Origin of the sequence: uncultured Flavonifractor sp., assembly GCF_944385615.1 — a bacterium.
Classification (GTDB): domain Bacteria; phylum Bacillota; class Clostridia; order Oscillospirales; family Oscillospiraceae; genus Flavonifractor.
Map to the genome: position 1 here is coordinate 1 of NZ_CALWXV010000020.1, position 40,845 is coordinate 40,845.

General features: G+C 60.0%; 45 protein-coding genes. All 45 read left to right on the plus strand.

What is annotated here, in order from left to right; translation table 11 throughout:
* Positions 1-801, plus strand: an 801-nt coding sequence (clpX, locus tag Q0J75_RS06820) for an ATP-dependent Clp protease ATP-binding subunit ClpX (protein WP_297198622.1), incomplete at its 5' end; no start/stop codon positions are given.
* Positions 802-913: 112 nt separating this feature from the next.
* Positions 914-3,313 (plus strand): endopeptidase La, encoded by a 2,400-nt coding sequence (gene lon / locus Q0J75_RS06825; RefSeq protein WP_297198625.1) that lies wholly within the window; start codon positions 914-916, stop codon positions 3,311-3,313.
* Positions 3,314-3,362: 49 nt separating this feature from the next.
* Positions 3,363-3,962, plus strand: coding sequence for a ribosome biogenesis GTP-binding protein YihA/YsxC (gene yihA / locus Q0J75_RS06830; RefSeq protein WP_297198629.1), 600 nt, complete (start codon positions 3,363-3,365; stop codon positions 3,960-3,962).
* The gene (locus Q0J75_RS06835; protein ID WP_297198632.1) at positions 3,959-4,711 is read left to right on the plus strand and encodes a fumarylacetoacetate hydrolase family protein; all 753 of its coding nucleotides are present in this window, start codon (positions 3,959-3,961) and stop codon (positions 4,709-4,711) included. Before yihA ends, Q0J75_RS06835 begins: the two co-directional genes overlap by 4 nt.
* Positions 4,712-4,849: 138 nt before the next feature.
* Positions 4,850-5,560, plus strand: coding sequence for a site-2 protease family protein (locus Q0J75_RS06840; RefSeq protein ID WP_297198635.1), 711 nt, complete (start codon positions 4,850-4,852; stop codon positions 5,558-5,560).
* A gap of 1 nt (position 5,561) precedes the next feature.
* Entirely contained in the window at positions 5,562-6,365 is an 804-nt protein-coding gene (locus Q0J75_RS06845; RefSeq protein ID WP_363315715.1) for a segregation and condensation protein A, read from the plus strand.
* Between the two features lie 23 nt (positions 6,366-6,388).
* Positions 6,389-7,057 carry an SMC-Scp complex subunit ScpB gene (gene scpB, locus Q0J75_RS06850; RefSeq protein ID WP_297198639.1) on the plus strand — a complete coding sequence of 223 codons (669 nt, stop codon included), beginning with the start codon at positions 6,389-6,391 and terminating at the stop codon, positions 7,055-7,057.
* A complete protein-coding gene (locus Q0J75_RS06855) occupies positions 7,054-7,683 on the plus strand; it encodes a DUF2953 domain-containing protein (RefSeq protein ID WP_297198642.1) in 630 nt (209 codons plus the stop codon). Before scpB ends, Q0J75_RS06855 begins: the two co-directional genes overlap by 4 nt.
* A gap of 3 nt (positions 7,684-7,686) precedes the next feature.
* Entirely contained in the window at positions 7,687-8,151 is a 465-nt protein-coding gene (gene ytfJ, locus Q0J75_RS06860; protein WP_297198645.1) for a GerW family sporulation protein, read from the plus strand.
* A 25-nt stretch (positions 8,152-8,176) separates the two neighbouring features.
* Positions 8,177-9,253: a D-alanyl-D-alanine carboxypeptidase family protein gene (locus tag Q0J75_RS06865; RefSeq protein WP_297198649.1), complete on the plus strand. Its 1,077-nt coding sequence runs from the start codon at positions 8,177-8,179 to the stop codon at positions 9,251-9,253.
* A gap of 68 nt (positions 9,254-9,321) precedes the next feature.
* Entirely contained in the window at positions 9,322-10,029 is a 708-nt protein-coding gene (locus Q0J75_RS06870; RefSeq protein ID WP_297198652.1) for a pseudouridine synthase, read from the plus strand.
* Positions 10,030-10,257: 228 nt separating this feature from the next.
* The gene (locus tag Q0J75_RS06875; protein ID WP_297198656.1) at positions 10,258-11,127 is read left to right on the plus strand and encodes a MurR/RpiR family transcriptional regulator; all 870 of its coding nucleotides are present in this window, start codon (positions 10,258-10,260) and stop codon (positions 11,125-11,127) included.
* Complete coding sequence (locus Q0J75_RS06880) at positions 11,124-12,380, plus strand: NAD(P)/FAD-dependent oxidoreductase (RefSeq protein ID WP_297198658.1); 1,257 nt, start codon at positions 11,124-11,126, stop codon at positions 12,378-12,380. The genes Q0J75_RS06875 and Q0J75_RS06880 overlap by 4 nt, the downstream gene beginning before the upstream one ends.
* A gap of 1 nt (position 12,381) precedes the next feature.
* A complete protein-coding gene (gene cmk / locus Q0J75_RS06885; RefSeq protein ID WP_297198660.1) occupies positions 12,382-13,062 on the plus strand; it encodes a (d)CMP kinase in 681 nt (226 codons plus the stop codon).
* A complete protein-coding gene (locus Q0J75_RS06890) occupies positions 13,059-13,655 on the plus strand; it encodes a lysophospholipid acyltransferase family protein (protein ID WP_297198663.1) in 597 nt (198 codons plus the stop codon). The genes cmk and Q0J75_RS06890 overlap by 4 nt, the downstream gene beginning before the upstream one ends.
* Positions 13,652-15,595, plus strand: a complete 1,944-nt coding sequence (locus tag Q0J75_RS06895; protein WP_297198666.1) for a bifunctional 4-hydroxy-3-methylbut-2-enyl diphosphate reductase/30S ribosomal protein S1 — start codon at positions 13,652-13,654, stop codon at positions 15,593-15,595. The genes Q0J75_RS06890 and Q0J75_RS06895 overlap by 4 nt, the downstream gene beginning before the upstream one ends.
* 250 nt (positions 15,596-15,845) lie before the next feature.
* Positions 15,846-16,322: a CarD family transcriptional regulator gene (locus Q0J75_RS06900; RefSeq protein WP_297198669.1), complete on the plus strand. Its 477-nt coding sequence runs from the start codon at positions 15,846-15,848 to the stop codon at positions 16,320-16,322.
* Between the two features lie 107 nt (positions 16,323-16,429).
* On the plus strand, positions 16,430-17,161 hold the full coding sequence (ispD, locus tag Q0J75_RS06905) for a 2-C-methyl-D-erythritol 4-phosphate cytidylyltransferase (RefSeq protein ID WP_297198672.1): 732 nt from the start codon (positions 16,430-16,432) through the stop codon (positions 17,159-17,161).
* Complete coding sequence (gene ispF, locus Q0J75_RS06910; protein WP_297198675.1) at positions 17,158-17,631, plus strand: 2-C-methyl-D-erythritol 2,4-cyclodiphosphate synthase; 474 nt, start codon at positions 17,158-17,160, stop codon at positions 17,629-17,631. The genes ispD and ispF overlap by 4 nt, the downstream gene beginning before the upstream one ends.
* A 97-nt stretch (positions 17,632-17,728) precedes the next feature.
* Complete coding sequence (locus Q0J75_RS06915; protein ID WP_297198678.1) at positions 17,729-17,983, plus strand: DUF3343 domain-containing protein; 255 nt, start codon at positions 17,729-17,731, stop codon at positions 17,981-17,983.
* Positions 17,980-19,140, plus strand: a complete 1,161-nt coding sequence (locus tag Q0J75_RS06920; protein ID WP_297198682.1) for an aminotransferase class V-fold PLP-dependent enzyme — start codon at positions 17,980-17,982, stop codon at positions 19,138-19,140. Before Q0J75_RS06915 ends, Q0J75_RS06920 begins: the two co-directional genes overlap by 4 nt.
* A gap of 229 nt (positions 19,141-19,369) precedes the next feature.
* Positions 19,370-20,254: a diadenylate cyclase CdaA gene (gene cdaA, locus Q0J75_RS06925; RefSeq protein ID WP_297198685.1), complete on the plus strand. Its 885-nt coding sequence runs from the start codon at positions 19,370-19,372 to the stop codon at positions 20,252-20,254.
* On the plus strand, positions 20,235-21,479 hold the full coding sequence (locus Q0J75_RS06930) for a CdaR family protein (protein ID WP_297198687.1): 1,245 nt from the start codon (positions 20,235-20,237) through the stop codon (positions 21,477-21,479). Before cdaA ends, Q0J75_RS06930 begins: the two co-directional genes overlap by 20 nt.
* Positions 21,480-21,512: 33 nt before the next feature.
* Positions 21,513-21,941 (plus strand): SoxR reducing system RseC family protein, encoded by a 429-nt coding sequence (locus Q0J75_RS06935; protein ID WP_297198690.1) that lies wholly within the window; start codon positions 21,513-21,515, stop codon positions 21,939-21,941.
* Positions 21,942-21,952: 11 nt separating this feature from the next.
* On the plus strand, positions 21,953-22,810 hold the full coding sequence (locus tag Q0J75_RS06940) for a DUF5685 family protein (protein WP_297198693.1): 858 nt from the start codon (positions 21,953-21,955) through the stop codon (positions 22,808-22,810).
* A complete protein-coding gene (locus Q0J75_RS06945) occupies positions 22,807-23,412 on the plus strand; it encodes a J domain-containing protein (protein WP_297198696.1) in 606 nt (201 codons plus the stop codon). The genes Q0J75_RS06940 and Q0J75_RS06945 overlap by 4 nt, the downstream gene beginning before the upstream one ends.
* A gap of 1 nt (position 23,413) precedes the next feature.
* On the plus strand, positions 23,414-23,953 hold the full coding sequence (locus Q0J75_RS06950; RefSeq protein WP_297198700.1) for a hypothetical protein: 540 nt from the start codon (positions 23,414-23,416) through the stop codon (positions 23,951-23,953).
* Between the two features lie 87 nt (positions 23,954-24,040).
* Positions 24,041-24,919: a YicC/YloC family endoribonuclease gene (locus tag Q0J75_RS06955; RefSeq protein ID WP_297198703.1), complete on the plus strand. Its 879-nt coding sequence runs from the start codon at positions 24,041-24,043 to the stop codon at positions 24,917-24,919.
* An 11-nt stretch (positions 24,920-24,930) separates the two neighbouring features.
* Complete coding sequence (remA, locus tag Q0J75_RS06960; RefSeq protein ID WP_297198706.1) at positions 24,931-25,203, plus strand: extracellular matrix/biofilm regulator RemA; 273 nt, start codon at positions 24,931-24,933, stop codon at positions 25,201-25,203.
* A complete protein-coding gene (gmk, locus tag Q0J75_RS06965) occupies positions 25,200-25,811 on the plus strand; it encodes a guanylate kinase (protein WP_297198708.1) in 612 nt (203 codons plus the stop codon). The genes remA and gmk overlap by 4 nt, the downstream gene beginning before the upstream one ends.
* A 6-nt stretch (positions 25,812-25,817) precedes the next feature.
* A complete protein-coding gene (rpoZ, locus tag Q0J75_RS06970; RefSeq protein ID WP_297198711.1) occupies positions 25,818-26,021 on the plus strand; it encodes a DNA-directed RNA polymerase subunit omega in 204 nt (67 codons plus the stop codon).
* 84 nt (positions 26,022-26,105) lie between these two features.
* Positions 26,106-28,571, plus strand: coding sequence for a replication restart helicase PriA (gene priA, locus Q0J75_RS06975; protein WP_297198714.1), 2,466 nt, complete (start codon positions 26,106-26,108; stop codon positions 28,569-28,571).
* A gap of 13 nt (positions 28,572-28,584) precedes the next feature.
* Complete coding sequence (gene def, locus Q0J75_RS06980; RefSeq protein ID WP_297198717.1) at positions 28,585-29,085, plus strand: peptide deformylase; 501 nt, start codon at positions 28,585-28,587, stop codon at positions 29,083-29,085.
* The gene (gene fmt, locus Q0J75_RS06985) at positions 29,082-30,032 is read left to right on the plus strand and encodes a methionyl-tRNA formyltransferase (protein WP_297198720.1); all 951 of its coding nucleotides are present in this window, start codon (positions 29,082-29,084) and stop codon (positions 30,030-30,032) included. The genes def and fmt overlap by 4 nt, the downstream gene beginning before the upstream one ends.
* The gene (locus Q0J75_RS06990; RefSeq protein ID WP_297198723.1) at positions 30,029-31,276 is read left to right on the plus strand and encodes a glycosyltransferase family 39 protein; all 1,248 of its coding nucleotides are present in this window, start codon (positions 30,029-30,031) and stop codon (positions 31,274-31,276) included. Before fmt ends, Q0J75_RS06990 begins: the two co-directional genes overlap by 4 nt.
* Positions 31,277-31,295: 19 nt before the next feature.
* Positions 31,296-31,994, plus strand: coding sequence for a zinc metallopeptidase (locus Q0J75_RS06995; protein WP_297198726.1), 699 nt, complete (start codon positions 31,296-31,298; stop codon positions 31,992-31,994).
* A 1-nt stretch (position 31,995) separates the two neighbouring features.
* The gene (rsmB, locus tag Q0J75_RS07000) at positions 31,996-33,309 is read left to right on the plus strand and encodes a 16S rRNA (cytosine(967)-C(5))-methyltransferase RsmB (protein WP_297198729.1); all 1,314 of its coding nucleotides are present in this window, start codon (positions 31,996-31,998) and stop codon (positions 33,307-33,309) included.
* Positions 33,306-34,331, plus strand: a complete 1,026-nt coding sequence (gene rlmN / locus Q0J75_RS07005) for a 23S rRNA (adenine(2503)-C(2))-methyltransferase RlmN (RefSeq protein ID WP_297198732.1) — start codon at positions 33,306-33,308, stop codon at positions 34,329-34,331. Before rsmB ends, rlmN begins: the two co-directional genes overlap by 4 nt.
* A 92-nt stretch (positions 34,332-34,423) precedes the next feature.
* The gene (locus tag Q0J75_RS07010; RefSeq protein ID WP_297198735.1) at positions 34,424-35,155 is read left to right on the plus strand and encodes a Stp1/IreP family PP2C-type Ser/Thr phosphatase; all 732 of its coding nucleotides are present in this window, start codon (positions 34,424-34,426) and stop codon (positions 35,153-35,155) included.
* A 17-nt stretch (positions 35,156-35,172) separates the two neighbouring features.
* Positions 35,173-37,290, plus strand: a complete 2,118-nt coding sequence (gene pknB, locus Q0J75_RS07015) for a Stk1 family PASTA domain-containing Ser/Thr kinase (protein WP_297198737.1) — start codon at positions 35,173-35,175, stop codon at positions 37,288-37,290.
* A 1-nt stretch (position 37,291) separates the two neighbouring features.
* The gene (rsgA, locus tag Q0J75_RS07020) at positions 37,292-38,173 is read left to right on the plus strand and encodes a ribosome small subunit-dependent GTPase A (RefSeq protein ID WP_297198739.1); all 882 of its coding nucleotides are present in this window, start codon (positions 37,292-37,294) and stop codon (positions 38,171-38,173) included.
* A complete protein-coding gene (locus tag Q0J75_RS07025; RefSeq protein WP_297198741.1) occupies positions 38,158-38,808 on the plus strand; it encodes a thiamine diphosphokinase in 651 nt (216 codons plus the stop codon). The genes rsgA and Q0J75_RS07025 overlap by 16 nt, the downstream gene beginning before the upstream one ends.
* Positions 38,809-38,885: 77 nt before the next feature.
* Positions 38,886-39,050, plus strand: coding sequence for a hypothetical protein (locus tag Q0J75_RS07030; protein ID WP_297198743.1), 165 nt, complete (start codon positions 38,886-38,888; stop codon positions 39,048-39,050).
* A 3-nt stretch (positions 39,051-39,053) separates the two neighbouring features.
* Positions 39,054-39,155 carry a stage V sporulation protein SpoVM gene (spoVM, locus tag Q0J75_RS07035; RefSeq protein WP_297198745.1) on the plus strand — a complete coding sequence of 34 codons (102 nt, stop codon included), beginning with the start codon at positions 39,054-39,056 and terminating at the stop codon, positions 39,153-39,155.
* Between the two features lie 74 nt (positions 39,156-39,229).
* Positions 39,230-40,756, plus strand: a complete 1,527-nt coding sequence (locus Q0J75_RS07040; protein ID WP_297198747.1) for a DUF3794 and LysM peptidoglycan-binding domain-containing protein — start codon at positions 39,230-39,232, stop codon at positions 40,754-40,756.
* The last annotated feature ends 89 nt before the right edge of the window (positions 40,757-40,845 follow it).

The window sequence follows — 40,845 nt, forward strand, 5'->3', positions numbered from 1 at the left end:
GAGCTGGCCGAGCGGGGCATCATCTATGTGGACGAGATCGACAAGATCGCCCGGAAGAGCGAGAACACCTCCATCACCCGGGATGTGTCCGGTGAAGGTGTGCAGCAGGCCCTGCTGAAGATTCTGGAGGGTACGGTTGCCAACGTGCCCCCCCAGGGCGGCCGTAAGCACCCCCACCAGGAGTTCATTCAGATCAACACCAAGAACATCCTCTTCATCTGCGGCGGCGCCTTTGACGGGATGGATAAGATCATTGAGCAGCGCCTGGACAAAAAGACCATCGGCTTTGGGGCCGATATCCAGACCAAGAAGGAGAAGGATACCGCCATCTTCAAGGAGGTCCAGCCCCATGACCTGCTGAAGTTCGGTATCATTCCCGAGCTGGTGGGCCGTCTGCCGGTAATCACCACCCTGAACGCCCTGGATAAGGACCAGCTGGTGCGTATTCTCACCGAGCCCAAAAACGCTTTGGTGAAACAGTACCAGAAGCTGCTGGAGTATGATATGGTGGACCTGAGCTTTGACACCGCCGCTTTGGAGGCTGCCGCCGACAAGGCCATTGAACGGGGCATCGGCGCCCGCGGCCTGCGGGCGGTGCTGGAAGAGGTCATGACCCAGACCATGTATGACGTGCCCTCTGATCCCACCATCACCAAGGTGACCATCACCGCCGACAGCGTGAAGAACCATGCGGCTCCCAAGGTGGAGCATGATCCCGAGCGTACCCACCGGCCCCGGCTGGGAGGCGCCTCCCTCCGGGCCGAGCACGGAGGAAAAGCGCCCAAGGGAAATGTGTCCTAAGAGGACCATCTGAACCAAAGCAATCGCAGGAGACAGGAACCGGGAGACTGGGCAACACCGGCCGCCCTCGGTCCTGTCTCCTGTTTCACATCCCGGAGAGGAGGGAAAACCCATGCGAACCAATCTGCCTGCCGTCATGCCTGCTCTGGCGCTGCGGGGGCTGACCATTTTTCCCAATATGCTGCTCCATTTTGACGTGGCCCGGGAGGCCTCCATCAAGGCGCTGGACGAGTCCATGACCACCGGCCAGCCCATCTTCCTGGTGGCCCAGCGGGACCTGTCGGTGGAGGACCCCACAGAAGAGGACCTTTATCGCATTGGTACCATCAGCACCGTGCGCCAGATCCTGCGCCTGCCCGGCAGCAGCGTGCGGGTCATGGTGGAGGGCGTCAGCCGGGGCCGGCTTCAGAGCCTGACCCAAACCACGCCCCACTTTATTGCTCAGGTGGAGGAGATCCCGGAGGAGGTACCGGCACGCCGCTCCGCCCGGACCGAGGCGCTGATGCGCCAGACCTATGAGCTGTTTGAAACCTACATCGACCTGGCCCCCAAAATGACCCCTGATATTCTGCTGTCAGTGCTGTCCAGTGAGGAACCGGGGTATATCGCCGACTACATCGCCCAGAATTTGCCCATGCGTACCGGGGACAAGCAGGCCATTCTGGAGGAGCTGCGCCCCATCCGCCGTCTGGAAAAGCTGTGTCACAACCTCCGCCGGGAGGTAGAGATCCTAGAGCTGGAGCACGAGATGCAGAACAAGGTGCGGGACCATCTCACTCGCAGTCAGCGGGACTATGTGCTGCGGGAGCAGCTGAAGGTCCTCCAGCAGGAGCTGGGGGAGGACAGCCAGGGAGACAGCGAGATCACCGAATACCGCCAGCGCATCGCTCAGGCCAAGCTGCCCCAGGAGGTGGCGGACAAGCTGAACAAGGAGCTGGGCCGTCTGGAAAAGCAGCCCTACGGTTCCGCCGAGGCCACCGTGCTGCGCAATTATCTGGACAATGTGCTGGAACTGCCCTGGGGCAAACGCACCAAGGAGCGCGTCAATGTGGAGGCTGCCCGCAAGGTGCTGGATGGGGATCACTACGGTCTGAACAAGGTAAAGGAGCGTATTTTAGAGTTCCTGGCGGTCAAGCAGCTGGCCCCCCAGCTGAAGGGACAGATTCTCTGTCTGGTGGGTCCTCCCGGCGTGGGTAAGACCTCCATTGCCGCCAGTATGGCCAGGGCCATCCACCGGAATATGGCCCGCATTTCCCTGGGCGGCGTCCATGATGAGGCCGAGATTCGGGGCCACCGCAAGACCTATGTGGGGGCTATGCCCGGCCGTATCATCGCCGCCATCAAGCAGGCGGACAGCTGTAACCCATTGCTGCTGCTGGATGAGATCGACAAGCTGGGCAACGATCAGCGGGGAGACCCGGCCTCCGCTCTGCTGGAGGTGCTGGACGCCGAGCAGAATGCCACCTTCCGGGACCACTTCCTGGAGGTACCCTTCGACCTGTCCGACGTGCTCTTTATCACCACCGCCAACACCCTGGACACCATCCCCCGGCCTTTGCTGGACCGGATGGAGGTCATTGAGCTGACCAGCTACACCGACGAGGAAAAGGTGGAGATCGCCAAGCGCCACCTGATTCCCAAGCAGATCAAGCGCCACGGCCTGACCAAGGCAAAATGCAAGCTGTCAGACGGCGCCATCCGGGCCCTCATCCGGGGCTATACCCGGGAGTCCGGCGTCCGGGTTCTGGAGCGGCAGATCGGCGCTCTGTGCCGCAAGGTTGCCATGCGCATCGTGGAACAAGGTGTAAAGTCTATCAGCATTACAGAAAATAACCTGGAAGAGTTGCTGGGCATCCCCCGGTACCATCCCGACCACATCCCACAGACCGAGCAGGTGGGGGTGGTCAACGGACTGGCCTGGACCAGCGTGGGGGGCGAGATCCTGGAGGTGGAGGTGGGCGTCGTCCCCGGTACCGGCAAGGTGGAGCTCACCGGCAACCTGGGAGATGTGATGAAGGAATCCGCCCACGCCGCCCTGACGTACATCCGCAGCCGAGCCGCCCAGTTGGGCATTGAGGCCGACTTCTATAAGACAAAAGATGTCCATATCCACTTCCCGGAGGGAGCGGTGCCCAAGGACGGCCCCTCCGCCGGTATTGCCATCACTACCGCCATGGTGTCCGCCCTCACCGGCGCACCGGTCAAGCGGGAGCTGGCAATGACAGGGGAAGTTACGTTACGGGGCAGGGTCCTTCCGATCGGCGGCCTGAAGGAAAAAACCATGGCCGCCTACCGCAACGGTATCCGCACCGTTATCGTGCCGGCAAATAACCAGAAGGACCTGGAGGAGATCGACCCCACCGTCAAAGCAGGGCTGCGGTTTGTCACGGTGGAGCAGGTGGACCAGGTACTGGCGGAGGCTCTGGATTTGATTGTCAGCGACCCTGGCCCGGACCTGTCCCAGCCTCACGCCCCGGCCCAGACTGCCGAGCTGCCCGCCATGCGCCAGTAGGGCAGGGGCTTGTCCCCGGCTGTCGGAAACATCTATTTGGGAGGTAATTATGCCCATCAATCTGCAAAAGGCGGAATTTGTCCGCTCCGCCGCCAAGGCGGCCGATTTTCCCCGGGACCGGCTGGCTCAGGTGGCCTTTGCCGGCCGCTCCAATGTGGGCAAGTCGTCGGTCATCAACCGGCTGCTTAACCGGAAAAATTTTGCCCGGGTGGGCGCCGCCCCTGGTAAGACCACCCACATCAACTACTTTCTCATTGACGGGGCCTTCTATCTGGTGGACCTGCCGGGCTATGGCTACGCCAAAGTATCCATGGCGGAAAAGCAACGGTGGGGACGGCTGATGGAGGCGTGGTTTGCCGATAACTCCCTTATGACACTGGGGCTGCTGATCGTGGATGCCCGCCATAAGCCCACCGCCGACGATTGCACCATGGCAGACTTTTTCAAACACAGCGACAGGCCCTTTGCTGTGGTAGCCAACAAGCTGGACAAGCTGCGTAAAAGCGACATCGAGCCCAATCTGGCCCGCATCCGTGAGACACTTGAGCTGGACGAATCTGTAAAGGTAATTCCCTTTTCTGCTGAGAAAGGGGATGGAAAGCAGGAGCTGCTCAATCTGATTATGGACCACGCGGAGGGATTGGCATGAAATATGTAAAGCTGCTGCGGGACGGCAAGGGCGTGTGGGGCGTGCTCCAGGGTGACCTGGTGCGCACCCTGACCAAGCCACCCTTTGAGGAGCTGTGCTATGATGGGGAAACCCTGCCCCTGGAGGCCTGCCGCCTGCTGGCCCCCTGTGAAGCCACCAAGATCGTATGTGTGGGCAAGAACTACTACGACCACGCGGTGGAGATGGGGGAGGGCGTGCCCGACAAGCCCGTCCTCTTTCTGAAGGCCCCCAATACCCTCAACTATCCGGAGGGTACAATCCACGCCCCCGCTTTTGTGGAGCGGCTGGACTACGAGGGGGAGCTGGCTTTTGTGATCCGCCGCCGGGCAAAAGATGTAAAGGAAGAAAGCTTTGCAGATTATATCTTAGGCTACACCTGCCTCAACGACGTGACGGCCCGGGACGTACAGAAGGGAGACGGCCAGTGGACCCGGGGCAAGAGTATGGACGGCTTTGCCCCCATCGGCCCGGTGGTCACCGACGAGGTGGACCCGTCAAATCTTTCTATCGAGACCCGCCTCAACGGGGAGGTGGTTCAGCAGGGGAATACCAATCAGTTCATGACGGCGGTACCCCAGCTGCTGGCTTTTATCACCACCTCCATGACTCTGGAGCCTGGCGATGTGGTGACCACAGGTACCCCGGCAGGTATCGGGCCTATGGTCCCAGGCGACACCGTGGAGGTCACAATCCAAGGGATTGGTACTCTGCGGAATCATATCGTGTAAGCAAATCGGACCGGCGCGGGCTCTGTGCCGGTCCGGCTTGTGTTTTTCGGGGAAATTTGTTATAATCAGAATCAAAATATGGAAGTGGCTGTCGGACTGACCCATCCACTGAAACGTAAGCTGTTGGAGGAATAACCATTGGGTTCTATCAGTGAATTTGCCCGGCACATGGACTGGTGGGGTCTTATCACCCTGCTCATCAGTGCCGTTGCCGCCCTATTGTGTATCACGCTCCATGAGCTGTCCCACGGTCTGATGGCCTACCGGCTGGGGGACCCCACCGCAAAACAGGCGGGGCGGCTTACCCTCAACCCCATCAAACACCTGGACATCATCGGCCTTTTGATGATGGTGGTGGTCAAAGTGGGCTGGGCCAAGCCGGTACCGGTGGATATGCGCTATTTTAAAAACCCCAAGGGGGGTATGGCCCTTACCGCTCTGGCAGGTCCGGCAGCCAACTTTCTCACCGCCTTGGCGGCGGTGGGGCTGTCCTCCGCGCTGTGGCATTTTTCCCCAGTGGGCAAAGTGACGCTGCTCCTGCTGTGCTTCCTGGCCAATATGGCTCTGCTGGGAGTGGGCATGGGGCTGTTCAACCTGATCCCCATCTCGCCCCTGGACGGGTCCAAAATTCTCTTTGCGATCCTGCCTGACCGGGCTTATTACACCATTCTCCGCTATGAGAAATACGTTATGGGGCTGCTGGTGGTCCTGGTGCTGCTGGGAGCCTTTGATAAGCCCCTGTCTTTTCTGATGGTCCAGTGCCTGCGTGGGCTGTGCGCCATCACCGGGATGCCGCTGGAATGGCTGCTTTACCTCCAGGACGTATCCGCTATTCTGAACCTTCTTTGAGGTGAGTGCCATCGAAACGCCCATTTACCACCTGGAAAAAGTGGTCAAGAACCGGGAGGACCTGGAGGATTTCAACGGCCCTCTGGATCTGATCCTCCACCTGCTGAGCAAAAATAAGATGGAAATTCAGGACATCCAGATCTCTCTGATCTTGGAACAGTATCTGGCGTGGATGGACCGGCGCCGGAAGCTGGACCTGGAAGTAGCCAGCGAGTTTGTGACCATGGCGGCCCAGCTGATGTACATCAAAACCCGGATGCTCCTGTCTATTCACGACGAGGAGGCCCTGTCCGAGCTGGAACAGCTGATGGCCTCTTTGGAGGAGCACCAGCGGCAGGAGGACTATTTGCGCATCAAAGCGGTTGTGCCCGCCCTGTCCGCCCGGTTTGCCGTTGGCATGGATTATCTGACCAAGCCGCCGGAGGCCTTTCAAAAGGATAAGACCTATCGCTATGTCCACAAGCCGGAGGACCTGCTGCGGGCCATGAAATCTGTGCTGGCCCGGGCCGACCACCGGCTGCCGCCTCCAATCTCCGCCTTTGATGGGATTGTGGGCCGGGAGCCCTACCCGGTGGCCGACAAAGCCGACGAAATTCTGGAGCGGTTGGCCCGCTTTGGCGTCACCCGGTTCAGCGCCCTGTTTAAGGGCAACCGGAGCCGTTCGGAAATCGTGGCCACCTTTATTGCGGTGCTGGAGTTGTGTAAGGCACGGCGGGTCCATCTGGCGGGGACGGAGCAGGACTGTACCATTACCAGCACGGGGGAGAGCGGGGAAGAAGAGACCGACTTTACCACCGGTGTTTAGTTGCCGTCAGACGGGGGATAATTATGGAAGTCAAGGAAATTGAATCGGCCATCGAGGGCATCCTCTTTGCCGCCGGAGAGCCGGTGGGGGTGGAGCGGCTGTGCCTGGCCCTGGATCTGGACCGGGCCACCGTGGACGCGGTGTGCAAGCGTCTGGCCGACTACTACAGCTATGAGCGCCGGGGTATCCGCCTGGTGCGGATGGACGCCAGCTATCAGCTGTGTTCTGCTCCCCAGTTCGCGCCCTATATCCGCAAGGCCTTTGAGAGCCGCCGCCCCGCCAAGCTGAGCCAGCCGGCTCTGGAGGTACTGGCCATCATCGCCTATCACCAGACTGCTACTCGGGCCTATGTGGACCAGGTGCGGGGGGTGGACAGCGCCTATACCATCAGCCTGCTGCTGGAGCGGGACCTGATTGAGGAGTGCGGCCGTTTGGCAGTGCCCGGCCGGCCCATCCAGTACCGCACCACCCAGACCTTCCTGCGGTCCTTTGGCCTGTCCAGCCTGGACGAACTGCCGGAGCTGCCCAATATGCCACCGGAGGATGGGCAGCAGACCATTCGTCAGATGCAGACGGCTATGGAGCAGCTCCAGGCAGCGGAAGCAGGGGAGGGCCTGGCGCAGATCACCGAAGAAGAAATCGAGGCGGCGGCCCGGGAGCTGGCCCGGTCTGAGGAGGAGTCTGGGGCATGATGGTGCTGCTGGTTGTGGGAATCGTGATCTTGGCCCTGGTTCTGGTGGGCCTGATCCGGGTGGGCGTACAGGTGGAGTACGCCCAAAACTGCCTGGAGGTCAGGCTGCTGGCTGGACCGGCAAAGATCACGCTCTTTCCCCGAAAAGCCAGAAAGCCTAAGCCCCGCAAAAAGCCCAAGCGGACCAAGGCCAAGCAAGCGAAGCCCAAGAAAGCACCGCCTACGGCGGAGGAGATTTTTGCTCTGGTAAAGCAACTGCTTCCGGTGGCCATCGAGGCCGCCGGACAGCTGCGTAGAAAGATCCGCATAGACGCCTTTTATTTGGATATTACTGTGGCATCCACCGATCCGGCCAAGGCGGCGGTGAACTATGGACGGCTCAACGGGGCCATTGGTATGCTTTGGCCTCTGGTGGAGCAAAATTTTAAGGTGAAGGAGTGGCGCATCCGCACATGGGTGGATTTTACCACCGAGCATCCCACCCTGTCTCTGCGGGCAGCGGCCACTTTGACCATTGGGCAGATTCTTTCTCTGGGCATCCGGGTGGCGTCCAGGGTGCTGCCCATTCTGCTCAAACAAAAGGACGGGAGCAAATCCCGGCAGGAAACACAGAAAGAGGCGGTTTAAACCATGGAAAAGCAGCATCCCATTGGCGATCTGATGAGCAACATCGTGGAAAAAGTCCGGGAGATCGCAGACGTGAATACCATTGTGGGCCAGCCCATTGCGGCGGGAGAGGTGAGCATCATTCCCATTTCCCGGCTGAGCGTGGGTGTGGGCTCGGGGGGCACCGAGTTCGGCAGCAAGCATCAGAAGCCGGACGGCGACAACTGCTTCGGCGGCGGTGCCGGGGCAGGGGTCAACCTGATCCCCGTGGGCTTTCTGGTGGTCAAAGGGGATTCGGTGAAGCTGCTCCCCGTGGCCCCGCCTGCCGGGACTACCGTAGACCGGGTGGTGGAGATGGTGCCCGAGGTGGTAGACAAAATCACCGACTTTATCGAAAAACAACAGGATAAGAAGGCTGCGGAAAAAGCCGCCTCGGAAAAGAACGATCAGCAGACGGGGGATAAATCGGGCTTTAAAGGCGTATACTAACCGCATCAACGTGAGGTGATGCGGTTTGAAACGCTGGTGCGCCCTTTTGCTGGTCTTGTCTTTGCTGGTCCTGCCGGTATATGGAGCGGAGCCAACCCTCTCCGCCCACTCTGCCATTCTGATGGACCTGGAAAGCGGACGGGTCCTCTATGAGAAAAACGCTCGGGAGCGCCGGTCCATCGCCAGCATTACCAAGCTTATGACCGCTCTGGTGGCGGTGGAGCTCCATCCTGATCTCTCATCGGTGGTAACGGTCAAGCGGGAGTGGACGGGGGCGGAGGGCTCCTCCATGTACCTGAAGCCGGAGGAGGAGTTAACTCTGGAGGCCCTGTTATATGGGCTGCTCCTGTCCTCAGGCAACGACGCTGCTCTGGCTATCGCCGGGTACTGTGCCGGGGATATAGGGACCTTTGTGGAGGAGATGAACAAAAAGGCGGCCCAGCTGGGGATGAACGACACCCATTTCGCAAACCCCAACGGCCTGGACGATCCCCAGCATTACTCCACCGCCGCCGACATGGCCATTCTGGCCCGGGCGGTTCTGGAACGAGAGGAGCTGCGGGTCATCGCATCCACCCGCAGCGTGTCAATCGCCGGGCGCACCCTGGTCAACCATAACAAACTGCTGTGGCGGTACGAGGGATGTACCGGCCTGAAAACCGGCTACACCGACGAGGCGGGGCGCACTCTGGTATCCAGCGCCCTGCGGGACGGACAGGAGCTGATCGCTGTCACCCTCAACGCCCCCAATGACTGGGCGGACCACGCCGCTCTCTTTGACTATGGCTTTGCTACCTATCCCCGCACGCTGGTAAAAGCGGCGGGGGCGTGGGTGGACATTCCGGTAGCCAATAGCCTGTGCCGGTTCGTGCGAGCGGGTACGGCGGCGGAGTTTTACTATCCCCTGGCCCAAGGGGAGGAACCAGAGCAAACCATACAGACGCCTCAGCAGGTGACCGCTCCGGTGCTGGCCGGATTCCCGGCGGGACGGGTGGTTATTACCCTGAATGGGGATGAGATCGCCCAGCTGCCCCTGCTCTATGAGACCGGAGCGGCCAACAATCTGGCTCCCAAGGGCTGGCTGGCCCGACTGTTCGGATAAAACCAAGGATAAAAAAGAAGGGGTCTGCCGTTCTACGGCAGGCCTCTCCTGCGGAAAGGAGACTGCCGGTGGAGGAACGACTGCAAAAAATTTTGTCCGCCCACGGAATATGCTCCCGCCGGGGGGCGGAGGCCCTGCTGGCGGCGGGCCGGATTACGGTAAACGGCCGCCCCGCCGCTGTGGGAGACAAGGCCGACCCGGAGCGAGACGACATCCGGGTGGACGGCAAACCGCTGCGCTCCCCTCAGCGGCGTACTTATCTGCTTCTCAACAAGCCCAGAGGCTATGTGACCACCCTGTCCGACGAAAAAGGCCGGAAGACGGTGGCCGATCTGGTGAAGGACTGCGGGGCCCGGGTGTGGCCGGTGGGCCGTCTGGACCTGGACTCGGAGGGCCTGTTGGTGCTCACCGATGACGGAGCGCTGACCCAGCGGCTGCTCCACCCCAGCCATGAGGTGGAAAAGGAGTATCTGGTATGGGTGCGGGGGGATATCGCTGCGGCCCTGCCGGTACTCCGGGGACCCATGGAGCTGGATGGAGTCCCCCTCAGCCCCGCTCGGGTGGAGCCTGCGGGGGAGGGAAAGCTTTCCGTCACCATCCACGAGGGGCGCAACCGTCAGGTGCGGCGGATGTGCGCCCAGGCCGGCCTGCAGGTCACCCGTCTGCGCCGGGTACGGGAGGGAGCCCTCACTCTGGGCGGGCTGAAGCCGGGCTGCTGGCGGCCCCTCACTATGGAGGAGTTGGCCCTTCTGGAACAGGCTCCCGGCAAGATGTAACAGGACTTTTTGCAGGAATTGATAGAATTCTTGCAAAAAGGGGATTGCTTTTCTCCCGGAAAACCGCTATGATATTGATTGCTGAATCTGCGGATGTGCCGCGGCTGCGCGGTATTCCACCCATATCCGGTCTGTCCGCCGGAATACCGGGGGATGGGCCGGGATTCTTTGCGATCAAGGTTAACGGCGTTATGTCTATCAGAAACGAAACGCCGGGAGGTACAGATCATGCCGAAAGATATTCTCTCTACCATTCAATCTGAAATGAATACCTTCTCCAAGGGGCAGAAGCTGATTGCCAACTTTATCCTGGAGTCCTACGATAAGGCCGCCTTTATGACGGCCAGCAAGCTGGGCAAGACGGTAAAGGTGAGCGAATCCACCGTAGTGCGTTTTGCTGCCGAGCTTGGCTACGACGGCTATCCTGCCATGCAAAAGGCATTACAGGAGATGATCCGCAACAAGCTCACCTCCATCCAGCGTATCGAAGTGACCAATGACCGCATCGGGGACCACGATATCCTGTCCATGGTGATGCAGTCGGACATTGAGAAGATCCGCCTGACCATGGAGGAGACCGATCAGGCCCAGTTCCAGCGGGCGGTGGATGCCATTGTAGGCGCCCGTCACATCTATATCCTGGGGGTGCGCTCCGCCGCTGCCATTGCCAGCTTTTTAGGCTTTTATTTTACCCTGATCTTTCAGAATGTGACCATCATCCACACCACCTCGGCCAGTGAAGTCTTTGAGCAGCTGCTCCACATCGGACCGGAGGATGTGATCATCGGCATCAGCTTCCCCCGTTACTCCCGCCGGACGGTAAAGGCCATGCAGTTTGCCCACGACCGGGGAGCGGAGGCCATCGCCATCACCGACAGCGGAGCGTCGCCCCTGACCCCCTATTCCTCTATCACCCTGCTGGCCAAGAGCGATATGGCTTCCTTTGTGGACTCTTTGGTGGCCCCCCTCAGCCTGGTCAACGCCCTCATTGTGGCCATCGGCCGGAAGAAGAACGACGACCTCTCCCACACCTTTGAGAGCCTGGAGCGGATTTGGGACGAGTATGAGGTCTACGAGAAGGTGGACGAGAACAGTTGAGTGAGATCATCGTCATCGGCGGCGGCGCCGCCGGATGTATGGCGGCCCTGGCCGCCGCGGAGCAGGGGGCGTCTGTCACCCTGCTGGAGCGCAATCCCAAGCTGGGCCGCAAGCTGTACATCACCGGCAAGGGCCGGTGCAATGTGACCAACCACTGTACGGTGCAGGAACTGCTGCAAAACATCCCTGGCAACAGCAAATTCCTCACCAGCGCCGCCACCCGTTTTCCCCCGGAGGAGGCGGAGGCTTTTTTTGAAGGGTTGGGGGTCCCGCTGAAGATCGAGCGGGGCAACCGGGTCTTCCCCCAGTCCGACAAAGCTGCCGATATCATCGACGCCCTGCTGCGGGCCTTGCGGAAGGCAAAGGTGGCTATTGTTCAGGACCGGGCGGTCAGCCTGACGGTAGAAGAAGAGGACCGGCTTACCGGCGTAACAGGGGAGCAGGGGGAGTACCCCTGCAAGGCGGTGGTCATTGCCACCGGCGGGGTGAGCTACCCCCTCACCGGGTCCACCGGCGACGGGTACGAATTTGCCCGGGCTCTGGGCCACACCATTGTAGAGCCCCGGCCTTCTCTGGTGCCCTTGGTGGCAGAGCAGCCCTTCTGCGCCCAGATGCAGGGGCTCAGCCTGCGCAATGTGGCCATCCAGGTAAAGAACAGTAAGAAGAAAACGGTGTACGCCGAACAGGGGGAGCTGCTTTTCACCCACTTCGGCCTGTCCGGACCGCTGATTCTCAGCGCTTCGGCCCATATGCGCAGCATGGACAAAGAGCACTATTTTATTCTGCTGGATCTGAAGCCCGCCCTGGACCAAGAAAAGCTGGACAATCGCCTGCTGCGGGACCTGGGCGAGCAGGCCAACAAGGATTTCCGCCATGTGCTGGAGGGATTGGTACCCCGGCTGATGGTGCCGGTACTGTTGGAGCTCACCGGTATCCCGGGAGACTTGAAGGCCAATTCCATTACCAAAGTCCAGCGGCGGAAGCTGCTGGAGACCCTGAAGGGGCTGCGTATCGATATATCCGGTCCCCGGCCTATTGGGGAGGCCATCGTCACCGCCGGCGGGGTCAAAACGTCGGAGGTGGACCCCCACACCATGGCTTCTAAAAAGGTCCAGGGGGTCTTTTTTGCCGGTGAGGTGCTGGATGCGGACGCCTATACCGGAGGCTTTAATTTGCAGATCGCCTGGTCCACCGGCCGGGCGGCGGGACGCGGTGCGGCAGAGGCCGTCCGTCTCACCAAGGAGGCAGAGTGATATGACCAAGCACAGGAGTATTGCCATTGATGGGCCCTCAGGGGCGGGCAAATCCACCTTGGCCCGGGCCCTGGCCAAAGGGCTGGGCTATTTATATGTAGATACAGGGGCAATCTACCGCACAGTGGGCCTACAGGCCTGCCGGGCGGGGGTGGACCCGGAGAACAGTGAAGCAGTGACCGCCTTGTTGCCCAACCTGGAGATCGGCATGGGCTATGGAGAGGACGGTGTGCAACGGATGTACCTTAACGGAGAGGATGTGTCTCAGGCCATCCGGCAGCATGAGATCTCCCGGTACGCCTCCTGCGTGTCCGCCCTGCCAGCGGTGCGGGCCTTCCTGTTGGACCGGCAGCGAAAGCTGGCGGAGGAACACGATGTGGTGATGGATGGCCGGGATATCGGTACTGTGGTGCTGCCCCAGGCCGATGTGAAGATCTTCCTCACCGCCGCCCCTGAGGCCCGGGCCCGCCGGCGCTGGCTGGAATTGCGGGAGCGGGGAGAAGAGGCCGATTACGACACCATACTTCAGGATGTAAAGGACCGGGATGAGAAAGACACCCACCGAGCCACCGCGCCCCTCCGACAGGCGGAGGACGCAGTACTGGCCGACACCACCGAGCTGGACCTGGACCAGAGCCTTGCGCTGCTGATGAACATCGTAAAGGAGCGGCTGCAGGCATGAACATCATCTACTTTCTGTCCTATCTGGTGCTCTGGCCGGCCTTCCGCATCTTCAAACCAACCAAGTGTATCAACAAGAGCAACTTTCCCACCGGCGGGGCCCTGCTGTGTGCCAACCATACCCGAATGAGCGACCCCCTCTTCATTGCCTACGCCCTGGGACTGAAGCATCCCATTCATGTTATGGCCAAGGAAGAGGTCATGCACTGGCCCATCATCGGCTGGATCTTGAAAAAGGGCGGCATTTTCGGCGTCAAGCGGGGCCAGGCCGACATCGGGGCCATCAAGACCGCTATGAAATACCTGAAGGGCGGGGAGCTGCTGCTCATGTTCCCTGAGGGGACCCGCCACCAGGACGGCGACTTCGGCGACGCCAAGACGGGGGCCGCCATGCTGGCCACCCGTACCGGCGTGCCCATCGTGCCCATCTACGTCCCGGCGGAGAAACGTTGGTTCCGTTGGAATCCCGTGGTTATTGGGGAGCCCTACTACCCCCAGACCTCCGGAAAGCGTGCCACTCCGGAGGAGTACCACGCCATTTCTGAGAACCTGATGGTCCGTATCGAGGCGCTCCAGCCTCAGGCCGGCCGATGAGGGTGGAGCTGGCCCGGTCCGCCGGATTCTGCTACGGTGTGCGCCGGGCGGTGGAGTTGGCCGAGCAGGCCGCCCGCAGCGGCCAGCCCTGCGCCATGCTGGGGCCCATCATTCATAACAGCAGTGTGATTGACTATTTGAAGGAGCAGGGGGTGGCTCTGGTCCAGACTCCCGAGGAGGTGCCTGCCGGTACTGCGGTTATCATCCGCTCCCACGGAGAGGGAAGGGCGGTCCATCAGGCCCTGGCAGAACGGGGATGCCCCGTCATTGACGCCACCTGCCCCAATGTCTCCCGCATCCACCGGATTGTGGAAGAGGCAGAAGGGGAGGGGCGGCAGGTGCTCATCATCGGGATGCCCGACCACCCGGAGGTGGAGGCCATCGCCGGATGGTGTGCCCATCCCGTTGTGCTGGAAGGGAAAGCGGCTCTGACACAGTGGCTGGAAGAGGACCCGAAGCGGCAGGAGATGCCCATTACCATGGTGTCCCAAACCACCTCCACCCACTTTATCTGGACAGAGTGCGTAAAAAAAGCAAAAAAAGAGTGTACAAATTTAAAAATTTTTGATACAATATGTAATGCTACGTATAAACGACAGTCTGAGGCCCAGGCGCTGGCCGCCCGAAGCGATGCTATGGTCGTCATCGGCGGGCGGGAAAGCTCCAATACCAGACGGCTGTCCGAGTTATGCAAGGCGCTCTGCCCCATGGTGGTTTGGATCGAACGGGCGGCGGAGCTGGAACCTTCCACCCTGTTTCGGAAGGCTTCTATTGGAATCACTGCGGGCGCGTCCACGCCTGAGTGGATTATAAAGGAGGTCTATGACAAAATGAGCGACGAAAACATTGAGATCGAGGAATCCTTTGCTGAAATGCTGGAGAAATCGATCAAGACTTTAAATACAGGGGAGAAGGTCACGGGCGTTGTCACTGGCATTACGCCTACTGAGATCTATGTGGATCTTGGCACCAAGCACGCCGGTTACATACCGGTGTCCGAGCTGACCGACGACCCCACGGTCAAGGTCGAGGATCTGGTAAAAGTCGGCGATGAGATCGAGACTTATGTCATGCGCGTGAACGACCAGGAGGGTGTTGTCACCCTCTCCAAGAAGCGCCTTGACACCGTGAAGAGCTGGGAAGACGTGGAGCAGGCCAAGGAGGATCACACCGTTATGGAGGGTGTGGTCACCGAGGAGAACAAGGGCGGCGTGGTCGTGTCCATCAAGGGCGTGCGCGTCTTTGTACCCGCTTCCCAGACCGGCCTGCCCCGGGATACTCCCATGAGCCAGCTGGTCAAGCAGAGAGTGCGCCTGCGCATCACCGAGGTTAACCGCGCCCGTAAGCGCGTGGTGGGTTCCATCCGCGCCGTTGAGGCGGAGGAGCGGGCTGCCAAGGCCGCCGAGGTGTGGGCCAACATCGAGGAGGGCAAGCGCTACACTGGTACCGTGAAGAGCCTGACCTCTTACGGCGCCTTTGTGGACATCGGCGGCGTGGACGGCATGGTCCACATCTCCGAGCTGTCCTGGTCCCGCATCAAGCACCCCTCCGAGGTCGTCTCCGTGGGCGACACCGTGGAGGTGTATGTCATCTCCTTCGACCCCGAGAAGAAGAAGATCTCTCTGGGCATGAAGGACCGTACCCAGAACCCCTGGGAGATCTTCACCGGCAAGTATCAGGTGGGCGACGTGGCCAATGTCCGCGTGGTCAAGCTGATGACCTTCGGCGCCTTCGCTGAGATCGTGCCCGGTGTGGATGGTCTGATCCACATCTCCCAGATCGCCGACCACCGCATCGACAAGCCCGGCGACGTACTGAGCGAGGGCCAGATGGTGGACGTGAAGATCATCGACATCGACTACGACCACAAGAAGGTCTCCCTGTCCATCCGCGCTCTGCTGGAGGGCGGTCAGGAGGAGTCCGCTCCTGTGGAGGAGTAATTCCGCATCCCAACCGGGGACGCTCTGTGGAGCGTCCCCGGTTTTTCGTTGCTCTATGACCGAGCATAGACAGACAATGGGGCCTGGAGGCAGAAAAAACGGTTTTTTCGCCCTGTGTCCCGCTATTTTTACAAGGATGCAAGTAATTTTACTTGCAAAGTATTCCAATCAAGTCTATAATAGATTTGTATTGGATAAAACAAGGTAAGGAGTGTAGGAAAACCGGACGGATCTACTGGGAGGTGGGATCGTGTTTCAGGTAGGGGACAAAATCGTTCACCCGATGCATGGTGCCGGCATTGTGGACAGCATTGTGCAGAAGAAAATCAACGGTGTCGTGCGGGAGTATTATATGCTTAAGCTGCCTGTGGGCGGAATGCTGGTGATGATCCCCACAGAAAACAGCGATGAGATCGGTGTGCGCCCGGTCATCAACGGGGAGGAGGCGGACCGCGTCATTGCCGCCATTCCCGACATTGAGGTGGACATGACCCCCAACTGGAACCGCCGTTATCGGGAAAATATGCTCCGGCTGAAAAGCGGGGATCTGTTGGAGGTGGCCCGTGTGGTGAAAGGGCTGACTCACCGGGATGAGGAGCGGGGACTGTCCACCGGGGAGCGCAAGATGCTCCACTCCGCCAAACAGATTCTGATCTCAGAGATCGTACTGTCTCAAAACGCCAGCTATGAGGATGTGGAAGCCCGCATCAACACCGCCATGGCGTAATAGGTATATTAGGTATATAGATATCATGGTGGAACAGACTTACTGTCCTGCCCAGATCAGTGTAAAAAGGGGGCCAGCAGGCTCCTTTTTTGCAGAAGGAGGAAACAATGGCAGGGTTTCTTTCCCGGCTTTTTCATCACTCCGCTCCGCCGTCCATCCGCTGCGGCGCGGTGGTGCCGGCGGCGGGCAGCTCTACCCGGATGGGGCAGGATAAGCTGCTGTTGCCTCTGGATGGGGTTCCGGTCATTCTGCATACCCTGCGGGCGCTGGACGACTGCCCTCACATTGCCGAAATAGTAGTGGTCACCCGGGAAGACCTGATTGTCCCCATCAGCAGTCTGTGCAAAGATGCCGCCCTGTCCAAAGTGCGAAAGGTGGTGCGGGGGGGTGCTACCCGTACCCACTCGGTGTTGGCCGGGGTGGAGGAGTTGAGCCGAGACATGGATCTGGCCGCTATTCACGATGGAGCCAGGCCGCTGGTCAGTCCGGAGGTACTGGACGCCGTTATCAGGCGGGCGGAGCAGTGCGGCGCTGCTGCCCCCGCCGTTCCTCTGAAGGATACTATAAAGGTAGCTCGGGACGGCTTGGTGGAACACACCCCCGACCGTTCCATACTCTATGCCGTCCAGACTCCCCAGGTCTTTCAGCGGGATCTGATCCGCACCGCCCTGGTTAAGGCCCTTGAGGAAGGAGCAGAGCTGACCGACGATTGCTCCGCTGTGGAGCGGCTGGGTATCGGCGTGGCTCTGACCCAGGGGGATTACCGAAATCTGAAGCTGACCACCCCGGAGGATCTGGCGGTGGCCGAGGCTCTGTTGACCTGGAGGGAACATCCATGAGAATTGGACACGGATACGATGTACACCAGCTGACAGAGGGCCGGAAACTCATTTTAGGTGGAGTGGATATCCCCTATGAAAAGGGTCTGCTGGGCCACTCTGACGCTGACGTACTCACCCATGCCATTATGGACGCTCTGTTGGGGGCGGCAGCGTTGGGGGATATCGGCAAGCTCTTCCCCGACACCAATCCGGCCTATGCCGGGGCTGACAGTCTGGTGCTGCTGGAGAGGGTGGGGAAGCGGCTGAGCGATGCCGGGTACCGGGTGGGCAACATCGACGCCACCATTCTGGCCCAACGTCCCAAGCTGGCCCCCCACATTCCCCAGATGCGGACCAATCTGGCTAACCGGCTTGGAATTGAGGTGGATCAGGTCAGCGTCAAGGCCACCACCGAGGAAGGACTGGGCTTTACCGGAACAGGGGAGGGTATGGCCGCCCATGCCGTCTGCCTGTTGGAATCCGTCTAAATCACGGTTGTCACAAGGCCGTCCCTGCATCGATGATGTTCTGCGTCACGCTCTTCTCCGCTCCGGCATACGCTGGTGCGAGAGGAGCGTTTTTATTATGGTCTATTATCTCATCGTCTGCCGCTCCCTGACCTACGCCCAGCGGACGGCCGCCGCGCTGGAGCGGGCGGGGATCACGGCCCGGATTCTACGATCCCCCAAACTCATTGACCGGGACGGGTGCAGCCATTGTGTCAAGGTGTCCGAGCGCAATCTCACCGCCGCGCTGGTGATTCTCAACCGGGCAGGCCTCACCCCAAAACGAATTTTTCTTCAGGCGGAGGATGGCGGCTACCGGGAGGTAGGGCTGTGATCTATTTGGACAGCGCTGCCACCACGCTGCAAAAGCCACCCTCTGTGGCCCGGGCCGCCGCCTGGGCCATCGGAAATCTGGCCAGCCCCGGCCGGGGAGGCCATCTGCCTGCCCGCCGGGCGGCGGAGACCGCCTTTGCCTGCCGTCAGGCGGCAGCGGAGCTCTTTGGCATGGAGAATCCCGAGCAGGTGGTGTTTACCTCCAACGCCACCCACGGCCTCAATATTGCCATTCATTCTCTGGTAAAGCCGGGTGACCGGGTGCTCATTTCTCCCTGGGAGCATAACGCAGTTACCCGGCCTCTGCACGCCTTAGGGGCGGAGATTCAGGTGGCCAAAGCCCCTCTTTTTGACCAACAGGCCCAGCTGGACGCCTTTGAAGCCGGACTGGAGGCCCATCCCGCCGCCGTGATCTGCACCCATATATCCAATGTATTCGGCTATGTTCTGCCAGTGGAGGATTTGGCTGTTCTCTGCCGCCGCCGTGGAGTGCCGCTCATTGTGGATGCCTCCCAGTCTGCCGGCTGCCGTCTGGTGCGGCAGGATGCGTTGGGTGCGTCCTTCATCGCCATGCCCGGCCATAAAGGATTATACGGCCCTCAGGGGACTGGCCTGCTCCTCTGCGCCGGGGACACCCTGCCCCTGCTCTACGGCGGGACTGGTTCGGCCTCAGCCCTTCAGACCATGCCAGACTATCTGCCCGACCGGCTGGAGGCGGGGACCCACAACCTGCCCGGAATCGCCGGGTTGCTGGCGGGGTTGCGCTATGTGGCAAAACGCACACCGGAGGCGATCGGGCAGCGGGAAGGGGGCCTGATCCGCCGGGCCGCGGCAGGGTTGTCCCGTTTGCCAGGCCTGAAGTTGTTTCTGGCGGCGGACTCCGCCTGTCAGGGAGGCGTTCTCTCGTTCCAGATAGATGGAATGGACTGCGAGGAAGTGGGGGAGGCCCTGAGCCACCGGGGAATTGCGGTACGGGCTGGGCTGCACTGCGCCCCCTCGGCCCATGAGAATGCCGGCACCCTGGAGGCAGGCACTGTTCGGGCCAGCGTGTCCGACTTCAATACTCCGGCGGAGATGGACCGGTTTGTATGGGAGATCTCCCGTTTATGCCCGCACACCGGTTCAACAGGCCGCTTTTCCATCCCCAAACAGACTTGAACGAGAAACCCTCCAGCGCCGCGGGCCGGGAGGGTTTCTCGCCGTTTACCACAGAGCCGGACCCTGTCGGGAAACCGGGAACGGTGGGCGGAATTCACAGAAAATTGATCTTACTTGCCCTTGTCAATCGTAGGGGAATACAGTATAATAAATTGGTTAAAGAAGGTCGGATAAAGGTCTGACCAGGATGGAATGACCGGCGCCGCCGGGGAGCGGGGGACGTGGAGATATGGAAGGCATTTTGTATATGCTGCAACAGCTGAAAGCGATGGTGACCCCCATTGGGATTATCGATGTCATCGACATCCTCATCATGGCCTTCATCATCTATAAGCTCATTATGCTCGTCCGCCGCACCAGCTCCGGAGCGGTGGCCAAGGGTGTACTGGTTTTTCTGGTAGCTCTATGGGTGTCCAGTTTCGGCCTCAATACGGTCAACTTTCTGTTGGGCAAGCTGGTAGAATGGGGCGGCGTTGCCCTGGTGGTCATCTTCCAGCCGGAGATCCGCCGCTTTCTGGAGCAGATGGGCCGCACCAACATCGGCCAGGTGTTTACCCACGCCGAGGAGCGCAACGAGCTGGACAGCGCCATCACACAAACGGTGGAGGCCTATACCTCGCTGTCCAAGTCCAAAACCGGCGCGCTGATGGTCTTTGAGCGGAAAAACATGCTGGACGACGCCATTAAGACCGGCACCGCCCTGGACTGTACCGTCAGTGCCGAGCTTCTGAAAAACATCTTTTGGAACAAAGCGCCCCTCCATGACGGCGCCGTCATCGTCCGGGGCGGCAGAATCGTAGGCGCGGGCTGTATGCTCCCCATGTCGGGCAACGTAAACCTGTCCCGGGAGCTGGGCATGCGCCACCGGGCGGGCATCGGCGCCAGTGAGCACACCGATGCGGTGGTAGCCATCGTCTCTGAGGAGACCGGCTCCATCTCTGTGGCGGTAGGGGGGATGCTCAAGCGGCATCTGGCCCCCGAGACCCTGGAACGGCTGCTGCGCAACGAGCTGCTGCCGGAAAAGGATGTAAACGAGACCCCGGCCAAATTCAAGCTGATCGGCCTGCTCCGGGGCGGAAAGGGGGAGAAGCAGAATGGTGAAAAAGATCACTGACAGCAAGTGGTTTTATATTCTGGTCTCCATCCTGATGGCCTTTGTGCTTTGGATCTATGTAGGTAAGGAGGCCAATCCTCTGACCACCGGTACTCTGCGAAACGTCCAGGTGGTATATACCGGTCTGGACGTGCTGGAGGAGCGAGGCCTGATGATATCTGAGGGGGCCAATCAGACAGTCAGCCTCAACATTCAGGCCCGGCGGGACGTGTTTGCCCGCCTGTCTCAGGGCGACGTGACGGTCACCATCGACGTGTCCGGCATCACGGAGCCGGGAGAGCAGTCCATCGCCATTACCACCCGCATCATCAGCTATCCCCGGTCTATTGCCACCACCGACGCCATTGATCTGCGGTATACCAGCCCGGCTACGGTGGACTTTACCGTCTCCCGCTGGACGGAGAAGGATATTCCTGTCCAGGCGGTCTTTGAGGGCAGTGTGGCCGAGGGCTATCAGCGGGGCGAGTTCTCCATCACCCCGGAGACCATCACCATCAGCGGCCAGGAGGAGCTGGTGGATCAGATCCAGTATGCCCAGGTAACGGTATCTCAGCAGGAGTTGACCGAGACCTACAGCGAGCAGTGCTCGGTCAGCCTCATTGACCAGGATGGCAATCCCGTGGTGAACTCGAACGTCCAGGCCCAGCCTCAGACGGTTTTGGTGACTCTGCCGGTGGAGGTACTCAAGGAGGTGCCCCTTACCGTGAACCTGATTGACGGCGGCGGCGCCACCGCGGTTGACGCCAAGGTGACCATTGAGCCCGCTGACTCCATCATGGTGTCGGGCAGCCAGTCCGATCTGGAGGGGCTGAAAGAAATTTCTCTGGGGGATATTGACCTGTCCGATGTGTATAGCACCAATACCTTTACCAAGGAGATCGCCCTGTCGCCTGAGCTGACCAATGTCAGCGGCATCACAGAGGTGACCGTGACGGTGAGCATCCAGGGTCTGACCACCCGCACCATGAAGGTAAGCAACATTGAGCTCATCAACGCTCCGGAGGGCTACACGCCGGAGGCCATCACCAAATCGTGCAGCGTCCTCATCCGGGGCCCGGAGGAAGAGGTCAACAAGATCACAGAGTCCCAGCTGCGTATTGTGGCCGACCTTTCCACCACCGACCCGTCCACCGGCAGCCGCACGGTGCCGGTGAAGGTCTATCTGGACGGCAGCAGCAATGTGGGTGTGGTGGGAGACTACTCCATTTCCGTCTCCCTTTCGTAAAAATAGTTGAATGCGAACAATTCAGGTGATTTCATGATTCAGACAGCGAAAGTAACCAAGGTATTCCCAGACGGCCGGGCGGAGGTGGCGGTCAAGCGTCAATCCGCCTGCGGCCATGACTGCTCCAAGTGCGGCGGCGGGTGCAGTGAGCTGATGGTCAGCTCTACGGTAGCTGTTACGGCGGCTAATCCGGTGCGGGCTATGCCCGGAGACATGGTGCGGGTGGAATCCTCTACCAGCGGCGTTCTCAAGGCGGCGGTAGTGGTCTATCTGGTCCCCTTCCTCTTATTTTTCCTGGGGTATTTCCTCTGTGCCGCCGCTCAGCTGAGCAGCGGTATCAGCGCCGCCGCAGGCGGGATCGGCTTCGCGGTAGGCGTACTTCTGGCGGTACTGCTGGACCGGCAGGTGCGGCGCCGTCAGTCCATTACCTTCTGCATCACCGCCATCAATCCGGCTGACTGATGTTCGGTTATGTGCGTCCTTACCGAGACGAGCTGAAGGTTGGGCAGAACCGGGACTATGAGGCGCTGTATTGCGGTGTGTGCTATGCTCTCGGAAAGCGCCACGGCTTTATGGCCCGGATGTTTCTCAATTACGATTTCACCTTTTTGGCCATGCTGTTGGACGGCACCAGGCCAGAGCTGGTCCGCAAGGGTTGTCCCGCCCGCCTGTGGTGCAGAAAAAAGTCCTGTGTCCGTTCTATGGGGGTGGATGCGGCAGCTGATGCCGGTACCATTCTCAGCTACTGGAAACTGCGGGATACGGTGGCAGACAGCGGATTCTGGAAAGGTCTGCCCGCCCGGCTGTTGTCCCGGCTGCTGGGCCGGGGTTACCGCAGAGCGGCGGCGGCCCGGCCGGATTTTGACGCCAAAGTCCGCCAGTGTCTGGAGGAGCTTCAGAACTTGGAGCGGGAACAGTGTCCCTCCATGGATCGGACAGCGGATACCTTTGCCCGACTCCTGGCGGCGGCCGCGCCCCCATCGGGAGACGCAGGACGGGACCGGGCTATGGAGCAGCTGCTCTATCATGTGGGCCGGTGGATTTATCTGGTGGACGCCTGGGACGACCTGGAGGATGACCGGCGCACCGGTTCCTATAACCCCATTCTGGCCCGCTTTTCCGGCAGGGCGGAGGAGGGAAGGGAGACCATGCGTACCACTCTGCGCCACTCCCTCAATCTGGCCCGGTCGGCCATGGCGCTGCTGGAGCTGGGTCACTGGCAGGGAACAGTGGAGAATATCCTCTACTTGGGCCTGCCCGCCGTGGAGGAGCTGGTGTTTACCGGCCAGTGGAAGGCCGCCAATCATACAGACAGGAGAAAACATACATGAGCGATCCTTACAGCGTGCTGGGCGTCAAACCGGACGCCAGCGACGACGAGATCAAACGAGCCTACCGGGAGCTGGCCCGGAAATATCATCCCGACAACTACCAGAACAATCCTCTGGCCGACCTGGCAGAGGAGAAGATGAAGGAAATCAACGAGGCCTACGATACCATCACCAAGATGCGCGCCGGCGGTGGAGGCTACCAGAGCGGCGGCCATCAGGGAGGCGGTTATCAGGGCGGCTATCAGCAGCAGTATAGCGGTCAGGGGGCCGGCCTGTATAATCAAATTCGCCAGGCCATCAATGTGGGGGATCTGAGCCGGGCCGAGCAGCTGCTGCGCACCGCTCCTAATCAGGACGCCGAGTGGCATTTTCTCAGCGGCTCTCTGGCCTATCGGAAGGGCTGGCTGGACGAGGCCACCCAGCACATTCAGATCGCCTGCAATATGGACCCCTCCAACGCCGAATACCGGCAGGCTCTGCTGATGATGCGGCAGGGCGGGCGGGCCTACCGGCCCTATGGCTACGGCGGCGGACCGGACGCCTGCGACCTGTGTACCGCCTGTATGTGCCTCAACTGCCTGTGCGGCGGCTGCGGAAACTGATATGAGCGGGCGCGGACGATATAGCGGCGGAGCGGGCCGGACCGCTCTGGTGGGGCTGCTCACCGGCCTTTCCCTGATTTGCCTCTATCTGGCCTTTCTCGCTCCAACCGGCAAGCTGGGTGTGGTGGCTTTAGCGGGCATATTCCCGGCAGGGGCGGTGGTGTCCGCTGGACTGGGCGCGGGCTTTTTTTCCTATGCCGCCACCGGTATTCTGGGTCTGCTGCTGATTCCAAGCAAAAGCGTGGCCCTGCTCTATCTGATCTTCTTTGGGCTGTGGCCTATGATGAAAAGCCTATTGGAGCGTATGCCCAGCCGGGTCCTGGAGTGGGTGTGTAAACTGGCCGTGTGCAACCTGGCTTTGGCAATATTATGGTTCGGACTGAAAGCTCTTTTTCTGCCCTTTCTCCCCGCTGCGCTCAGCCAGACCTGGATGGTCTTTGGCGCGGGCAACCTGGGATTTGTCCTCTATGATGTGGGATTTTCCAAGCTCATTGCCTTCTATACCGCCCGGGTGGACAGGGTCTTGCGGAAGAATCGGTAGTTTGGTATAATATACAAGATTGGAGCCTCCGTCAGCTGAGCCCTTCCAGCGGCGGAGCATACTATACAGGAACAGGGGGAACCCCATTTGGTCAAGAGTATGACCGGCTATGGCCGGGGAGAGGCCGCTGTCAATGGCCGCGCCATTACGGTGGAGCTGCGCTCGGTGAACAACCGTTATCTGGACTGTACCGTCAAGCTGCCCCGTATCTATGTGTTTGCCGAGGACGCGGTAAAAGCCCGGGTTCAAAGCCGTATTTCCCGGGGCAAGGTGGATGTGTTTGTCACCATCGGCCCTTCCGCCAACGGCGATGTGACCATCTCGGTGAATAAGCCGGTGGCCGACGGCTATTTTGCCGCTCTGCAGGACCTGCGGGATACCTACGGTCTGCGGGATGACATTTCGGTGTCCCTGCTCTCCCGGTTCCAGGATGTATTTCTGGTGGAAAAGACACAAGAGGATCTGGAGGCCCTGTCTGCCGACATCTGCTCGGTGCTGGATTTGGCGCTGGACGATTTTGACGCTATGCGGAGCCGGGAAGGGGAAAAGCTGTGTCAGGATATACGCACCCGGGCCAATACCATCGCGGGCTTGGTGTCCAAGGTGGAGGAGCGTTCCCCCGGCATTGTGGCCGACTACCGCGCCAAGCTGCTCACCCGGATGAATGAGGTACTTCAGAATACCCAGATCGACGAGAGCCGTATCCTCACTGAAGCGGCCATCTACGCCGACAAGGTGGCGGTGGATGAGGAGACGGTTCGTCTGCGCAGCCATCTGTCCCAGCTGGAGCACATGCTGGAGCAGGGGGGCGCCATCGGCCGCAAGCTGGACTTTTTGATCCAGGAGTTCAACCGGGAGGCCAACACCATCGGCTCCAAATGCAGCGACATTGAGACCGCCGGCTATGTGGTGGAGATCAAGGCCGAGATCGAGAAGATCCGGGAGCAGATCCAGAACATCGAGTAAGGAGCGGGCGGATGAAACTGATCAATATCGGCTTTGGCAATATGGTATCCGCAGGGCGGCTCATCGCCATCGTCAGCCCCGAGTCCGCCCCCATTAAGCGAATGGTACAGGAGGCCCGGGACAAGGGAAACCTGATCGACGCTACCTATGGCCGGCGCACCCGGGCTGTACTCATTATGGACAGCGACCATATCGTGCTCTCCGCTCTCCAGACCGAGACGGTGGCCGGACGCTTGGGCGGAAAAGAGCCAGTGGAAGCCGTGGAGGAGGAAGAGGCGCCTTGATGGGAAAAAAGAAAGAACGGGGTACATTGATTGTGCTCTCCGGTCCATCCGGGGTGGGGAAGAGTACTGTGATCGCCGAGCTGCTCAGTGAGCGCAAGGACATCCATTTTTCCGTGTCCTTCACGACCCGGCAGCCCCGGGTGGGAGAGGAGAACGGAGTCAACTACAACTTTGTCTCCCGGGATGAATTTGAACGGATGATCGCCAACGATGAGTTGTTGGAATACGCGGAATATGTCCATAATTATTATGGTACCTCTCTGCGGGTGATTCAGGAGAAGCTGGACGCCGGTATTGATGTGCTGCTGGACATTGAGGTACAGGGAGCCGCCAAGGTGCGGACCAAGTGTCCTGACGCGGTTTGTATTTTCATCATTCCCCCTTCCTTTGAGGAGCTTTCCCGCCGCCTGCACCGTCGGGCCACCGATAGCGAAGAGGTGATTCAGGGCCGGCTCCAGAAGGCCCGGGAGGAGTACCAAGAGATCCCCAATTACGACTATCTGGTGGTCAACGACAAGGTGTCTGACGCTGCGGCGGAGATCATCGCCGTGTTAACGGCGGAGGGCTGCCGCACCAAGAACCGCATGAATCTGGTAGAAGGAGTCTGATACAATATGATGCTCGAACCCCCTATGAATCAACTGCTTGAGCAGGTACCCAGCCGGTATATGCTGGTAAACGTAGTGGCCCAGCGGGCCCGTCAGGTGGCGACCGAGGCGGAGGATGCCGGGATCTCCCTGGATGATAAGCCTGTCACCATTGCCATCCGGGAGGTGGCCGAGGGTAAGGTCTCTCTGGGTGAGGAAGAAGAAGCCTGATATGAGAGGAATGAGAGGCAAGCGACAGGCGGGAGCGTCTGCCGCTTGCCTCAGACTGTCCTCAGGGGGATGGAGGGAGCGGATATGGTAGCCAAGGTTGCCCTGAAAGCCGCCACCTATGCCATCGACAAGCCCTATGATTATGCGGTGCCCGCCGAACTGCTTCCAACCCTCCGGCCCGGTATGCGGGTGATTATCCCCTTTGGCGCGGGCAACCGTCATACGGAGGGCATTGTATTGGCCCTGGAAGAACATGGGGCAGCAGAATTGGATCTCAAGCCGGTGCTGACCGCACTGGACGAGTATCCAGTGCTGGACGGAGAAGCCCTCAAGCTGGCCCTTTGGATGCGGGAGCGTTGGTTCTGTACTGTGTACGACGCTGCCCGGGCCATGCTTCCGGCGGGGCTGTACTATGCGCTCCAGGATCAGTGGAAAATCGCCCAGGGCGTGGACAGAGAAGCGGCCTATGAGGCCGCCGGAAAATCAGAGCACGCCAGACGGGTGGTAGAACTGCTCTTTGCAGGAGGCGGTTGCACCGACGTGACCACCCTCCGGGAGGCCTTTGGAACCAAAGACCCCAACCCCGCCTTAAAGCTGCTGCGGGATAAGGGTATCGTTACGCTGGAGACCAGCGCTTCCCGTGGGGTAGGGGACAAGACCGAACAGGTAGCCACCCTGGCGATTCCAGCCCAAGAAGCTTTGGATCAGGCGGCAGCCCGGCGGAAGACCGCGCCCCTGCGCTACGCGGTGGTAGAATTGCTGTGCGCCGTGGGCGAGGCCTCCACCAAGGAGCTGTGCTATTTTACCGGCGCGTCCAGCGCCACCCTGCGCGCGCTGGTGAAAAGCGGGGTCATCTCGCTGGAGCGCCGGGAGGTTTACCGCCGGGTAATGGTGGATGGGGTGGAGCCAGCAGAAGAGCCGATTCTGAACCAGGCGCAGCAAGGAGCCTTTGAGGAGCTCAACGCACTTGCCGCCGCCGGAGCCCCTGCCGCCGCTTTGCTGTACGGCGTCACCGGCAGCGGAAAGACCCAGGTATATTTAAAGCTGATTTATGAAACCCTGCGGCGGGGCCGCACCGCCCTGGTGCTGGTACCTGAGATCTCACTCACCCCCCAGCTCATGCGGATTTTTGCCGCCCATTTTGGGGAACGGATTGCCGTACTCCATTCCTCCCTTCGGGCGGGGGAGCGGTATGACGAGTGGAAGCGCGTCAAGGCGGGGGAGGCCCGGGTGGTCATTGGCACCCGCTCCGCCGTATTCGCACCGCTGAAAGACTTGGGTCTTATCGTGCTGGACGAGGAGCAGGAGTCCACCTATCAGTCAGAAAATGTACCCAAATACCATGCCAGAGAGGTGGCCAAATTTCGATGCGTCCAGCACAACGCGCTGTTGCTTTTGGCCTCGGCCACACCATCGGTGGAGACCATGTACCAGGCGGAACGGGGCGCCTACCATCTGTTTGTACTGAAGCAGCGGTATAACCAGCGTGCCCTGCCGCCGGTGGATATCATCGACATGAAGGAGGAACTGCGCTCCGGCAACGGTACCGATTTAAGTGCATCTTTGATCCAGTCCGTAAAAGAGGCGGCAGCCCGGGGAGAGCAGAGCATTTTGCTTCTCAATCGCCGGGGCGCCAGCCGGATGGTGAGCTGCGGGGAGTGCGGCGAAGTACCAACCTGCCCCCGGTGCTCCGTCCACCTCACTTACCACTCGGCCAATGGGCGGCTGATGTGTCACTATTGCGGCCACTCCCAGACCTTACCTCCGGCTTGCCCCTCCTGCGGCGGGACCCTGAACTTCATCGGGGCGGGTACCCAGCGGGTAGAGGAGGAGCTGAACGAGGCCCTGCCGGGTCTGGAGATCCTACGGATGGACGCCGATTCCATCTCAGCCACCCACAGCCACGAAAAACTGCTGGCCCGCTTTGAAAAGGAGCGTATCCCGGTGCTGTTGGGCACTCAGATGGTGGCCAAGGGCCTGGATTTTCCCAACGTCACTCTGGTTGGGGTCATTTCCGCCGACCAGTCCCTCTATGTAGACGACTACCGGGCAGGAGAGCGTACGTTTTCCCTGCTCACCCAGGTGGTGGGCCGGGCTGGCCGGGGAGAAAAAGGGGGAAGGGCCATTATCCAGACCTATACCCCCGACAACGATGTGATCCGGTGTGCCGCCCAACAGGACTATGATTCCTTTTACCGGCAGGAGATCGCCCTGCGGGAGCTGCGGGGCTGTCCGCCCTTCCGGGATTTGTTTGTGCTCACCGCCTCCGGGCGGTTGGAGAGCGCGGTACTGCGCGCCTGTATGCGTCTGCGGCGCACGCTGGAAACCTGGCTGAAGCTGCCGGCTTATCAGAATCTGGCGGTCCAGCTGCTTGGGCCTGCCCCGGCGGCCATTGCCAAAATCAACGAGCGTTACCGCTACCGGCTGACACTGGCCTGTACCAATACCCGCCCGGTGCGGGATATGATCGCCGCCCTGCTGCGGGCGGCTCAGACTGACAAAGAAAACAAAGGGGTGTCGGTAACTGCCGACGTGAACCCATTGGATTAGGAGGAACACAATTATGGCTCTGCGTACCATTCTCAACGACAGCGACCCGGCTCTGCATAAGGTCTGCCGTCCTGTAACCCAATTTGACGGAAAGCTCCACGATCTGCTGGACGATTTGAAAGAGACGTTGGCCAACGCCAATGGCGCCGGACTGGCCGCCCCCCAGGTGGGCATCCTTCGCCGGGCGGTCATTGTGGTGGACGCCAACGACCAGATGCTGGAGCTGATTAACCCTGAGATCATCGCTCAGGAGGGAGAGCAGGAGGGCTTTGAGGGCTGCCTGTCGGTCCCTGGCCGTTGGGGCGTGGTAAAGCGTCCCAAGAAGGCCAAGGTGCGGGCTCAGGACCGGAACGGCAACTTCTTTGAGGTGGAAGGGGAGGACATTGTGGCCCGTTGCTTCTGCCATGAGATCGACCACCTGGATGGCCACCTGTTCTCCGAACTGACCGACCGGCTGTATACCAACGAGGAGCTGGATGAGCTGATGGAGGCGGAAGGGGAGGAGCAGGCATGAGGATCCTCTTTATGGGCACGCCGGATTTCGCGGTACCCTCTCTGGAGGCCCTGATCGAGGCGGGTCACGACCTGTGCGGTGTGTTCACCCAGCCAGACAAGCCCAAAAACCGGGGCATGAAGCTCCAGGCCCCGCCGGTAAAGGAGTGCGCCCTGGCCCACAATATCCCGGTGTATCAGCCCACAAAGCTGCGGGACGGCACCGCTCTGGCCTTGATTCAGGAGCTGGCTCCGGAACTCATTGTGGTGGCAGCCTATGGGCGTATCCTTCCCGACGACATTTTGTCCGCTCCTCCCAAGGGATGTATCAACGTCCATTCCTCCCTGCTGCCCAACTATCGGGGGGCGGCTCCCATCAACTGGGCGGTACTCAACGGCGACGCCGAAACCGGCGTAACCATCATGCATATGGCCCACGACCTGGATGCAGGAGACATCATCTCCCAGGCCGCCACTCCTATTGACCCCAATGAGACGGTGGTGACTCTCCATGATCGGCTGGCCCAGCTGGGGGCCAGGCTGTTGGTGGACACGGTGGCAGAGATCGCCGCCGGTACGGCGACCCGCACCCCCCAGGACCATGACAAAGCGACCTTAGCCCCTATGCTGGGCCGGGAGCTGTCCCCTATGGACTTTACCCATACCGCCTGGCAGCTCCACAATCAGGTCCGGGGTCTGATCCCATGGCCTGCGGCGGTAGCAACTCTGGGGGATAAACGGTGCAAAGTGTTTTCTACTGTTGTGTTAGAGGGCTGTACCGACACCGCTCCCGGTACCGTACTGGCCGCCGGGAAAGAGGGGCTGGTCTTGTCCTGCGGCGGTGGTACCCAGCTGCGGATTGAAGAGCTTCAGCCCGACGGTGGCAAGCGGATGAAGGCTACCGACTATCTCCGGGGCCATCCTATTCCGGTGGGAACGGTATTGTCCGTGCCTGACCAGGAAACGTGAAGCTGATTTGGACGTTGGCAGTCACCGGCATAGCGGCCGCGCTGGGCGGAGCGCTGGTGCTGCGGTGGCTGGGCGCCGCCGGGCTGCCGGTGCCTCTAGCAGGGCAGAACCCAATCTCCAAAGGCGATATTCCTGACCGAAGAGACTGTGTAATGGTATTTACGATTACACTTTTGTTCCGTATTCTGGTTTTTCTTCTGGTGGCTTTGGCAGCCTGTCTGGTGCTCTATCCTGGCTCCGGCCCCGACGCCGCTCTGTGGGTCTGGAAGCGGTGGGATGGCCTGCACTATGTCAATCTGGCAGAGTTGGGTTATTCCGGCTATATGGAAGATGGGAAAAATCTCTTTTTGGTGTTTTTCCCTCTGTACCCCTGGCTCATGCGGGTGATTTCCCTGTTGACGGGCAATACTATGGCGGCAGGGCTGTTGCTCTCGTTCCTGTGCTATTCGTCTGGCTGCGTCTTTGTCTACCGTCTGGCCGCCTTCGAGCTGGGCAGGGGAGGGGCCAAGCGGGCGGTATTGTTTCTATCGGTATATCCATACGCCTTCTTTTTTGGCGGCATCATGACGGAGAGCCTGTTTCTCCTCACCACCGCCGGAGGGCTGTGGGCCATCCGCCGCCACCAGTGGTGGCAGGCGGGGGTGTGGGGCCTTTTGGCTGCCATGACCCGGATGCATGGTATCCTGCTCATTGGAGCCGCCGGGGCGGAGCTGGTAGAGCAGTTGGGCCGGTTTGACTGGAAAGCCATCGCTCGTAAACTGCCCGTCCTGCTGCTGCCCGCCGTTGGAACCTTGGTATATCTGCTCCTTAACTGGCACGTAACCGGCAACCCATTTGCCTTTACAATGATGCAGCAGCACTGGAGTCAGGGGTTTTGTCCCCTGGCCGATACCCTGTGGTACGTGCTTCAAAACGCCCTGTCCTATCCCACAGAGCTGGTGCGATACCAGATCTGGATCCCCACCAGTTTGCTGTTCCCGATCTTTTTCGGACTGCTGGTGTGGGCCTGGAAAAAGTTCCGCAGTATGTACACCCTGTACGGCTTTGTCTATCTGGTACTCAACTACTCCCTGTCCTGGCTGCTGAGTGCGGGCCGCTACCTGTCCTGCGCTCTGCCCTTTTTCCTGTTTGCCGCCGCCCTGACAGAGGGCAGGCCCAAACTGACGGTGGGGATCGCTGTGGTGATGGTGGCGGGATTTGTGCTCAACTTGACCTGGTTCCTCACCGGAGGACAAATCATGTGACCCAATCTGGAGGAAAACCATGTATTTCTTCAACTATTTTGACCCTTACTACTGGATCATTCTGATGCCGGCCTTTCTCATTGCCCTGCTGGCTCAGCTCAATGTGTCCTCCACCTTCAACCGCTATTCCCGGGTTGCCAGCCGCAGGGGGCTCACCGGAGCCCAGGCGGCGGAGGAGGTACTGCGGGCCCATGGGGTCTATGGCGTTCGGGTGACCCGGGTTTCCGGCAAACTCACCGACCACTACGACCCCAGGACCAACACCATCCGGCTGTCCGATGCTGTTTATGGCTCCACCAGCATCGCTTCGGTGGGGGTGGCCGCCCATGAGGCAGGCCATGCCGTTCAGTACGCCCAGGAGTACGGCCCCATCAAGGTACGGGGCGCCATCATCCCGGTTTGCAATTTCAGCTCTCAAATCTCCATTCTGCTCATTATTCTGGGCTTTGCGATGTACTCCCGGCCCCTGTTCGCGGTAGGCGTGGTGCTCTTTGCCGTTGCTACTGTGTTCCAGGTAGTCACCCTGCCGGTGGAGTTTGACGCCTCCCGCCGGGCCATTCGCTCTCTGCGGGAGACCCATCTGTTGGACGCTCAGGAGCTGCAGGGAGCCAAGAAAGTGTTGGGGGCCGCCGCCATGACCTATGTAGCCGCGCTGCTGGTGTCTATTGCCCAGCTGCTGCGCTATGTACTGGCCTTCAACAGCCGTCGGAGGGATTGACATGACCGCCAGAGAAGTAGCCCTTCGGGCTCTAGTGGCCTGTGAACAACAGGGCGCCTGGTCGGATGGCTTTTTGAAAAAGACCTTGCGGTCCGCCGGACTGGACAGCCGGGACGCTGCCCTGGCTACCCGGCTGTGCTTCGGGGTACTCCAGAATCAACTATTGTTGGATGACGATCTGGGCAAGCTGTCCACGGTAAAGCTGGAAAAGATGGAGCCCGCGATTCGCAATATTCTGCGGCTGGGAGCCTATCAGGTTCTTTCCCTTGACAGAGTACCCGACCATGCCGCCGTCAGTGAGGCGGTGGATCTGGCTCGGAAAAGCTCCAGAAACCCCCGATCCGCCGGGCTGGTCAACGGGGTGCTTCGATCCCTGATTCGACAAAAGGACAGCCTGGAGCCCCCCAAAGATCCCGCAATCCGATACAGTCACCCCCAGTGGCTGTATCAGGCCTTCTGCCAACGGCTGGGCAGGGAAGAGGCTGCCGCCCTCATGGCGGCAAACAACGGGGAACCACCCACCTGCGCCCAGGTGAACACCACCAAGGCAACGGTGGAAGAAGTAACCGATTCCCTTCAGGCAGAGGGGGTGGAGGTCCAGCCTCACCCCTGGCTGCCCGACTGCCTGCTGCTGTTCCATACCGGCAGTCTGGAGGAGCTGACTGCCTTCCGGAAGGGCCTCTTTTACATTCAGGATGCCGCCGCAAAGCTGGCGGTGCTGGCCGCCGGCCCCAGGAGGAACATGGCGGTGCTGGATGCCTGCGCCGCCCCCGGCGGCAAGTCCTTTGCCGCTGCCATTGCCATGGATGGACAGGGGAGCGTGACCTCCTGCGATATCCATCCCCACAAGATCGATCTGATCCAGGCAGGGGCCAGACGACTGGGACTGGAGAAGTGCATTTCTGCTCAGGTTTTAAACGGAAAAGAATGTAAAGAGGAATTCCTTGACAGATTTAATCTGGTGATTGCAGACGTGCCCTGCTCTGGGCTGGGCATCATCCGCAAGAAACCGGATATCCGCTATAAGGACCCCAAGCCTTTGGAGGGGCTGCCCCAGGTCCAGAAGGCCATTCTGGACAACGTGTGCCGCTACGTCCGGCCGGGTGGGGTGCTGCTCTACGCCACCTGCACCCTGCTGGAGCGAGAGAATGAGGACGTAGTCCGGACGTTTTTAGACAAGCATAAAGACTTTACATTAGAGGGCTTCCAGGTGCCCGGCGATTTTGAGGGGGCCAGGGAAGGCATGGTGACCTGCTGGCCCCACCGCCACGGCACCGACGGCTTTTTCTTCGCCAAATTGAGGAGGAAGGCATGACCGACATCAAATCTATGGATCTGGCGGAAATGACCGCCTATTTCAAAGAGCTGGGAGAGCCCGCCTTCCGGGCCAAGCAGGTCTTTCAGTGGCTCCACCGGGGAGTGCGCTCTTTTGATGAGATGACCAATCTGTCCAAAGCTCTGCGGGAGAAGCTGAAGGCCGACTGCATCCTCTGCCCGCCGGAGGTGGAACGCAAGCAGGTATCCGCCCAGGATGGCACCATCAAATATTTATGGCGTTTATCCGACGGAAATTGTATCGAAACTGTTTTGATGCGCTATCATCATGGGAATACTGTGTGTATCTCCTCTCAAGTGGGGTGTCGTATGGGGTGCGCCTTCTGCGCCTCTACTCTGGGCGGCAAGGTAAGGGACTTAACACCGGCTGAAATGTTGGACCAGGTCCTGTTTACTCAAGTGGATTCCGGCCTGCCCATCAGCAACATTGTGCTTATGGGAATCGGAGAGCCCCTGGATAACTTTGACACGGTGCTGCGCTTTTTGTCCCTGGTGAACAGCCCTGACGGGCTCAACATCGGGATGCGGCACATCTCCCTGTCCACCTGCGGCCTGGTTGAACAAATTGACAAACTGGCCGGGTATCAGTTACAATTGACGTTATCGGTATCCCTCCATGCCCCCGATGATGAGACCCGCAGCAGGCTCATGCCGGTAAACAGGAGCGTGGGGGTGGAGCGGCTTTTTGACACCTGCCGCCGATACTTTGAAAAGACCGGACGGCGTATCTCCTATGAGTACGCCATGGTGGACGGGGTGAACGACGCCGACTGGCAGGCCGATCTGCTGGCCAAGCATCTCAAGGGCACCCCCGGCCATGTAAACCTGATCCCCCTGAACCATGTGGCGGAAAGCCCACTGAAGCCCAGCCGCCGGGTGGCTCAGTTCCAGAAGCGGCTGGAGTCTCACGGCGTCACTGCTACAGTGCGGCGCAAGCTGGGTGGGGATATCGACGCCTCCTGCGGGCAGCTGCGCAGGAAGGCCATGCTGCAAACCGATTGACGCTGCGGCGGCGCGTTCTTCGCGCCCCTTCCATTGTTTTGCCGGAGGCCTGGGCAGCGGGGCCGGCCGGCTGGAAAAGAGGCTGATTCACTATGATCAACGTGTGGGGCATCACCGATAAAGGTGTGGTCCGAACCCAGAATCAGGACGGGTATTACTTAGATGTGCCTTCTGAGCACCTGGCTGTGGGTGTGGTGTGCGACGGCATGGGAGGCGCCAAGGCAGGCAATATCGCCAGTCTGATCGCGGTGGAAACTTTTGTGGACACCCTGCAGCGGGCCCAGGGAGACCCGGACACACCGCCGCCGGCGGTGCTGTCCAAAGCGGCGGAGGAAGCCAACAGCGCGGTCTATCGCAGAGCCTGTTCCGACCCGGACTGCTTTGGTATGGGTACCACCATGGTAGCAACGCTGGTGGTGGATGGGACGGCATATCTGCTGAACATCGGCGACAGCCGGGCTTACCACATTAACCAGGAGGGTATTACCCGCCTGACCCGGGATCATTCCGTCGTGGAAGATATGGTAGCCCGGGGAGATATCACCCCGGAGGAAGCCAGGACCCATCCCAGAAAGAACCTGATTACCAGGGCTTTGGGAGCGGAGGAACGCATCCGGGCTGATCTGTATGAAAAGGAGCTGCGGAGCGGGGATTTCTTGCTGCTGTGCTCGGACGGACTGAGCAATATCCTGTCTGACCAGGAATTGCTCTATGAGGTGATCCACGGAGGGGAACCTGCCGATTGCTGCCAGCGGCTGGTCAATATCACCATCTCAAGAGGCGCACCGGACAACGTGACGGCGGTCCTCTTTCAGATCCTTTGAAAAGGGGGTAATGAACTATGGATCAATACATAGGGAAATTACTCGACAACCGATATGAGATCCTGGAGCGCATCGGGATCGGCGGCATGGCCGTGGTGTACAAGGGCCGGGACCACCGGCTCAACCGGCTGGTAGCCATTAAAATCTTAAAGGAGGAGCTGGCCTCCGACGCAGAGTTCCGACGCCGCTTCCACGATGAGTCTCAAGCTGTCGCCATGTTGTCCCACCCCAATATCATGGCGGTTTACGATGTATCCCACACGCCGGAACTGGATTATATCGTGATGGAGCTGTTGGATGGCATTACACTAAAACAGTATATGCAGAAAAAGGGAGGCAAGCTGGCCTGGCGGGAGGCCCTCCACTTCATCACCCAGATCATGAAGGCCCTGTCCCACGCCCACAGTCGGGGTATCATCCATCGGGATATCAAGCCCCACAATATCATGGTGCTGCGGGACGGCAGTCTGAAGGTGGCCGACTTCGGTATTGCCCGGCTCACCTCAGCGGCCCAGGCTACTCTGACCCAGGAGGCTTTGGGTTCGGTCCACTATATCTCCCCCGAACAGGCCAGAGGCAGTCACATTGACGCCCGCAGCGATATCTATTCCGCCGGCGTGGTGCTCTATGAGATGATTACCGGCCGGCTGCCCTATGAAGGCGATTCCCCGGTAGCGGTGGCGATTCAGCACATCAACTCTATTCCGCTCTCTCCCCGGGAGATCGACCCGGAGATCCCCGAAGCTCTGGAGGCCATTACCATGAAGGCCATGGCTTCTGACGTAAACCAGCGGTATATCTCCGCTGACGCCATGTTGGCCGATTTGGAGGAGTTCCGAAAAAATCCCTCTATCAATTTTGACTACAGCCCGGCGGACCTGTTGGTCTCCGATGTGGATGAGCCCACCCAGGTACTGGGTGCCAATACGCCCAGCAATGTAAAGGCCCAGCCCGCCCATGTCTCCCGGTATGAGGAGGATACCTGGACCCGCTCCCGTCCTCCCCGTCGGGAGGAGGACACCCGCGCCCGGTCCCGAGCGCCCCGATATGAGGACGACTATGACGATGTGCGGGGCGCCAACAGCCGCTTGCCCATTGTTCTGGCGATCGCCGCGGTGGTTTTGTTTCTAGTCGGTATGGGCGTGTTCCTGTGGTTCTCCTTCTTCAGTGGACTCGGCAGCAGCAGTACCGACTACAATGTGCCCCGGCTCTACGGCATGACTGTGGAGGAGGCTCAGCAGGACCCTGATGTAGTGAAGGCCGGATTCCAGATCGTGGTAGGCGATACGGTGGAAAGCGATTTGGAAGCGGGAAGAATCGTGACACAAGATCCGGAGAACGGCCGGAACGCACAGTCCGGCGCCACCATTACAGTGACCATCAGCGACGGCAGCGGTGCGGAGGACGAGGGGGGCACCATGCCCTACGTGGTCAATAAGGATAAGCGTGCCGCAATCGCCACCCTGGAGGCGTTGGGTTACAGTGAGGAGCAGGGCAATCTGGTGATTGAGGAGCAGTCCTCCGAGGATGTGACTGTAGATTTTGTCATCTCCACCGATCCCGCAGCCCATGCCAGTCTGGAGGGTGTGGACAAGATCACTCTGGTGGTGAGCACCGGCCCGGAGGAGGAACCTGTTGTGGTAATCAGCTTCATCAATATGGAAGCACAGGAAGCACAGGATACCGCCACTGAAATGGGACTGGTGGTGAAACTGGAAGAGGTGTATGACGACTCCGTGAAGGAGGGTTATGTGTGCTGGCAAAGCATTGACTCCAAGACAAAAGTGCAGAAAGGCCAAACCATTACCCTGCGGGTCAGTAAGGGGCCGGACCCCTCCACAGGAGAACCCCCTATAGATGCCACCCCCACACCTGACGCATCAACTGCCCCCACCGACCAGCCCACCCAGACCCCCAACGGACAGCTCAACTCCATCAACTATACCATTAACCTGCCCCGGGAGGGGGATACGGTGTCGGTGGTGGTGACGGTGGACGGCCAGGAGCAGTACAATGAAACCCTGCCCATCGTCCAGCAGATCGTAGTAGTCAATCTGAAGGGCAGTGGGGAACAGATGGTCAATGTCTACTTCAACGGCCAACTCTCCATCTCTGAGACTAAGAATTTTGGTTGATATGGAAGGAATTATTCTCAAAGCCCTCAGCGGCTTCTACTATGTGGACGACGGCCACGGCAAGCTGGTAGCTTGCCGTGGCCGGGGTAAATTCCGCCATCAAAAGGTGAGCCCTCTGGTGGGGGACCGGGTGAAATTTACCCCATTGGAAGGGGAGAGCGGTATTCTGGATGCCATTCTTCCCCGGAAAAATGAATTTCAGCGGCCCGCAGTGGCCAACATTGACCAGCTGGTTGTGGTGGCCTCCGGGGCCATTCCGGTCACCGATCCCTTTCTCATTGACCGGGTGGTGTCCATTGCAGAGGGACGGGACTGCGAGAGCGTCATCGTCCTCAACAAGTGCGACCTGGATGGGGCGGACATCTTATACGACACCTACACCAAGGCGGGTTTCCTTACCCTGCGGGTGAGCGCCGAGACAGGGGAGGGGATCCAAGAACTCTCTGCCGCAATTGCCGGAAAGGTTTCTGCCTTTACAGGAAATTCCGGGGTGGGGAAGTCCAGTATCCTCAACGCTCTCCAACCTGACTTCTGTATCCAGGTGGGAGCGGTGTCCGACAAGCTGGGGCGGGGACGGCATACCACCCGGCATGTGGAGCTGTTCCGGCTGGATAACGGGGCCATTGTGGCTGACACCCCCGGCTTTTCCTCCTTTGACACAGAAGAGATGGAGCTGCGGCGGCCGGAGGAGCTGCAATATACCTTCCGGGAGTTTGCCCCCTACTTAGATCAGTGCCGGTTCACCGGATGTGCTCATGTAAAGGAAAAAGGCTGTTCAGTTCTTGCTGCGGTAAAGGCAGGGGAGATCCCAGCCAGCCGCCATGCCAGCTATGTGAGGCTGTATCAGCAGGCAAAGGAAGTGCCGGAATGGCAGAGAAAGTAACAAAATACGGCCTGATCGTCGGCGCGGCTCCCTGCGCCGACCTGGCTTTTTTAGGGGACTATCTGGGGGAGCGGGACTGGACGGTGATCTGTGCCGATGGCGGCATGAGAGCTGCATTGGCGGCAGGTGTAAAGCCGGATTACTTGATTGGTGACTGGGACTCCGGCGGCAGTCCGGCGGAGGATGTGCCCTGTACCACCTTGCCGGTGGAGAAAGATTTTACCGATTTGCAGGCGGCGGCCCATCTGGCCATCGAGCTGGGATGCACCCAACTGCTGCTGTGCGGCTGCACCGGCGGGCGGCTTGACCACACCGCCTCCAACCTGGTGCTGCTGGAGTGGATCGCACGGCAGGGAGCCTCCGCCCTGCTGGTGGATGAGGACAATGAAGTGCGGCTGTTGGAAAACGGCACCATCTATCTGAACGACACCCCCCGCTATCACTATCTGTCCCTCATTCCCCTGGACAGGACCCTGAAGGGGGTTACCCTGCGGGGTGTCAAGTACCCTCTGGAGGGGGCCACCGTCACCCGGGGAGACACCCTGACGGTGAGCAACGAGCCCGCCTCTCCGGTAATGGAACTCACCGTGGGGGAGGGAGCCGCCCTGGTGATTCGCAGCCAAAGAGAATTATAAGCACATCCCACAACCATACACACAACAGCCGCACTCCGCGTATACTGGGACAGAACCAGTGAAGGGAGGCGGCTGTTTTGACGTTAGAGGGCAAGAAAGCCCTGGCTGCGGTGGCGCTGTGCGGCGCGGGCGCGGTCCTGTTGTTCCGTCCGGGCACTCTGGCAGTCTTTGTGGCCGGGGTCTGGCTGGGCCGTCGGGGCTTTGGCTGGCTCAAACGATATTGGCTTGACAGGGAGGCATAAGGTATGAAAATCGTTGTGGTGAAGTCCCCCAAAGCCCTCAGCAGCCTGCTGAGGCTGGTCTTCGGCTTCAAAAAGACCGACTTGGAACCGGAAAGCCGGTCATAAACGGATTCCCTTGTACATATATTGCCCTAGCAGCAATCAGTCTGGGCAATGGCCCGTACAAGGAGTGGAACGCTATGGAACTGGAATTGGAACGGACCCCGCTGGACGGGTTTACCGCGGTACTGGACACCGCTGTGGCGCAGGAGGAGACGCTGGAGAGCATCGTACCTGATGCCTGCCCCGATTTGCTGTCCATCTGCGATACGGAGGGGGTGGTCTGTCTCCACCGCAAGGAGGCTATGGAGGGCCGGGTGGAGTTGTCCGGCACTATCCATGCCATGCTGCTCTGCCAGCCTGACGGGGAAGTGGGGCTGCGGCGGCTGGAGGTGGATCTGCCCTTTACCTGCACCGCTGATGCCGTGGATATCACCCCCGGCTGCCAGGTCGTAGCCGAGCCCCGGCTTCGAGGGGCGGACGCCCGACTGGTCAATCCCAGAAAGGTATTGGTGCGGGCTGATTTGGTGGTGGATACCCAGGTGTTTGCCACTATGACCGACTGGGCCTGCGCGGCAGTGCTGGACCCGGAGCAGGCTGGGGTAGAACAGCTCAGTGAATCCTGTGAAACCTGTGTGACTGTATGTGTACAGGAAAAATCCTTTCCATTCAGTGATGAATTGACCCTGCCTGGAAGCCGCCCGGAGGCAGAGGCCCTGTTAAAATGGCGGGCGGCGCTGGAGTGCAGCGAGGCCAAGGTCATCGGCAGCAAGCTGATCTTCAAGGGGTCCGCCCGGCTCCAGGTGCTCTACCGCTGTACCGACGGCGGGCTGAGCACCGGAGAGTTTGAGCTTCCCATTTCCCAGCTGATGGAGATAAGCGGCGCGGGGGAGGAGGCCATGTGCCAGGTGCGGCTGGTGCTCACCGATTTGACTTGCGAGCTGGACGACGGAGACGGGCGTACCCTCAGCGTGTCCATGGGTCTGCTGGCCCAGGCGGTGGTCCGGGAAGAGCGAAGCCTGACCTTGCTCACTGACGTGTATTCCACCCTCTATGACCTGAACACCGAGATTCGGTCCCTGACGCTCAGCCGGGTAGCGGATCGGGGAGAGCGGGAGATCGCCGTGCGGGAGCTGCTGGAGACTGGCATCCTGCCCCAGGATGTGATGGACGCCTATGTAACGATGGGGGATGTGGCTCAGACCCGGGAGGGAGAACGGTTATCCCTTACGGCCCAAGTCAATGTCAATCTGCTGTGCCGTACCGAGGAGGGGGAAGTCAGCGCCGTTACCCGCACCATCCCAGTCACCTGCCCGGTGGAGCTGCCTGAGGGAGCCCGGTGTACCTGCCGCTGTACCTGCACCGCTCCGGTGTATGCCGCCCCCGCCTCCGGCGGGGTGGAGGTCCGGTTCCCGGTACGCTTTGCCTATCTGGCTCTCACCGGCAGCAAGGCAGCCGCCGTCAGCACCGTCACCTTTGACGAAAACGCGCCCCAGGACCACACCGGCCAGCCTTCCATCGTGCTTCGGATGGTGACCGGGGGAGAACGGCTGTGGGATATCGCCAAGGCCTACGGTACCACCGCCCGGGATGTGATGCAGGCCAATGCCCTGGAGGAGGAAGAACTGCCTGACGGACAGTTACTGCTCATCCCCAGAAAGCGATAGTATGCTTCAAGAAGGGCGCGTTGCAGAAATGAAATCTGCAGCGCGCCCTTTTATGCGCCGTCCAAAGGAGTATGTAGCCGATAGGTTGT

What these genes read in the sequence shown, in the direction of transcription:
- lon (WP_297198625.1), top strand. Translation starts at nt 914, where the DNA reads ATGCGAACCAATCTGCCTGCCGTCATGCCTGCTCTGGCGCTGCGGGGG.
- yihA (WP_297198629.1), top strand. Translation starts at nt 3,363, where the DNA reads ATGCCCATCAATCTGCAAAAGGCGGAATTTGTCCGCTCCGCCGCCAAG.
- Q0J75_RS06835 (WP_297198632.1), top strand. Translation starts at nt 3,959, where the DNA reads ATGAAATATGTAAAGCTGCTGCGGGACGGCAAGGGCGTGTGGGGCGTG.
- scpB (WP_297198639.1), top strand. Translation starts at nt 6,389, where the DNA reads ATGGAAGTCAAGGAAATTGAATCGGCCATCGAGGGCATCCTCTTTGCC.
- Q0J75_RS06855 (WP_297198642.1), top strand. Translation starts at nt 7,054, where the DNA reads ATGATGGTGCTGCTGGTTGTGGGAATCGTGATCTTGGCCCTGGTTCTG.
- ytfJ (WP_297198645.1), top strand. Translation starts at nt 7,687, where the DNA reads ATGGAAAAGCAGCATCCCATTGGCGATCTGATGAGCAACATCGTGGAA.
- Q0J75_RS06875 (WP_297198656.1), top strand. Translation starts at nt 10,258, where the DNA reads ATGCCGAAAGATATTCTCTCTACCATTCAATCTGAAATGAATACCTTC.
- cmk (WP_297198660.1), top strand. Translation starts at nt 12,382, where the DNA reads ATGACCAAGCACAGGAGTATTGCCATTGATGGGCCCTCAGGGGCGGGC.
- Q0J75_RS06890 (WP_297198663.1), top strand. Translation starts at nt 13,059, where the DNA reads ATGAACATCATCTACTTTCTGTCCTATCTGGTGCTCTGGCCGGCCTTC.
- Q0J75_RS06895 (WP_297198666.1), top strand. Translation starts at nt 13,652, where the DNA reads ATGAGGGTGGAGCTGGCCCGGTCCGCCGGATTCTGCTACGGTGTGCGC.
- ispD (WP_297198672.1), top strand. Translation starts at nt 16,430, where the DNA reads ATGGCAGGGTTTCTTTCCCGGCTTTTTCATCACTCCGCTCCGCCGTCC.
- ispF (WP_297198675.1), top strand. Translation starts at nt 17,158, where the DNA reads ATGAGAATTGGACACGGATACGATGTACACCAGCTGACAGAGGGCCGG.
- Q0J75_RS06915 (WP_297198678.1), top strand. Translation starts at nt 17,729, where the DNA reads ATGGTCTATTATCTCATCGTCTGCCGCTCCCTGACCTACGCCCAGCGG.
- cdaA (WP_297198685.1), top strand. Translation starts at nt 19,370, where the DNA reads ATGGAAGGCATTTTGTATATGCTGCAACAGCTGAAAGCGATGGTGACC.
- Q0J75_RS06930 (WP_297198687.1), top strand. Translation starts at nt 20,235, where the DNA reads ATGGTGAAAAAGATCACTGACAGCAAGTGGTTTTATATTCTGGTCTCC.
- Q0J75_RS06935 (WP_297198690.1), top strand. Translation starts at nt 21,513, where the DNA reads ATGATTCAGACAGCGAAAGTAACCAAGGTATTCCCAGACGGCCGGGCG.
- Q0J75_RS06945 (WP_297198696.1), top strand. Translation starts at nt 22,807, where the DNA reads ATGAGCGATCCTTACAGCGTGCTGGGCGTCAAACCGGACGCCAGCGAC.
- Q0J75_RS06950 (WP_297198700.1), top strand. Translation starts at nt 23,414, where the DNA reads ATGAGCGGGCGCGGACGATATAGCGGCGGAGCGGGCCGGACCGCTCTG.
- remA (WP_297198706.1), top strand. Translation starts at nt 24,931, where the DNA reads ATGAAACTGATCAATATCGGCTTTGGCAATATGGTATCCGCAGGGCGG.
- rpoZ (WP_297198711.1), top strand. Translation starts at nt 25,818, where the DNA reads ATGATGCTCGAACCCCCTATGAATCAACTGCTTGAGCAGGTACCCAGC.
- priA (WP_297198714.1), top strand. Translation starts at nt 26,106, where the DNA reads ATGGTAGCCAAGGTTGCCCTGAAAGCCGCCACCTATGCCATCGACAAG.
- def (WP_297198717.1), top strand. Translation starts at nt 28,585, where the DNA reads ATGGCTCTGCGTACCATTCTCAACGACAGCGACCCGGCTCTGCATAAG.
- fmt (WP_297198720.1), top strand. Translation starts at nt 29,082, where the DNA reads ATGAGGATCCTCTTTATGGGCACGCCGGATTTCGCGGTACCCTCTCTG.
- Q0J75_RS06995 (WP_297198726.1), top strand. Translation starts at nt 31,296, where the DNA reads ATGTATTTCTTCAACTATTTTGACCCTTACTACTGGATCATTCTGATG.
- rsmB (WP_297198729.1), top strand. Translation starts at nt 31,996, where the DNA reads ATGACCGCCAGAGAAGTAGCCCTTCGGGCTCTAGTGGCCTGTGAACAA.
- rlmN (WP_297198732.1), top strand. Translation starts at nt 33,306, where the DNA reads ATGACCGACATCAAATCTATGGATCTGGCGGAAATGACCGCCTATTTC.
- Q0J75_RS07010 (WP_297198735.1), top strand. Translation starts at nt 34,424, where the DNA reads ATGATCAACGTGTGGGGCATCACCGATAAAGGTGTGGTCCGAACCCAG.
- pknB (WP_297198737.1), top strand. Translation starts at nt 35,173, where the DNA reads ATGGATCAATACATAGGGAAATTACTCGACAACCGATATGAGATCCTG.
- rsgA (WP_297198739.1), top strand. Translation starts at nt 37,292, where the DNA reads ATGGAAGGAATTATTCTCAAAGCCCTCAGCGGCTTCTACTATGTGGAC.
- Q0J75_RS07025 (WP_297198741.1), top strand. Translation starts at nt 38,158, where the DNA reads ATGGCAGAGAAAGTAACAAAATACGGCCTGATCGTCGGCGCGGCTCCC.
- spoVM (WP_297198745.1), top strand. Translation starts at nt 39,054, where the DNA reads ATGAAAATCGTTGTGGTGAAGTCCCCCAAAGCCCTCAGCAGCCTGCTG.
- Q0J75_RS07040 (WP_297198747.1), top strand. Translation starts at nt 39,230, where the DNA reads ATGGAACTGGAATTGGAACGGACCCCGCTGGACGGGTTTACCGCGGTA.